Genomic DNA, 54,067 nt, shown 5'->3' on the forward strand with positions numbered 1-54,067 from the left:
TGGTCGCTTCACGAGGGCCGGGGGCTGGGCGCCTTTCGGAGGAATGGGGCTGGGCGCCTTTCGGAGGTTGGGCCTGGGCGCCTCCCGAGAGCCGGGGCCTGGGCGCCTCCCGAAGGCCGGACCTCGGCGCCTCCCGGGAGCCAGGGCCTGGGCGCTTCCGGAAACCGGGGCTCGGTCACTTTCCGAAGTCCGGTACCGGGCCGGGCCCGGTCACCTCCCGAAGACCGGCGCCAGTGTCAGCCACGCCGCGCCCTCCGCCACCGCGTCCCGTCCGGTCGTGAGGCCCACCGGGGTCGTCAGGCCGAGGCCGGCCAGCACCTCCCGTACCCCCGCCGCGAAGACCTCCGGCGCGGCCAGCACCACCCGGCCGCCCAGGAGGACCTGGTCGATGTCGAGGAGCCGGACGAGGTTGGCCGCGCCCGCGCCCAGGATCCGCGCGGCCTCGGCGAGTTCGCCGCGCTCGACGGCCGCCAGGCACAGGACCTCCAGACAGCCGCGCCCGCCGCAGCCGCACGGCGGGCCGTCGAGCTGGACAGTCTGGTGGCCGAACTCGCCCGCCCCGGTCCTGTCCCCGCGCAGCGGCGCGCCGCCGAGGACGAGGCCGGCGCCGAGACCCGTACCGAGGTGGACGTAGGCGAAGGAGCCGGGGGCTGCGGGACGCAGGGCGAGGCCGAGGGCGGCGGCGTTGGTGTCCTTGTCGAGGACGACGGGCAGTCCGAGGCGGGCCGCCAGCTCGTCCCGTACGGGATGGCCGGCCCACTCGGGAAAGCCGGTCACCCGGCCGGGCACCCCGGCGCGGTGATCCAGCGGCCCGGGCATGGCCACCCCGACGCCGAGCACGCGCCCGGGACGGGGGCCGGAGCCGAAGCCCGTGGGGGGTGCGCTTCCGCCGGACGGGCCCGCGGCGGGCAGGCCTTCGCCGGACGGGCCCGCGGCGGGCAGGCCCGCACCCGGGAGGCCCGCGCCGGGCGAGGCCGTACTCGGCAGGCCCGCACCGGACAGGGCCGACTCCGGCAGGCCCGCACCAGGTGCGCCCCCGTCCGCCGCCGGCACCGTGGCGAGCAGCGCCCGTGCCTCCTCCGCCACCGCGTCCAGGACCGGGCCCGTCCCCGCGCCCAGGTCCACGGGGCGGCGGCGCAGGGCGACGGCCGTGCCCGCGAGGTCGGTCAGGAGGGTCGTCAGCTCGTCGCGGTCGAGGTGGACGCCGACGGCGTACGCGGCGGAGGGCACCAGGCGCAGGACCGTGCGGGGCTTGCCGCCGGTCGAGGCGCGGCGGCCGGCCTCCGCGGCGAGTCCCTCGGCCCGGAGCCGCGCGGTGATCTTGCTGACGGCCTGCGGGGTGAGCCCGGTCCGCTCCGCCAGCTCCAGGCGGCTGATCCCGGTCCCCGCCGCCGTGCGCAGCAGGTCGAGCACGAGCGCCTCGTTGTGGCTGCGCAAGGCCGGCACGTTCACTCCCACGGCATCCCTCTTCACTCCCCCATTGTCGCCGTCGCTTGCGCTTTGGCAACAGCGTTGCTTAAGTGGAACGCATGACTGGCACCGACCCCCGCACCCCGCTCCGCGTCGGACTCGTCGGCTACGGCCTCGCGGGCTCCGTCTTCCACGCCCCGCTGATCGCCGCCTCCGAGGACCTCGTCCTCGCCGCCGTCACCACCGGCAACCCCGAGCGGGCCGCCGAGGCCCGTGCCGCCCACCCCGGCGTCCGGGTCGTCGCCCGCGTCGAGGAGCTGTGGGAGCGGGGGGCGGAGGGGCTGGACCTGATCGTCGTCGCCTCCCCCAACAAGACGCACGTCGCCGTCGCCACGGCCGCCCTGGAGGCCGGTCTCCCGGTCGTCGTCGACAAGCCGCTCGCCGGGACCGCCGCCGAGGCCCGCGCGCTCGCCGCCCTCGCCGAGGAGCGCGGCCTGCTGCTCTCGGTCTTCCAGAACCGCCGCTGGGACAGCGACTTCCGCACGCTGCGCCGGCTGCTCGACGAGGACGCGCTCGGCGAGGTCCAGCGCTTCGAGTCCCGCTTCGAGCGGTGGCGCCCGCGACCCAAGGGCGGCTGGCGCGAGTCGGGCGCGCCGGAGGAGATCGGCGGGCTCCTGTACGACCTGGGCAGCCACGTCGTCGACCAGGCCCTCGTCCTCTTCGGCCCGGTCGTCTCGGTGTACGCCGAGTCGGACGTGCGCCGGCCGGGCGCCGAGGCCGACGACGACACCTTCCTCGCGCTCACCCACGCGAACGGGGTCCGCTCCCACCTGTACGTGAGTGCCACCACCGCCCAGCTCGGCCCCCGCTTCCGGGTGCTCGGGCAGCGCGCGGGCTTCGTGAAGTACGGGCTCGACCCGCAGGAGGCCGCCCTCCGCGAGGGGCTGAGGCCGGAGCCGGGCGCCGTCTGGGGCGCCGAGCCCGAGGAGCTGTGGGGCCGGCTCGGCGCCGGCGAGTCGCCGCTGACCGGCGGCGGCACGCCGGTGGAGTCGCTGCCCGGCGACTACCCGGCGTACTACGCGGCCGTCGCCGCCGCGGTGCGCGGCACCGGCGGGAACCCGGTCACCGCGCACGAGGCGGCCGCCGCCCTCGACGTCCTGGAGGCGGCACGGCGGTCGGCGCGCGAGGGGATCACGGTGAAGCTGTGACCGGGATCGCCGAACTGGAGGCCCAGGAGGCCCGTCTGACGCTCCCCCGGTTCACGTACGAGGACGCCTGGACGCTCGGCACCCTCCTCGTCGGCATGGCCAGGGAGCGGAAGGCCCCCGTGGCGATCGACGTCCGGCGCGGGGCGCAGCAGCTGTTCCACTGCGCGCTGCCGGGGTCCAGCGCGGACAACGACGCCTGGATCGACCGCAAGCGGCGGGTCGTCGAGCGGTACGGCGAGAGCTCGTTCCTGGTCGGGGCCCGTTTCCGGGCCAAGGGGACGACGTTCGAGGCGTCCTCGCGCCTCGACCCCGACCGGTACGCCGCCCATGGCGGTTCGTTCCCGATCGCGGTCGAGGGCGCGGGCGTGATCGGCTCGGTCACGGTCTCGGGGCTGCCGCAGGCCGAGGACCACGCCCTGGTCGTCGAGGCGCTGGAGCGACTGCTCGCCTCGTACGCCGGCGGCACGGGCTGACCGCCAGAAGGTCCGACCACCGGAAGAACCGATCGCCGAAAGGACCGGCCGCCAAGAAGGACCGGCCACAGGCGGGGCGCCCGCACCGGAGGTGTCGGCGCCCCGTGGGCTCAGGCGCTCTTGAGCTCCTGCCGCTGCCGGCCGAGGCCCTCGACCTCCAGCTCGACCACGTCGCCGGGGCGCAGGTACGGCTTGGGCTCCGGCTGGCCCATGGCGACGCCCGCGGGCGTGCCGGTGTTGATGATGTCGCCCGGGTACAGGGTCATGAACCGGCTGACGTACCGGACGACCTCCGCGACCGGGAAGATCTGGTCCGAGGTGTGGCCGTCCTGCTTGAGCTCGCCGTTGACCCACAGCTTCAGGCCGAGGTCCTGCGGGTCCGGCACCTCGTCGGCGGTGACGAGCCAGGGGCCGAGCGGGTTGAAGGTCTCGCAGTTCTTGCCCTTGTCCCAGGTGCCGCCGCGCTCGATCTGGAACTCGCGCTCGGAGACGTCGTGCGCGACGGCGTACCCGGCGACGTGCGCGAGGGCCTCCTCGTCGGTCTCCAGGTAGCGGGCGGTGCGGCCGATCACGATCGCGAGCTCCACCTCCCAGTCGGTCTTCACCGAGCCGCGCGGCACGAGCACGGTGTCGTCCGGGCCGACGACGGTGTCGGCGGCTTTGAGGAAGACGACGGGCTCGGCGGGGGTGGCCTGCCCGGTCTCGGCGGCGTGCCCGTGGTAGTTCAGCCCGATGCACACGACCTTGCCGATGCGGCCGACCGGCGGGCCGACGCGCAGCCCGGTGGCGTCGAGCGCGGGCAGCACGCCGGCGCCGGCGGCGGCCCGGATGCGGTCGAGGACGGAGGCGTCGGCGAGCACGCTGCCGTCGATGTCGTCGACGAGGGCGGACAGGTCGCGGAGGGTTCCGTCCTGGTCGAGCAGGGCGGGACGCTCGGCTCCGGGCGGGCCGACACGCAGCAGCTTCATGGTCTTCTCCCTGTGGTCGAGGTGGGCCCGGGAAGGCCCAGAGGGTGCCCCGGCCGATGGAGTGCGGCCATCGGAGGATTGGTCGATCGTCCAAGACGACGGGTCACTCTGCAAGACCCCGTTCACACACTGGACCCTTACGCGGGAGTAACCAGGGCGGCCTGCGGCATGTCCCGGTAGAGGAAGGCGCGCTCGACGGCGGACCAGGTGGTGCTGGTGACGATGTAGAGCGCGGCGGCCAGCGGCACGACGGCGACCGAGATCAGGGTCGCGAAGGAGAGCAGCGGCAGGTACCGGGCCAGGCCCGCGGCCATTCCGGCGCCCGGCTGTCCGGGCTCCACCGCGACCGGCGCGGGCTGCCGCCGGGCCCGGAGGTAGTTGTACGTGGCGACGGCGGCGACGATCGCGAAGAGCACGAGGTAGACCAGGCCGGCCGGGCCGAGGACGCCGCCGTGGGCGAGGGCGTCGGCGTAGTGGTCGCCGAGCGGGGCGGCGAAGAGGCCGTGCCCGGCCATCCGCCCGCTGGAGAAGAGGTGGAACATCAGGAAGAACGCGGGCGCCTGGAGCAGGCTGGGCAGGCAGCCGGCGAGCGGCGAGACCTTCTCCCGGGCGTGCAGTTCCAGGATCGCCTTCTGCAGGCGCTCGGGGTTCTTGGCGTGCTTCTTCCGGAGGGCGGCGAGCTGCGGGGCGAGCCGGGTGCGGGCCTTCTGGCCGCGGGCGGCGGCCCGGGAGAGCGGGTGGACGGCGAGCCGTACGAGCAGGGTGAAGAGGACGATCGCGGCGGCCGTGGCGGTGGTGGCGAAGAGCGGCTGGAGCAGGTCGGCGAGCCGCTCGACCAGGGAAGCGAAGACGTTCATAGGGAGCCCTCCGTGGGGTCTCGTCGTGCCGGAGCGGGGAAATTCGGCATGACGGATCCGCGAGAGGTGCTTGTCGTACGGGTACGGGCTCCCTACGCGGCCGTCGGGAGGGGACGGCCGGGAGCGCGGGGTCTGCGGCGCCCGGCGGCGTCGGGGTCCCGCTGGGGCAGGAAGGCGGTGCGCCGCTCGCGGTCACGGATGGCGGTGCGCACGGCGGTGGGCGGTACGGCGGGGGCCGTACGGGCGCCGAGGAGGGCGAGGAAGACGCCGGTCGCGGCGAGGGCGACGGCGGTGGAGAGGCTCGCGCCGTCGGAGAGGAGCAGGTCGGCGAGGGCGAGCAGGAAGAACAGCGGCGCGACGATGCGCAGGACCAGGTCCCTGATCGTCATCCCGTCACCTCCTCGCCGGTCGTCCCACGGTGAGGACGCACGGAGGGGCCGGGAAGTTCCCTCGGTGCGCGTCGCCTTTTCAGGAACTCGCGGGCTCCAGGGGGACGAGGAGGCGGCGGGGCCGGAGGAGGGCGCGGCTGACCGGGTCGGCGGGGTCGGGGTCGAGCCCGGCGCCGGGCCGCATCTCGACGTCGGGGAGCGGCACGGGGAGGCGGCAGGAGGGGCATTCGCCGTACGGGCCGAGCTCGGTGCCGCAGTCGGCGTGGTGGAAGTGGCGCAGCGGTGCGGCTCCGGGGACCTCGGCCAGGCCCCAGGCGCCGAGCGAGCGCAGGACGGGCCAGAGGGCGAGGCCGCGTTCGGTGAGCACGTACTCGTCGCGCGGGGGCGACTCCTGGTAGCGCCGCCGGTCGAGGACGCCGGCCTCGACGAGGGCCTGGAGGCGGGCGGCGAGGACGGCACGGGGGGCACCGAGGTGGACGAGGAAGTCGTTGTAACGGCGGACGCCGTAGAAGGCGTCGCGGACGACGAGCAGGGTCCAGCGTTCGCCGATGACCTCCAGGGCGCGGGCGATGGAGCACTGCTGCCGGGCGTAGTCCTTGCCGAGAGCCATGGGACCCATCGTACGCATACCGGGTTCGGTGAACGAACCTTGCTGCTACCTTAAGGTTCATTCACCGAACCGACAGGTGGAGGTTTCCGCCATGCCCCCGTTCACCGCCACGGCCCCAGCCGGGACCGCCCCTCGCGCCGCCCGCCCCCGGGCCACCCTCGCCGTCACGGCCGCGGCCACCACGGTCGCGCTGATGAACTACACGGCGCCGATGCTGACCCTCCCCGACACGGCCGCCGCCTTCGGGACCCCGGCCTCGGCGCAGGCCTGGCTGCTCAACGGCACCCCGCTCGGCCTCGCCGTCCTCCTCCTGGTGGCCGGCAGCCTCGCCGACGCGCACGGACGGCGCCGGATCTTCCTCCTCGGCACCCTCGCCCTCGGCCTCACCACCGCGCTCGGCGCCTTCGCCGGCTCGACGTTCGCCTTCACCCTGGCCCGGATCGCCCAGGGCGCGGCGAGCGCGGCCGTCCTGGCGGGCAGCCTCGGCCTCCTCGCCCACGCCTACCCGGCGGGCCGGGACCGGATCCGGGCCACCGGGATCTGGGGCGCCTCGGTGAGCGCCGGCATCGCCCTGGGCCCGCTCCTCGCGGGAGCCCTGAGCCTGGCCGACTGGCGGCTGGCGTACGGAACGCTGGGGGCGGCGGCACTGGCGATCGCGGCGACGGGAGCGCGGACGCTGCCGGAGGACGGGACACGAGGAGCGGAAGCGACCCGCCCCGACCTCGCGGGAGCGGTCACCCTCGGTCTCGCGATGTCGGCGCTGCTCACCGCGCTCACGCTCGGCCGGGACGGCTGGCTGCGGGCCCCGGTGGGCCTGCTGCTGCTCGCGGCCGCCGCCCTGACGGCGCTGTTCGCGGCGGTCGAGCACCGGAGCCGGGCGCCCATGGTGGACCTGGCGCTGCTGCGGCGACCCGCGTTCCTGGCGTCGACGCTGGGGGCGCTGTTCACGGGCCTGGCGGTGATCGGCCTGTTCAGCGTGGTGCCCGCGCTGCTGCAGGGCGGGGCGGGGATGACACCGCTGGGCTCGGCGTGGCTCTTCCTCCTCTGGTCGGGCACGGCGTTCGCGGCGGCGCTGCAGGCCCGCCGGCTGGCGGGCCGGCTCTCCGCGGCCCGTCAACTGGCCCTGGGCTTCGCGCTCTCCGCGGCGGGGATCCTCGCCCTCCTCGGCGGCCTGGCGGGCCCCTGGCCGCGACTCGTTCCCGGCCTCCTGGTGGCGGGCGCGGGCAGCGGCCTCCTGAACGCGGCGCTGCCCCGGCTCGCGGTCGACTCCGTGCCGCCGGAACGGGCGGCGATGGGCTCGGGCGCCAACAACACCGCCCGCTACATCGGTTCCTCGGCCGGGGTGGCCCTGACCCTGGCCCTGGTGACGACGGGCCCGGACACCGCACTCCTCGTCTCGGCGGCCCTGGCGCTGACGGGCGCGGCGCTCACGCTCGCCCTGGGCCGGGGGCGCGGGTGATCACCCGGCCGACACCAGCTTCGCCCAGACGACGAGCCGGTGGGCGCTGCTGAACTCGGGGGTGCAGGTGGTGAGGGTGAGGTAGGCGCCGGGATCCTCGTACCCGTAAGAGGGCTTGACGAGGGACCGGGGAACGTCCCGGATGACCCCGACGTCACGGGGGGAGGTCGACGCCAGCACGAGATCGACGCGATAGACGTAGGTACGCGCGCGCGTGCGCACGGAGATCTCGTCCCCGTCCCTCAAGCGGTTGATGTACCGGAAGGGCTCGCCGTGCGTGTTCCGATGCCCGGCGAGGGCGAAGTTCCCGACCCGCCCGACACCGCCGGTACCGGGGTAGTGCCCGGCGTACCCCTTGTCGAGGACGGACCGCTTGGAGACGCCTTCGGCGACGGGGACGGTGAGCCCGAGACGGGGGATACGGAGGACGGCGAAGGCGGCGGCGGACCCGGGGGCGGACTCGGAGGAGGCCGCGGGAAGCGGGGGCGCGGCGCTCGACGGCCCCGGGACCGAAGGCCCACCGACCCCCTCGACGGAACCGCCGGCCGATTCACCGGGGACACCGCTCCCGGAAGCGGCGGGGGGAGAGACATCCCACTCCCGCTCCAGGACGCGCACCTGGTCGAGGGCCTCGGCGCGGGCCTCCCGATTGGTCCACCAGAGCTGGTGGGCGACGAGGAGCAGGACGAGAACCCCGCAGGTGACGACGGTCTCGGCGCCCAGCCACAGCGCGCGTGCGCCCGTACGGCATCGTCCTCGCCGCTGGACGACGACCGGCACCCGCTCCCGTCGTGTGACGCGCACGCGGGGCACGATAAGCGCTGAGGCGCCAACTCTCCAGGCCCGTACAGCAGTACGGTGGAGGGCATGCGCCCAGACACGCCTGCCGCCCACACCACCGAAGCCGAGCGTCTGCTGCGCACGGCAGCGCAGTACCCGGGAGACCGGGAACCCCTGTACCTCCGGGCCGCGGCCCACCGCGAACTGGCGGGAGACCGCCCGGGCGCGACGGCCCTGTACGACGAGCTCCTCTCCGGGGAGCCGGCGAACCCGCACCTGATCAGGGCGCTGAAGGCGGCGAACCTGTGGGAGTACGGCCACGAGGCCGAGGCCCGCGCGATCATCGACGGCATCCGGCGGACGAAGCCGTCGGACGCGGCGGCGTGGCAGATCACGGCGGAGACGCTGGAGGCGCACGACGAACTGGAGACCGCGGAGTCGACGCTCACGGAAGCGGCGGACCTCCTGGTCGCCTCCCCGCCGGAGGACCTCCCCCACGCGACCCGCTCCCTGATCACCACCCGGCACCGGATCCGCCGGATGCTGGCGCTCCCGCACGACGACCGGGACGACCTGGCGGACCGCCTGCACACGGGCACGGTCGGACTGGACGAACTCCACGACCCGAAGCGCCTGTGGTCGCTCGGCTCCTCGGACCCGGCGGAGCTCCGGGCGGAGATCGCCCGCCTCCGCTCGGAACTGGGCACGTACCGCACGGCCCTCTCCCGCCCCTTCCCGGTCGCGGTCCTCCACTGGCCGGAAGCGGAACTGAACGAGCTCCTGACGGCCTACCCGGAGCTGGAGGCCGAGTACCCCACGTACCGCGCCCACCTGACGGACATCGAGGCGTCCCTCCGCGAACTGTCCCAGGCGGGCACCCCGAACCTGGGCATCGTCCGCGCCACGGTCCCCTCCTACGAAGCCTTCGCCGCCTCGGAATCCACCCACCCCTCGAACGCGGACCTCCTCCCCCAGTACGCCACCACCCTGGCGGCCCGAGGCCGCGCGACGGCTTGGCCTCCGGCGCGGGGGGCGGAGTGCTGGTGCGGGTCGGGGCGGACTTATGGGGGGTGCCACGGGGGCGCCTGACCTGCGCCAGCGCTAGTCCGTCGTCATCCCCCAGGCCTGTGACCTGGGGGAACCGCCCCAGCCGTCATCGGACCGCCAGACCGAAGCGATCCCCTGCTCTTCCAGGTACGGCGCATAGACACCGATCTCCTCTGAGAACAGCCCTATGAGAAGAGGCTCGGACTGTTCTCGGTAGAGGAAGTGTCGGTACTCGTAGAGCTGACCGAGCGCCTCGCGCACCGCTGCCGTCGGGTTTCCGTTGCGAACGGCCTTCGCCTCCACTAGCCACTCCTGCCCGCCACCCTCCTCCTCACCCTGCCGTCGAAGCACAAGGTCCTTGGGGTGCTGTAGGCGGGTGATGGGGGTATATCCGCGCTCCGCTATGTGGGCGCCGAAGTCCTCCACGAGCTTCTCGTGGGTTCGGCGCTTGACCTGCTGCCGAGCTTTGATCTCCGCCACGTAGTCACTGCTGTCTTTCGGACGGAAGTCCGCAAGCGGGTCAGTGGCGGGGCGCACCTGGCCTTCAGGCTCGTAGGACATCTGCAGAGCGTCCGTGTCGTCACTCAGCCACCAAACGCGGTCCGCCTCCTGGACCTGGTGCAGAAAAGCGATGCCGTTCAACAGGTCTTCCATGAGCGTGACGTCGCTGGGCAAGGCAGCCGTGTCGTACGTCTTGGCGATGACGCTGGCCGCCTCGTACGCCCGCGGTCGAGCAGCCTTGTCCCGAAGCTCTGGCTCGTCTACCCACCCCTGCCGCTCCTGTCGCCTCACGGCTCGGCGGAGCCTGGCCGCGTGATGACGGAGGTGCTCTTCGCGCGCGCGTCCCTTTCCCAGCCGTTCCTCCAGCCAGGTAATGCCTTGTTGCAAGGTCAGCGTCACGTTCTTCAGGTCAGCACTGAAGATGTAAGCGAGGTACAGGCCCCTCTTGGGGTCCTTGTTGCCTTCCTCGGCGAAGATGCCGATCCAAGGCGTCGCCGCTGGGGTGGTCTGACCGCCATGCCCTTCCGCTTTGTAGCCGTATGGAAGGGCCAGGTCCGTGCGGCTGGCCACCCCCCGCAGCACCTGCTGCCCCACAACGTCTTTTCTCGAACCAGCGGTCCGGTCGTACGTGCTCGCGACCTCGCCGAGCAAGTCTCGAATCCCCATGCGGGGGAATCTAGATCAAGGCGGCTCAGCGTAGGTACAAACCCGTACTACCTCGTCACCTTCCCCGGCTCCTCACGGCAGGGCGTCAAAGCGCACTTGAGTCGAGTCCAAGACATCGCCGGCGTCGCAACCATGGACCTGTGTCCAGCGCGGAAGGTCCACGATCATCTCGATCACGGCAATCTTGCGGTCCACGCCGACCAGCACACCCCACGGTCGACGGCCCCACCACCGCGGCCAGATTCCTGCCCGGCCCTCCTCGGGTACGGCGATGGCCGGCGCGATCTCAAAAAGACCTCGTGCATCGCTTACCTCTATCCACGCATATGTGCCGTTCATCGACAAACGGAGCGACTTTGGGGCGCCCATTCCCACGTGACGGATCACATGAGTGACCAATTCGCTGACACAGAGCTGAGCCGCCTCGATCTGACGTGGCAGTCCCCAAGACTTCAAGTGAAGCCGCACCGCACGGAGGTCGGCGACGTTTCGCGGTTCGGCCGGGAACGCGAGCTCCCACGGCTCGCGCGCCATGCATCCGTCCGGATTCACACCATCTCCTCGTCCCACAATTCGGCCCAGACCTGCTTGCCCCACCGGTACAGCTCGGCGCCCCATCGCTCCGTCAGCGCGTCAACGATCAACAGTCCTCGTCCCCGGAACTGATCCCCACAAGGATCCGGCCTCAGCATCGGAGGAGTCCTGGACCGGTCGACAACACCCAAGCGGACCCTGTCCGTGGAAGGCCTGGAGACGATCACTCGGATCCACGGGAGTCGACTGTGGTCGACCGCATTGGTCACCAGCTCAGTGACCACGAGCGCGGCGTCCTCGGCCAAGGAGTCCAGGCCCCAGACCGTCAGCGCGGTGCGGACCAGCCGGCGAGCGGCCGCTGCGCTCCGCGCCTCGCGCGGAAGACTCTGCGAGTAGGCGGGGTGGCCTGTCGGGCAGGACGTGACGGCCGCCGTGGCAAGGACTCCGATGGGCGGGGGTACGGGCTGCTCACTCCCTTCACCCCCTCGCGCGCCCTTGCCGTCACGGCGCTCCACGGCAACTGGCTTGGGACGCAAGGAGGTCGGCTTCGTCGATGGCGACAACTCGGCCGCTCGGCTCTCCTCATCACCCACGTGGCTGAAAGTCACCAGTTGCCCTCCCGTCGTCGCCGGTTGGTGGTTTCGTGTCCCCTCAGCGAACCGTGATTCGCGATGGGTGGACATCCCCATCGAGGCCTCGATGCCGTCAAACCCGTCAAAGATCGTTCTCTTGTGAACAGGGGCGCAGCATGGCGCGCAGAAACGACGAACTGGCCGCGGTGATCGCGGAGACAGGCTGGTCGCAGCCCACGGTGGCTGCCGCGGTGGTACGTGTCGCAGCGGAGGCCGGGATCGACGAACTCCTCAGCGTCACACGCTCGCACGTCGCCATGTGGGTCTCCGGGACCCGGCCCCGTGGCCGGGCGGCCGACGTCCTGCGAGAAACTCTGTCGCGGCGGTTGGGACGTCCCCTCACACTCGCGGAGATCGGCCTCGCGGAGAACGCCTCGGATACGGTCACCGGGTCCGAGTGGGACACCGACACGCTGACGACTCTGGTCGATCTGGGGAGAAACAGCATGGATCGCGAACGCCGCCGACTCCTCGCCGGTGCCGCCGTCTACTCCGTCGGCGGATTGGTCCTGCCCAGGGATCCGTGGTGGGACGAAGCTCCCCAGCGAGCGCGCTCCCGAGCGGCCGGCCCGAACCGCAGAGTCGGCAAGACCGAAGTGCGGGCCGTACGCGAGATGACCGACTTCTTCGCCCGACGCGATCAACGGCACGGCGGTGTCGATGGTCGAACCGCCCTCTACCAGTACATCGTCGACGACGTCGCCCGGTACGTCAGCGGAGTCTTCGGCAGTGAGGCCTCCCGCCGCTCTCTGTACTCGGCGGCGGCCGAGGCCGTGTACGTGGCCGGTTGGATGAGTTTCGACGCCTCCCAACACGAGCCCGCACGACGTTATTTCACCCTCGCGCTCAAGCTTGCCGCCGAAGCCGACGACTCTCCTCTTGCCGGGCACATCCTGCGGGCGATGGCCCATCAGGCCATGGACTTGGGACACACCAGGGCCGCCTTGGACCTCGCCACCGCGTCCATCGAGCGCAAGAGGTACGACCACGCCACCCCACGCGAACGAGCCCTGATCGGCGTCGTGCGTGCGCGGGTGCTGGCCGTGGACGGCCAAAGGCGGAACGCCATCGCCGCGATCCGCCGGGCCGAGACCGACCTCGACCAGGCCGCGGCGGGAGACGACGAACCTCAGCGCGTCTGGTTCTTCCAAGAAGCGTCCCTCGCCCATGAGACCGCCCGCACGCTATGGGCCCTGGGCGACCTCGGCGGCGCCCTGAGCCACTTCCGTACCAGCGTTCGTCTCCGTAGGGCGGACTCCTTCAGCCGAACTCACGCTGTCACGCTCGGCTACATGGGCACCGTCCAGGCCGGGCAGGGCAATATCGAGGCGGCGTGCCAGACCTGGTCCCGCGCCCTGGACGCCATGGACGGCGTTCAGTCCGGCAGGACGCGGGAAGCGGTCGTCACCATGCGGACGACCTTGTCCCCCTTCCGCAGTCGTGGGATCGCTTCTGTCTCCGAGGTGGACGAGCGCGCCCGGGGCACGCTTCGGCGAGTAATCTGACGGCGCCGAAGTCACCGTGCCCCGCAAGTGGCGCCGCCGATAAGGAAGAAGGGCAAACTGTGCCTGCACAGTTCATCGAGGTGCCGGTCATCGCAGACGTCGTCGGAGGCCACACCGGGCGGCTCGACGACTTCAAGGGCGGCGTGGAATCGGTCATCCGCCTGCGGCCGGAGTTCCCCTTGGAGACCCTGCAGGGCATCGAGCAGTTCTCCCACCTCCAGGTCACGTGGTTCTTCAACCTGGGATCCCCCGACGATGTCGCACTTCACGCACGCAGTCCCCGCGACAATCCCGCATGGCCGGCGACCGGCACTTTCGTTCACCACAACCATCGACGCCCGGCCCGGCTGGCCACTTCCTTCCCGAGGCTGCTCAAGGTCGACGGGCGAGACCTGCACGTAGTGGACCTGGACGCCGACGACGGCACCCAGGTCGTCGATCTCGTGGCCGTCTTCCAAGAAATGCTTCCTCGTGGGCCCGTCACTCAGCCGACCTGGCCGGGCGAGATGCTCGCGGACTACTGGCGAGACGCCTCCGAACGCTGAGGGCGGCCCCTTGGCGTGGGCCTGCTTCGTGGGCCTCAGGCGGGACCGCCCTCTTTCCGAGAGTCGCTCCTTCCAGCAGCTGACGGCCGTCTGCTGCTGGGCTCCAGGCTCCGCTGGTCGCTGCCGGTGGGCAGGGCGGCTCCCAGGCGAGGAAACGCGCAACAGCTCCCGCCGAGTGAACTGAGGCGCCCGATATGCCACCTTTTCTCTTCCGGTTGCCGCCAGTAGGTGCAGGTTATTCGCGCGCGCCCCCTCCCCATCCCCGGCTACGCTTCTCCCACCTCGGGTGCTGACAAGCTTGGGGAACAGATCGGCGGCCGCGTCCACCTAGCTCCTGCTCGGAGCGGGGTCCGTCTCATGACGGGCGGCCGTCGGCACCATTTCCCCCAGCGAGAACGACCGGCGGGGCCTGGATCACAGCCACATGACCGCCGTCGGCCGCCAGGCGACTTGGGCCGCCCCATTCAACTGCCGCGCCCCCACCCCTGCCGCCGCCTTCCTACCCCCGTCACTGCCGGCCCCGCCGCACTCGGAAGAGGGTGGCCGCACCAGAATCCCACGAAGCCGGATCGACCCGAGCGGCCCCGTTACGCCCTCGGCGTTGGCGCCTCGTCGAACAGTGCCGCGTGTACGGCAGCCTCAGCGTGGAGGTGGGCAGTGGGAAAAACCGGGACGGGGCTGTCCTCGGGCCCAATGAGAAGCTCGATTTCTGTGCAGCCCAGGATGATGCCTTCCGCTCCGTCGGCGACCAGATCCGTGATCACCTTCTGGTAGGCGGCGCGGGACTCCTCCCGCACGACGCCCAGGCAGAGTTCCTCGTAGATCACGCGGTGGACGATCGCGCGCCCGTCGGCGGGCGGGACGCGTACGTCGAGGCCGCCGGCCTCCAGACGGCCTCGATAGAAGTCCTGCTCCATCGTGAACGCCGTGCCCAGCAGCCCAACTCGGTGCAGACCCGACGCCCGTACGGCCTCCGCTGTCGCGTCGGCCAGGTGCAGCAGCGGGATCGAAACCGCCGCCTCGACCTGGTCGGCGACCTTGTGCATGGTGTTGGTGCAGATCAGCACCATGTCCGCGCCGGCCGCCTCAAGGGCCCGAGCAGCCGCGACCAGGATCTCGCCCGCCTCCGTCCAGCGGCCCTGGACCTGCAACCGCTCGATCTCCGCGAAGTCCACCGAGTAGAGCACGCACCGCGCCGAGTGAAGCCCGCCGAGGCGGTCGCGCGTGAACTCGTTCAGCGACCGGTAGTACTCCGCCGTCGACTCCCAGCTCATTCCACCGATCAGCCCGATCGTCTTCATCGCCACACCCCTTATCCCGATAAGGAATTGAGCATGGCAGGGCCCCACGCATAAGCCTCGCTTGGAGTCGGTCACCCACACGGGCGTTCTTCACTCAACGTGTTCATTCGAATGCGATTGGTGCGTTACGGTCGCGCAAAACGGCCCCCGTTGATGGCGCCAACCATCAGCGAGGGCCTGAACCACTCGTGGAAAGCGACTCCACTGTGATCTATCGGCACTTTAACGCGCCCGCGCGCGCCTTCACCCAGTTCTCGCACGACATCATCCGGCATCCCCGCCTCAGCTCCGACGCCGTTCGCCTCCTGACCTGGCAGCTCTCCCTCCCCCGGGGCGCCCGCGAGTCACTCTCCCGCACCGCCGAACGTGCCCGGATCGGGGCATGCGCCTTCGGACGCGCCAAGCGGCAGCTGAAGGAGGAGGGCTTCGTGCACGAGCGGCGCGTGCAGGTCGCCGGAGGACGATGGGTCACCCAACAGCTCATCTCCGGCTCCCCGTTGACCGCCGCCCAGGCTGCCAAGCTCCTCGCCCGGGAACCCGTCGCGTCCTCGCAGGTCGCACCGGGTCCCCGTAAACCGGCCGTCGGTCAGCCGACATCCCCGTCGGCCGACGGTCATCCGAAGAAAGACCCCCAGGAGGACACCTCCGACCTTCCGCCGCAGGCGGACGCCGTCGAGGAGTCACCCCGCCTGGAGGAGGCCCGCGCCCTCGTCGGCGCCCTGCCCGCCCTCTCCCCCGCCCTGCGGCACGTCCCGCCCGGCATGCACGCCGAACTCACCCGCCTCGCCGCCCGCTGGCTCGACACCGGCCACACCCCCGCCGAGGTCCACGAACACATCCGTCGCGGCCTGCCCCCTGTCGGAACGCCCGTCCACCACCCCGGCGGGCTCGTCCGCTACCTCCTGCGTGACGTACCACCCGGGCCCGCACCCGTACCCGCACCGGGCAACCGGCTTTCGCCTCGGCTCGAAGGTGCCCGGGAGTGCGTCGGCAGCCACACCCAGACGACCCTCTTCCGTCCGGTCGGCGACGAGACACTCTGCCCCAGGTGTGTCCCCAGCACCCGTAGCTGACTCCCGTACGCTCGGAGGACCACCACCCGTCGACCCGAAAGGCCCCGCCATGCCCCGCATCCCCTCCCCCGCCATAGCCGCCGCCGGTCTCGTGGGCGGTTACGCCGTCGCCCGGTGGACCAAGAAGCGGCCCCTCGGGGGTGCCGTGCTCGCCGTGGCCGGTGGGGTGGCCGCTCGGGAGTGGCAGCAGGTGGGTGGGGTCAAGGCCTCCGTGGGGCTGACGGCCGCCTACGTCGCCGCCTTCGCCGGGTCCCACCCGCTCGCCAAGAAGATCGGCGCCTGGCCCTCCGTGTTCTCCGTCGCCGGGGGCATGGCCGCCGCCTCCTGGGCCGTGACCCGCGGGAAGGCCTGACCCCGCAGGCGGGGCCGGCCTCGCGAGGCGAGCCGAGCCTCCGGTCAGCGGGTCTCAGCCCCCCGCCACCCGGCTCACCGTGTAGATCAGCAGGCCCGCCAGGGCGCCGACCACCGTGCCGTTGATGCGGATGAACTGGAGGTCGCGACCGATGTTGGCCTCGATCTTCCGGGAGGTCTGGGTGGCGTCCCAGCCGGCGATCGTGTCGGTGATCAGGGACGTGATCTCGTGGCGGTACGTCGTGACGACGTACGCCGCCGCGTCCTCCGCCCAGCCCTCGACCTTCCCCTGGAGGCGGGGGTCCGTCGCCAGGCGGGTGCCCAGGGAGATCAGGGAGGCGCGGGCGCGGAGGCGGAGCTGGCTGTGGTCGTCCTCGGCCGCCGCGATGATCAGGGACCGGATCGAGGACCAGGCCGAGGCGATGATGTCCTGGATCTCCGGGCGGGCCAGGAGGTCGGCCTTCAGGCGTTCCACGCGGGCGCGGGTGTCCGTGTCGGCCTGGAGGTCGGCCGCGAAGTCGGCGAGGAAGCGGTCGATCGCGGCCCGTGCCGGGTGGCCCGGCATGTCCCGGATCTCCGTGACGAAGCGGAGGAGCTCCTTGTAGACGCGCTCGCCGATCCGGCGGTCCACGAAGCGGGGGGTCCAGCCCGGGGCTCCGCCCTGGACCGCGTCCATCACCGAGTCCCCGTGCGTGACCAGCCAGTCGTGGGCCCGGCTGCAGACCAGGTCGACCGCCCGGTGGTGCGCCCCGTCGGCGACGATCCGCTCCAGGGTCTTGCCCAGGCCCGGGGCGATCTCCGCCGATTCGGCGCGGCGGGTGATCGCCTCCCCGACGACCGCCTGCACGTCCGCGTCCCGGAGGACCGTCAGCGCGCCGCGCAGGGCGGTGGAGAGTTCCGCCGTGACGCGGTCCGCGTGGGCCGGGTCCGCCAGCCAGGTGCCCAGCCGGCTGCCGATGCCCAGGGCGTGCAGTCTGCCCCGTACGACGTCCGCCGAGAGGAAGTTCTCTCCCACGAACGTGCCCAGCGACGCGCCCAGCTGGTCCTTCTTCGTCGGGATGATCGCCGTGTGGGGGATGGGGAGTCCCAGGGGGCGCCGGAAGAGGGCCGTGACCGCGAACCAGTCCGCCAGCGCGCCGACCATGCCCGCCTCCGCCGCCGCCGCGACGTAGCCGGCCCAGGCGCCCCAGCCCTCGTTCCGCGCCCAGGTCGCCAGGGCGTAGACCACGGCCACGACGAGCAGCAGGGACGTCGCCAGCGTCTTCATGCGGCGGACGCCCCTGCTCTTCTCCTCGTCCGCCGCCGTGTACGAGAAACTCACCATCGGTTCGACCTCCTACATCAGGGACTCCCGGCGCTCGTCCCGAGTTCCCCCGTACATCTTCGCGATCACCGCCTCGATGTCCGGCTCCCGCACCGAGAGGTCGAGGAGGGGATGTCTCGCCGCCACCGCCGCCACCAGCGGGGCCGCCGAGGTCGTCGCCGGGAACGCCAGCCACTGGCGCGGGCCCTCCGACCGTACGAACCGGGCTCCCGGCACGTCCGTGATCGGGGGCAGCTCGCGCTCCAGGTCCACCATCAGGAGCCGCTCGCTCTCGCCCACGGCGTGCAGGCCGGCCAGTTCGCCGTCGTACATCAGGCGCCCGTGGTCGATCACCATCACCCGTGAGCAGAGCTGCTCGATGTCGGTGAGGTCGTGGGTGGTCAGCAGGACCGTGGTGCCCCGGGTGGCGTTCAGGTCCTTCAGGAACTCGCGCACCCTCGCCTTCGACACCACGTCCAGGCCGATCGTCGGCTCGTCCAGGTACAGCACCTCCGGATCGTGCAGCAGCGCCGCCGCGATGTCGCCGCGCATCCGCTGGCCGAGGGAGAGCTGCCGTACGGGCACGTCGAGGAGGTCGCCGAGGTCGAGGAGGTCCACGCAGCGGGCGAGGTTCTCCTCGTAGCGGTCGTCGGGGATGCGGTACATGCGGTGCGTGAGGCGGTACGAGTCCTTCAGCGGGAGGTCCCACCACAGGGTGGTGCGCTGGCCGAAGACCACGCCGATCCGCTGGGCCAGACGGGTGCGCTCCCGCGCCGGGTCGATGCCCGCGACCCGCAGCCGGCCGCCGCTGGGGGTGAGGATGCCGGTGAGCATCTTGATCGTGGTCGACTTCCCGGCGCCGTTCGGGCCGATGTAGCCGACCATCTCCCCGCGCTCCACGGTGAAGGAGATGCCGTCGACCGCCCTGACCTCCTTCTTCTCGCGGCGGAGCAGGCCGGTCTTCCGGCGGACGGTGAAGGTCTTCTCCAGCGAGTCGAGTGCGATGAAGGGCATGGTCGGTCAGCTTCCCGTCGATCGGTAAGAGCGGATTCCGGCGCGCCACGCGAGGCCCGCGACCCCGCAGCAGGCCGCCGCCACCAGGGGCGACGCGAACGCCGCCCATTCCGGCACCCCCGCCGGGGCCGGCCGCCCCAGCACGTACAGCGCGGGCAGCCAGCTCACGAACGCCAGCGGCACGACGTACACGACGCCCCGCACCAGCTCCTGCGCGAAGATCGTCGGCGGGTACTGGAGGAGGGTGTTCCCGCCGTACGTGAAGGAGTTCGTGACCTCTGCGGCGTCCTGCATCCAGAACTGGGTCGACGCCCCCAGCACCATCACCGCGCCGAAGATCACTGCCCCGCACACCACCGTCACCGGCAGCAGCAGCACCTTCGGCGGCGTCCACTCCACGTCCAGCAGGAACAGGCCCCAGACCAGCACCATCAGGCCCTGCGCGACCCTGCCGAACCTCCGCAGCGCGAACTTGTCCGCCGCGACCTGCGCGAGCAGCGGCGCCGGACGCATCAGGAAGGTGTCGAGGGAGCCGTCCCTGACCCGCTTCCCCATCCTCTGGAGCGAGCCCATCGTCAGGTCGGCGATCCCGAAGGACGTGCCGGCCGTCCCGTACAGGAGGGCGACCTCCGCGAACGAGAAGCCGCCGAGACCCCGCACCTGACCGAACATCAGGAGGATGACGACGAAGTCGAAGAAGGTGACGCAGAAGCTGGTGACGACGGTCAGGACGAAGGAGGAGCGGTACGCCATCGTGGAGCGGATCCACATGCCCGCCACCATCCTGTACGTGCGCCAGGAGGCCCGTAGCCCCGTCTCGCGGTACGTGCGCCCGGAGGCCCGTACCCCCGTCTCCCGGTACGTGCGCCGGGAACCGGCCGCCGGTGACCTAACCACCCTGCACCACCACCTTCCGCGTCGCCGCCGACTGCGCCGCCCGCCCCGCGCCGAGCAGGACCAGCGCCCAGCAGCCCTGGAAGGCGTACGCCTCCGCCAGCTCCCAGCCCTCGTACCTGCCCAGGTACACGTCGGCCGGCACCTGGAGCAGTGACGCCCACGGCAGCAGTCGCGCGAGTTCGCCCAGCGCGCCCGGGAAGACGTTCAGCGGGAGGAGCATCCCCGAGAAGAACAGGCCCGCCAGCCAGGCCACCTGCACCACGCCCTGGCCGTCGAGCAGCCAGAACGCGCTCATCGCCACCAGGTACCAGATCGCGAAGCCGACCACCGAGCCCAGCGCCACGGCCGCCAGGAACGCGAGCCACGCGCCCGGCCCCGACGGCAGGGTGAAGTCGAAGACGAGCGCGCCGACGGTCATCGGGGCGACGCCGCGGCCGAGCAGCTGGTAGGCGGAGCGGCCGGCGTTGGCCGAGAACCACCAGGCCTGGAGGTCGGCGGGGCGGTAGAGGTCGACGGCGATGTCGCCGGTCCTGATCCGCTCGATCAGCTCGTCCTCGAAGCCGCCGCCCATCAGCCCGCAGACGGTGATCAGCGCCTGGCCGATCCAGACGTAGGCGAGGGCGTCGTCCATGGAGTAGCCGCCGAGCCGCGGCCGTTCGTCCCAGAGGGCGATGTAGGTGGAGGAGAGGACGAAGCCGAAGACGGTGTTGGTGAAGACGCCGGCGGCCGTGGCCACGCGGTAGGCGGCGAAGCGCCGGAACCCGCCCGCGGCCACCATCGCGTACAGCCGCAGCATGGGGCTCCCTTTCCCGCACGGACGCCGACACGGACACCGGCACTGATGCCGACGCGGACACCGGCATCGATGCCGACACTGATACCGGCACTGATGCCGACACGAATGACGGCACGGATACCGGCACGAATGATGGCGAAGCGCACGACCCTAGTGGGTTCGCCCCGCGCGCCGCGAGCGGTTTTCTCGCCACCTTCGGGTCGCTTGAGGGAGTTTCGGCACGTTCCGTGCAGTATGTAATGCCATGTCCCCTTCCTCCGGTACGAGCGGTATGAGCGGCACGAGCGACGACGACCCCCACCCGAGCGGCTGGGAACCGAGGGACCCCACCCTCGCCGACCCCGGCCCCACGAGACGCCCCCGCCGTGTCCTGCGGACCCTCTTCGGCCTCCTCCTGCTCGGCACGCTGCTGCTCGCCGGCGCGTTCGCCGCCGGCTACCTCCTGGTGGAGATCCCGCCCGCCAACGCCGCCGCCGTCGCCCAGTCCAACGTCTACCTCTACCGGGACGGCACCCCGCTCGCCCGCGACGGCGAGGTCAACCGCGAGAGCGTCCGCCTCGACCAGGTCCCGCTCCCCGTCCGGCAGGCCGTCCTCGCCGCCGAGGAGCGCGACTTCCGGACCTCGCGTGCCGTCGACCCCAAGGCCATGGTCCGCGCCGCCTGGAACACCGTCACCGGCAAGGGCCGCCAGTCCGGCTCCACCATCACCCAGCAGTACGTCAAGAACTACTACCTGGGCCAGGAGCAGACCCTCACCCGCAAGGCCAAGGAGTTCTTCATCGCGATCAAACTCGGCCGCGAGAAGAGCAAGGACGAGATCCTCCAGGGCTACCTGAACACCAGTTACTTCGGCCGCAACGCCTACGGCGTCCAGGCCGCCGCCCGCGCCTACTACGGCAAGGACGTCCAGCAGCTCGACACCACCGAGGGCGCGTACCTCGCCTCCCTCCTCAAGGCCCCCAGCGCCTACGACGTCACCACCCACCCCGAGAACCGGGCGAAGGCCGTCGCCCGCTGGCACTACGTCCTCGACGGCATGGTCGGCGAGGGGTGGCTCAGCCCCGCGGCCCGCGCCGCCGCCCGCTTCCCCGTCCCCCAGACCGCCCGCGCCGCGACCGCCCTCTCCGGCCAGCGCGGCTACCTCGTCCAGGCCGTCGAGGAGTACCTCACCGACCGCGGGATCGTCGACGAGAAGACCCTCGCCGGCGGCGGCTTCCGCATCACCACCACCCTGGAGCCCGCCAAGCAGGAGGCCCTCGTCGAGGCCGTCGAGGAACGGGTGGTCTCCCGGCTCGACCCGGCGAGCGCCCCCGCCGACCGGTACGTGCGGGTCGGGGCCGCGGCCGTCGACCCGGCGACCGGCAAGGTCCTCGCGATGTACGGCGGCGTCGACTACACCCAGCAGTACGTCAACAACGCCACCCGCCGCGACTACCAGGTCGGCTCCACCTTCAAGCCCTTCGTCTTCACCGCCGCCGTCCAGAGCGGCGCCCGGACCCAACAGGGCCTGCCCATCACCCCGCACACCGTCTACGACGGGACCAACCGGCGCCCCGTGGAGGGCTGGAACGGCAGCCCCTACGACCCCGCCAACGAGGACGACGCGAGCTACGGCGACATCGCCGTCGGCGCCGCCACCGATCTGTCGGTCAACACCGTGTACGCCCAGATGGCGGTCGACGTCGGCCCCGCGGACGTACGGCGCACCGCGATCGCCCTCGGTCTGCCCGGCTCCACCCCCGACCTCACCGCCTCCCCGTCCATCGCCCTCGGCGCCGCCACCGCCAGCGTCCTCGACATGGCCTCGGCGTACGCGACGCTCGCCGCGCACGGCCGGAACGGCGCGTACTCCCTCGTCGAGGACATCAGCCGGTACGGCAGGCCGCTCGACCTCCCGGCCGTCGCCCGCCGCCAGGCGGTGAGCCGCGAGGCCGCCGACACGACCACGTCGATCCTGAAGAGCGTCGTCGAGACGGGCACGGGCACGGCCGCGCAGGCGGCGGGACGCCCGGCCGCCGGCAAGACCGGCACGGCGGAGGACGACAAGGCCGCCTGGTTCGCCGGCTACACCCCGGAGCTCGCGACGGTCGTCGCGCTCATGGGCCAGGACCCCGAGTCGGGATCGCAGGAACCGCTGTACGGCGCCCTGGGCCAGCCGCGCATGAACGGCGGCGGGGTGCCGGCCGAGATCTGGGGCCGGTTCACCCGGGAGGCGCTGGAAGGGACGCCGCCCCGGGACTTCGAGCTCCGGCTGATGCCGGGGGCCGAGCCGGTGCCGCCGGCGCCGCCGACGCCGGACGGGTCCGAAGAGGAGGAGGACTGGTACGAGACGGGCGAGGCGGGACCGGGCGCGGCGCGCCGCACCCCGGGCCCGACACATCCGCCGTACCCGTCGTACCCGCCACACGGAACGCGTCAGTGACCGCTCGTCGCCTTGAGCCCCACCACGGCGACGAGCAGCAGACAGACGAAGAAGATGCGGGCGGCGGTCGCCGGCTCACCGAGCACCACCATGCCGAGCACCGCCGCACCGGCCGCGCCGATGCCGACCCACACGCCGTACGCCGTACCGATCGGCAGCGTCTTGGCCGCCTGAGACAGCAGCACCATGGAGGCGACGATCCCGGCGCCGGTGAGGACACTGGGCCAGAACCGGGTGAAACCGTCGGTGTACTTCATACCGACGGACCAGCCGACCTCCAGCAGACCGGCGACGATCAGCAGGACCCAGGCCATGACGAGACACCTCCGCGAGACGGATCAACAGGGGTGCGTCGTCTTGTCGTGAACCCGGTACGGCGCGTCTCGTCGGGGTGCGTCCAGGCTAGCAAAGAACGGGCAGAGGCCCCGGTGACTACGGTCACCGGGGCCTTCGCGCACTTCTTCCTACAGGTAGAGCCCGGTTCCTACAGGTAGAGCCCGGTCGAGTCCGTCGTCCCCTGGAACCGGTCCGCGGCCACCGCGTGCAGGTCGCGCTCCCGCATCAGGACGTACGCGACGCCCCGCACCTCGACCTCGGCACGGTCCTCGGGGTCGTACAGCACCCGGTCGCCGATCTCGACGGTACGGACGTTCTGGCCGACCGCGACCACCTCGGCCCAGGCGAGGCGACGGCCTACGGCGGCCGTCGCCGGGATCAGGATGCCGCCGCCGGAACGCCGCTCCCCCTCCGGGGAGTCGGTGCGGACGAGGACCCGGTCGTGGAGCATCCGGATGGGCAGCTTGTCGTGCGTGTTCTCGCTCACGCCCCGAACCTACCTGCCCGGGCGTGTCGCCCGTACCCGGGGCGGTTCACGCCTTGTGCCGCCGCGAGGAGGAGACGATCAGGCCGACGACGGCGAGGGCCACGACGGCGACCGGGACGACCCGCTCCAGGCGGGGCGCGCCGTCCTCGGTCGTGAGGCGGGCCTTCACGTCCGAGACGACCCGGTTGACGGCGACGAAGGCGCGTCCGGCCGTCTGGTCGACGGTCGAGGCGACCTTCGCCTTGGCGTCCCCGATGATCGTCTTCGGGTGCATCCGAATGCCGATCTCGTCGAGCGTGATGGCAAGCTGCTCGCGCCGGCGGACGATGTCCGCCTCGATCTGCGCAGGGGTCCTGGCCTCCGACACCGCGCTGCCTCCGTAGTCGTGATCCGGTCGTTGATCGGTCCTTGTGGACAGTCTGTCAGCTCCGCCGCCATCGGGTCGCCTCAGACCCCCATTAGGCTCTGGACGCGTAAGCGAACATCCCCGAGGAGAGCCAGCCATGAGCGAGCGACTGCAGCCCGGCGACACCGCCCCCGCCTTCACCCTTCCCGACGCGGACGGCAACGAGGTCTCCCTCGCGGACCACAAGGGCCGCAAGGTCATCGTCTACTTCTACCCGGCGGCCCTCACCCCCGGCTGCACCAAGCAGGCCTGCGACTTCACCGACAACCTGGACGTGCTGGCCGCCGCGGGCTACGACGTCATCGGCGTGTCCCCCGACAAGCCGGAGAAGCTCGCGAAGTTCCGCGAGAAGGAGAACCTGAAGGTCACCCTGGTCGGCGACCCCGAGAAGACGACCCTGGAGGCGTACGGCGCCTTCGGCGAGAAGAAGCTGTACGGCAAGGTGGTGACGGGCGTGATCCGCTCCACGGTCGTGGTCGACGAGGAGGGCAAGGTGGAACACGCCTTCTACAACGTCAAGGCCACGGGCCACGTCGCCAAGATCATGCGCGACCTGGGCGTCTGATCCCCACCCGGTGTGACGGGCGTCTCATTCCAGGATCGTTCCCGTTTGCGAACGGCATGACCGCGCAGAAGTGCCTCTGGAGTCTGCTCACCCCCAGAGAGGACGTACGGTCATGCCGGCCACAGACCGCTCCCCCGCGGGCGATCCCGAGGCTTTGAGACGCCACCCGCACCTGTTCAAGGCCGCCACCCGGCGCCGGCGGCCCAGACTGCGGCGGACCGACATCACGGTCACCGACGAGGCGGCGGTCAAGCGGGCGGTGAGGGCGGCCTCCCTGGGCAACGCCATGGAGTGGTTCGACTTCGGCGTCTACGCCTACCTCGCCGTCACCCTCGGGCACGTCTTCTTCCCGGCCGGGAACGACACGGTCCAGCTGCTGTCGTCGTTCGCGACGTTCGCGGTCGCCTTCCTGGTCCGCCCCCTCGGCGGCATGGTGTTCGGCCCGATGGGTGACCGGCTGGGCCGGAAGAAGGTCCTCGCCCTGACCATGATCCTCATGGCGGTCGGCACCTTCGCGATCGGCATGATCCCCTCGTACGCCTCGATCGGCTTCTGGGCACCGGCGCTCCTGGTGTTCTTCCGCATGCTCCAGGGCTTCTCGACCGGCGGCGAGTACGGCGGCGCCTCGACCTTCATCGCCGAGTACGCCCCCGACCGCCGCCGCGGCTACTTCGGCAGCTTCCTCGAATTCGGCACCCTGGCCGGTTACGTCGGCGCGGCGGGCCTCGTCACGGCGCTCACCGCGTGGCTCGGCCCCGACGCGATGGAGGCGTGGGGCTGGCGCGTCCCGTTCCTCGTCGCGGGCCCCCTGGGCCTGGTCGGCCTCTACCTGCGGCTCCGGCTGGACGAGACGCCCGCCTTCCAGAAGCTGGAGAACGAGTCGGCGCGCGCCTCGGAGGCGGCGGACCCGGTGGAGACCTCCACCAAGGGCGACCTGGCGAAGATCTTCCGGCAGCAGTGGCCCGCGCTGGTCCTGTGCGTCGCCCTGGTCGGCGCGTACAACATCACCGACTACATGCTGCTGTCCTACATGCCGACGTACCTCTCCGACGAACTCGGCTACAGCGAGACCCACGGCCTGCTGATCCTCCTGCTCGTGATGGTCCTGCTCATGCTGGTCATCACCCAGGTCGGCCGCCTCAGCGACCGCTTCGGCCGCAGGCCCGTCCTGATGGCCGGCATGCTCGGCTTCCTCCTGCTCTCCCTGCCCGCCTTCCTCCTGATCGGGCGGGGCGGCGTACCGGCGATCACCGCGGGCATGCTGATGCTCGGCCTCTCGCTGGTCTGCATGCTCGGCACCATGTCGGCGGCGCTCCCGGCGCTCTTCCCGACGGACGTGCGGTACGGCTCCCTGTCGGTGGGCTACAACCTGTCGACCTCCCTCTTCGGCGGTACGACCCCGCTCGTCATCACGGCCCTGATCGGCGCGACCGGCAGCAATCTGATGCCGGCGTACTACGCGATGGGCGCGGCGCTCGTCGGCGTGATCGCGGTGGCCTGCATGAAGGAGACGGCCCGGCGCCCCCTGGACGGATCGCCGCCGTCGGTGGCGACCCCGGAGGAGGCCGCCGAGCTGATCCTGGCCCGGACACCGGAACCGAGGTTCTGACCCCCTCCGCCGTCGGAACGGCCCGCACCGGAGCGCGTCCGGTGCGGGCCGTTCCGTTTTCCGCACGCGATACGTACGCGATATGGCGTGACCGTCCGATATTCGGGTCGTTAGTCCGTACGAGATCCGTACTGGGGAGGGAGCTCCATGGGGACGAGCGCGTACACGAAGGAACGGCTGGAAGCGGCGGCACGGGGAGCGCGGACGCTGACGGAGGCGCTGGAGCGGCTGGGGGTGGACCCGAGGAGCGGGTCGCGGCGCTATCTGCACGACCGCATGCGGAAGCTGGGGGTGGACACGTCGCACTTCGAGCGGGAAGGAGTGCGGTGGACGCGGGAGGTCTTGGCTGAGGCGGTGGCGGCGTCCACGAACATGTGCGAGGTGCTGCGGCGGCTTGGGGTGGAGGTCGTGGGCGGGCAGCACACGCACATCAGCCGCCGGATCAAGGCGTACGGAATCGATGTCTCGCACTTCCGCGCACCATCCCGCCAGGGCAAGCCTTGGCGCCCCCGGACACCCGAGACCCTGCTCGTGGAGCAGACCGGTCCGCAGACCCGGCGCATCCCCAGCGACCGTCTCGCCTGGGCACTGGCGGAGTCCGGGGCCCAGAAGCGGTGCGCGATGTGCGGCAACGATGGCTTGTGGCGCGGCCGCCCTCTCCGGCTGGAGATCGACCACGTCGACGGCGACTGGCGCAACAACCGCATCGAGAACCTGCGGTTCCTCTGCCCCAACTGCCACTCGGCAACGGACAACTACCGGGGCCGGGGGAAGGGGCGGCGTCGGTGAGGGAGGGCATCCGGTACACGCGCGAGCGGCTGACCGAAGCAGCCTCGCGATGCGCGGACATCAACGAGGTCATGGACTTCTTCGGAGTGCAGCCGTACGACAAGCTGCGACGCTACCTCCTGAAGCGCTTCGCCCACTACAGCATCGACATCTCGCACTTCCCACACCGCCGACGCGGCAGGCAGCTGCTCCGTCCGACGGCGGAGGAGCTGCGGAGCGCGGTCGAGGGATCCCTCTCCGTCTCTGGCGCTCTGCGCCTCCTGGGCAGACCTGACAGTGGGCAGGCTCGGGACCTGTTCCGGCGATGGACAACGGAGGACGGCCTGAGCACCGCACACTTCCTAGGACAGGCCCACCAACGGGGCAAACCTGGGCCGACGAGGCCGGCGACGGAGATTCTGGTCCGGCACGACGGCAGACGCAGGACCAGGACGTACCTACTCCGGCGGGCGCTCCGCGAGGTGGGGGTGCCAGAGGAGTGCGCCGAATGCGGCACCGGGCTCGAATGGCTCGGGACATCGATAACCCTGGAGATCGATCACATCAACGGGGACTGGAGCGACGACCGGCGCGAAAACCTGCGGCTTCTGTGCCCCAACTGCCATGCAACCACTGACACCTGGTGCAGGGGAGGACGAAGCCGACAGGGCCGGTAAGGTATGGGCGACGGGCCCGTATCCCAGCTGGTTAGAGGACGCCGTTTTAGAGGCGGTGCGTCGTGGGTTCGAGTCCCACCGGGCCTACGTCGCAGGCGCGGCACCCACAAGGTGCCGCGCCTTTCGCGTCCTCAGCCCACCAGTTCCCGCACCACCGGCACCAGCGCCCGGAACGCCTTGCCGCGGTGGCTGATCGCGTTCTTCTCCTCCGGGGTCAGCTGGGCGCACGTCACGTCGTGGCCCTCCGGCTGGAGGATCGGGTCGTAGCCGAAGCCGTTCGTGCCGACCGGGGCGTGGCGGAGGGTGCCCGGCATGCGGCCTTCCACCACTCGTTCCGTGCCGTCGGGCAGTGCCAGGGCCGCCGCGCAGGCGAAGTGGGCGCCGCGGTGGGCGTCGTCGATGTCCGAGAGCTGGGCCAGGAGCAGGTTCAGGTTGGCCTTGTCGTCGCCGTGGGTGCCGGCCCAGCGGGCGGAGAAGATGCCGGGGGCGCCGTTCAGGACGTCGACGCAGAGGCCCGAGTCGTCGGCGACGGCCGGGAGGCCGGTGGCCCGGGCCAGGGCGTGGGCCTTCAGGAGGGCGTTCTCGGCGAAGGTGACGCCCGTCTCCTTGACGTCGGGGACGTCGGGGTACGCGTCCGCGCCGACGAGTTCGAGGTCGAGGCCCGCGTCGGCGAGGATCGCGTGGAGTTCGGTGATCTTGCCCGCGTTGCGGGTGGCGAGGATCAGTCGCTGTCGGGTCATGCCCCCGATTATCCCGGGGTGCAGACCTTGGCCACCTCGCTCGCGGCGTCGGTGACCGGCGTGATGTCGGGGGTCGTGTCGCCGTTCTTGACCGCCGTGCGGACGGAGTCGACGCCCTTGGTGAGGTCGTCCACGGCCTTGGAGAGGTCGGCGTTGTCCGTGGTGTTCTTGAGGTTGCCCAGTTCGGTGGAGATCTGGTTCAGGGACTCCTCGATCTGCGTCACGTCGTTGGAGGCGTTCGAGACCGCCTGCTGGAGGTTCTGCACGGACGTGGCTATCGCGTCGGCGGTCTTGACGCAGTCCATGGCGGTGTCGAGGGCTCCGCAGCCGCTCAGGACGGTGGTGAGCGCGGCGGCCGTGGCCATGGCGAGTGCGAGACGGCGCTTCAAGGCGGGTCCTCCCCCAGGTGCGTACAGACGTGCGGACGGGCGGGCGCACGGATCGTACCGGGTGCCCGCCCGTCAGGACGCAGCCAGGTGTCAGAGGGTTCCTTCGAGGGCCTTGCGCTGGATCTCGGCCAGTTCGGCGCAGCCGCCGGAGGCGAGGTCGAGGAGGGCGTTGAGCTCCTTGCGGTCGAAGGGCTCGGCCTCGGCGGTGCCCTGGACCTCGACGAAGCGGCCGTCGCCGGTGCAGACGACGTTCATGTCGGTCTCGGCGCGGACGTCCTCCTCGTAGCAGAGGTCGAGGAGGGGGACGCCGTCGACGATGCCGACGGAGACGGCGGCGACGCTGCCGGTGAGGGGCTTGCGGCCGGCCTTCACCAGCTTCTTGTTCTGCGCCCAGGTGATGGCGTCGGCGAGGGCGACGTAGGCGCCGGTGATGGCGGCGGTGCGGGTGCCGCCGTCGGCCTGGAGGACGTCGCAGTCGAGGACGATGGTGTTCTCGCCGAGGGCCTTGTAGTCGATGACGGCGCGCAGGGAGCGGCCGATGAGGCGGGAGATCTCGTGGGTGCGGCCGCCGATCTTGCCGCGGACGGACTCGCGGTCGCCGCGGGTGTTGGTGGCCCGGGGGAGCATGGAGTACTCCCCGGTGACCCAGCCTTCGCCGCTGCCCTTGCGCCAGCGCGGGACGCCTTCGGTGACGGAGGCGGTGCAGAAGACCTTGGTGTCGCCGAAGGAGATGAGGACGGAGCCCTCGGCGTGCTTGCTCCAGGCGCGTTCGATGGTGACGGGGCGGAGCTGTTCGGGGGTACGGCCGTCGATGCGAGACATGGGACGAGCCTAGCCGGACATGGCGGAGGGCCCGTTCCCCTGCCGGAGCGGGCCCTCCTGGGGAAGCGAGCGGATGGCTCAGGCTCGCTTCGGGTCCGTGAGCCGGTGGCTCACATCAGGTCTTCGATCTCCGCGGCGATCGGGTCGGCGTCGGTGCCGATGACGACCTGGATGGCGGTGCCCATCTTGACGACGCCGTGGGCGCCGGCGGCCTTCAGGGCGGCCTCGTCGACGAGGGAGGCGTCCACGACCTCGGTGCGCAGGCGGGTGATGCAGCCTTCGACCTCTTCGATGTTGTCGATGCCGCCGAGCCCGGCGACGATCTTCTCAGCCTTGCTGGCCATGTGTTTCTCCCTGTCCGTTCCGTTCGCGAGGACGCGAATCTCGGCGCACCTGCGGTCCGTTTTGTCACGGTAACCCACGGTTGGCCCAACTTCGCGAGCAAGGACAGCCGTTCTGCCGAATGATGACGATCACCGGCGGCCTGTCCTCAGCGGGCTCCCGGAGCCTACCGCAACTGGTCTACACCAGTGTGCAACGAGATGCGGGCCCGGCCTGTTCCGGGCAGGGAGGACGCCGATGAGTACCGACAGCGCCGCGGCGGCACCGGAGCCGAAGCCGAAGCGGTCCGTCTCGTGGGGCGGGCTCTTCCAGGGTCTCCAGAAGATGGGCCGGAGCCTCCAGCTCCCCATCGCCGTCCTCCCGGCCGCCGGCATCATCAACCGCCTGGGGCAGCCGGACGTCTTCGGTGCCGACGGTCTCGGCTGGGACAACGTAGCGAAGGTGATGGCGGGCGCCGGTGGTGCGCTGCTCGACGGCAACCTCGGCCTACCCCTGCTGTTCTGCATCGGTGTCGCGATCGGCATGGCGAAGAAGGCGGACGGCTCGACCGCGCTCGCCGCGGTGGTCGGCTTCCTCGTCTACTACAACGTGCTGCGCCAGTTCCCGAAGGACTGCCCGCCGGGCACGAAGGACATCAGCGGCGGCTGCCTCGCCCCCGAGGAGGTCTTCACCGGGTACACGTACCAGAACCCGGGCGTCTTCGGCGGCATCGTCATGGGTCTGCTCGCCGCCTGGTTCTGGCAGCGCTACCACCGCAAGAAGCTGGTCGACTGGCTGGGCTTCTTCAACGGCCGCCGCCTGGTCCCGATCATCATGACGTTCGTCGCGATCGCGTTCGCCGCGATCTGCCTGTGGATCTGGCCGCCGATCGGCGACGGACTGGAGAACTTCAGCGACTGGCTGGTCGGGCTCGGCGCGTGGGGCTCGGGCATCTTCGGCGTCGCCAACCGAGCGCTCCTCGTCATCGGCCTGCACCAGTTCCTGAACGTGCCGATCTGGTTCCAGTTCGGCACGTACACCAAGCCGGACGGCACGGTGGTCCACGGCGACATCCCCATGTTCCTCGCGGGCGACCCGAACGCCGGGCAGTTCCTGACGGGCTTCTTCCCGATCATGATGTTCGCGCTGCCCGCCGCGGCGCTCGCGATCACCCACACCGCGAAGCCGCACCGCCGGAAGGCGGTCGGCGGCATGATGCTCTCGGTCGCGCTGACCTCGTTCGTCACCGGCATCACCGAGCCGATCGAGTACTCGTTCCTCTTCATCGCGCCGCTGCTGTACGCGATCCACGCCGTGCTGACCGGCGTCTCGATGGCGGTGACCTGGGCGCTCGGCGTGAAGGACGGCTTCAGCTTCTCGGCCGGCCTGATCGACTACGTGATCAACTGGAACCTCGCGACGAAGCCGTGGCTGATCATTCCGATCGGTCTGGGGTTCGCGGTCGTGTACTACGTGATCTTCAGGTTCGCGATCGTCAGGTTCGACCTTCCGACGCCCGGCCGCGAGCCGGAGGAGGTCGAGGAGGAGATCGAGCGCGACAACGTCAAGTAGCCCGGCGGTCACCCGCCGGAGCCCGGCCGCTTTCGGGGCTTTCGCCTCCTCGCGAGGCCCCCTCGCAAGGCCCGTGAAAGGCCCCTGGACCTGACCGTCCGGGGGCCTTTTGTCGTGCATTTCCAGCTATGGCTGAGCGCACAGAATTCACAGGTTCCTTATCTAAGTCTCACGTGCTACAACTGGTCTACACCACTCATTGGTGTAGACCACGCGGTCCAGACCACCGCGTTCCACGAGACGCCGCCGTCACCCCCTTTTCATGTCCTCTGGCGGCGCCTTGCCTTACTGGAGGAAGTTGATGAGTACGGCCACCGCCCAGGCCGCCGCTCCCGCGAAGAAGCGCGGATCCGGCCTGTTCCAGGGCCTGCAGAAGGTCGGTCGCAGCCTGCAGCTGCCGATCGCCGTGCTGCCGGCCGCGGGTATCTTGCTCCGTCTCGGCCAGCCCGACGTCTTCGGCAAGGACGGACTCGGTTGGGACAAGGTCGCCTCCGTGTTCGCCACGGCCGGCGGCGCTGTCTTCGACAACCTGCCCCTGCTCTTCTGCATCGGCGTCGCCATCGGCTTCGCCAAGAAGGCGGACGGCTCCACCGCCCTGGCCGCGCTCGTCGGATTCCTGGTCTACAGCAACGTGCTGAAGGCCTTCCCGATCACCGAGGCCGTCGTCAACACGACCGCCAACAAGGGCGTCGACGTCGCCGCGACGTACAACAACCCGGGTGTCCTCGGCGGCATCCTGATGGGTCTGCTCTCGGCCGTCCTGTGGCAGCGGTTCCACCGCACCAAGCTCGTCGACTGGCTCGGCTTCTTCAACGGCCGCCGTCTCGTCCCGATCATCATGGCCTTCGTCGGCACCGCCGTCGGTGTCGTCTTCGGCCTGGTCTGGGAGCCGATCGGCGAGGGCATCTCCAGCTTCGGCGAGTGGATGACCGGACTCGGCGCCGGTGGCGCCGGCCTCTTCGGCCTCATCAACCGCGCGCTGATCCCCGTCGGCATGCACCAGTTCGTGAACACCGTCTCCTGGTTCCAGATCGGCGACTTCACCAATGCCGCCGGCGAGGTCGTCCACGGTGACCTCAACCGCTTCTTCGCCGGTGACCCGAGCGCCGGAATCTTCATGTCGGGCTTCTTCCCGATCATGATGTTCGGCCTCCCGGCCGCCGCGATCGCCATCGCCCACGCCGCCCGCCCCGAGCGCCGCAAGGCCGTCATGGGCATGATGATCTCCCTCGCGCTGACCTCCTTCGTCACGGGCATCACCGAGCCGATCGAGTTCACCTTCATGTTCATCGCGCCGGTCCTGTACGCGATCCACGCGGTCCTGACCGCCGTGTCCATGGCCGTCACCTGGGCCTTCGGCGTCCACGCGGGCTTCACCTTCTCCGCCGGCGGCATCGACTACCTGCTCAACTGGAACCTCGCGACCAAGCCGTGGTTGATCATCCCGATCGGCCTCGTCTTCGCGGCGATCTACTACGTGGTCTTCCGCTTCGCGATCGTCAAGTTCAACCTCCCCACCCCGGGCCGCGAGCCCGAGGAGGAGGTCGAGGACCTCACCAAGGCGTGAGCCCCACCCGCACGGCCGAAGGGCCCCGGAACCGTACGCACGGTTCCGGGGCCCTTCCCCTGTCCTCGGAAGTCCTCAGACCTCGTAGACCGCGCCCGGTCTCGCCAGCTCCGACGGGCCCTTGTAGACCTCGCGGGCGTCCCGCAGGTTCCGCTCGCCGTCCGTCCACGGCGGGATGTGGGTGAGCACCAGGCGGCCCACCCCCGCCCGGGCCGCGTGGGCGCCGGCCTCCCGCCCGTTGAGGTGGAGGTCCGGGACCTCCTCCTTGCCGTGGGTGAAGGAGGCCTCGCAGAGGAAGAGGTCGGCGCCTTCGGCGAGGTCGTGCAGCGCGTCGCAGACCCCGGTGTCCCCGGAGTACGTGAGCGAACGGCCGCCGTGCTCGACCCGGATGCCGTACGCCTCGACCGGGTGGCACACCTTCTCCGTACGGACGGAGAACGGGCCGATCCGGAAGCTGCCGCCGGACTTCAGCGTGTGGAAGTCGAAGACCTCGCTCATCGAGGTGGCCGAGGGCGTGTCGGCGTACGCCGTGGTCAGCCGCTGCTCGGCGCCCTCCGGCGCGTAGACGGGGAGCGCGTCGCAGCGCCCGCCCTCGTGCCGGTAGTAGCGGGCGACGAAGTACCCGCACATGTCGATGCAGTGGTCCGCGTGCAGGTGGCTGAGGAAGATCGCGTCGAGGTCGTACAGACCGATGTGGCGCTGCAGCTCGCCCAGGGCGCCGTTGCCCATGTCGAGGAGCAGCCGGAAGCCGTCGGCCTCGACGAGGTAGCTCGAACAGGCCGAGTCCGCGGACGGGAACGACCCGGAGCAGCCGACGACGGTGAGCTTCATGGAGCGTGAACCTCCGTGGACGGGTGCGGGAAGCGCGCTGAGGGAGGGGAGGCTGTGCGGTCTGTCGAGCGTAAGGCGCGCCCGGGCCCGGCGCTCCTTCGTGGTGGCCCGTTGTGGGCGAACTCACGGGCTCTGTCACCGGTTCGGATGGATGGCGGGCCGCGGCGGCGGGGTGGTGCGCGCCCCGGTACCTTCTTGAGGTATGGACACGTCGTGGTGGCCCGCGCTGGTCGCGGTCGTGGTGATCGCGCTGGCCGTGGCGCTCGCCGACGGGCGGAAGCGGTCTTCGCGGCGGCCGGCGGGGCGGACGCGGCCGCCGGCGCGGCCGGTGCCGCGGGGGCGGGTGCCGGAGCGGCTTCCTCGGGCGGGGGAGATCTGGTGGGCGGACGTGCCGTACGAGGACGGGCCCGGGTCGAAGGACCGGCCCTGTCTGGTGCTCGCGGTACGGGGGGACAACGCGCTCGTCGCCAAGATCACCAGCAAGTACCACGACGAGCGGCCGGGGGTGATCGCGCTCCCGCCCGGCTCCGTGGGCGACGCCCAGGGGCGGCCCAGCTTCCTGGAGACGGACGAGCTGCGGGACGTGCCGGTGTGGGAGTTCCGGCGGAGGGTGGGGACGGCGGACCCGGTCGTGTGGGACCAGGTCCGCCATCTCACGCGGTAGCTTTCCGCGGGGCGCCTACGGGTGCGGGGCCTACGGGTGCGGGGCCGGGCGACAGGAGCCCGGGCCCGGCAGGGGGCGCCGTCCGGTGTGCCCGCCCTCCCCCGAGCTCTCGGCTTCGCTCGGGCAGGGGGATCCCCCTCGCCCCTGGCGGACGATCGCCCGCACCTCCTGCGCCTCCTACGCCCAGAGCTGGCCCTGGACCGCTTCGATCGCTTCCTCCGTCGTCTTGGCCGTGTAGAGGCCCGTCGACAGGTACTTCCAGCCGCCGTCCGCGACGACGAAGGCGATGTCGGCGGACTCGCCCGCCTTGAGCGCCTTGTTGCCGACTCCGATGGCCGCGTGCAGGGCGGCGCCGGTGGAGACCCCCGCGAAGATGCCCTCCTGCTGGAGGAGTTCGCGGGTGCGGGTGACCGCGTCGGCGGAGCCGACCGAGAAGCGGGTGGTGAGGACGGAGGCGTCGTACAGCTCGGGCACGAAGCCCTCGTCGAGGTTGCGCAGGCCGTAGACGAGGTCGTCGTAGCGCGGCTCGGCGGCGACGATCTTGACGTCGGGCTTGTGCTCGCGCAGGTAGCGGCCGACGCCCATCAGCGTTCCCGTCGTGCCGAGGCCGGCGACGAAGTGGGTGATGGAGGGGAGGTCGGCGAGGATCTCGGGGCCGGTGGTGGCGTAGTGGGCACCCGCGTTGTCCGGGTTGCCGTACTGGTAGAGCATCACCCAGTCGGGGTGCTCCTCGGAGAGCTCCTTGGCGACCCGTACGGCCGTGTTGGATCCCCCGGCCGCCGGGGAGGAGATGATCTCCGCGCCCCACATGGCGAGCAGCTGGCGGCGCTCCTCGCTGGTGTTCTCGGGCATGACGCAGACGATGCGGTAGCCCTTGAGCTTGGCGGCCATGGCGAGGGAGATGCCGGTGTTGCCGCTGGTCGGCTCCAGGATGGTGCAGCCGGGGGTGAGGCGGCCGTCCTTCTCCGCCTGCTCGATCATGTGGAGCGCGGGGCGGTCCTTGACCGAGCCGGTGGGGTTGCGGTCCTCCAGCTTCGCCCAGATGCGGACGTCGTCCGAGGGCGAGAGCCGGGGGAGGCGGACCAGCGGCGTGTTGCCGACGGCGGCCAGCGAGGAGTCGTAACGCATGGATCAGACCATGCCGCCGGCGACGGCCGGCAGGATCGTGACGTTGTCGCCGTCGGTGAGCTTGGTCTCGATGCCGTCGAGGAAGCGGACGTCCTCGTCGTTCAGGTAGACGTTGACGAAGCGGCGGAGCTTGCCGCCGTCGACGATGCGCGCCTCGATCCCGGTGTGGCGGGTCTCCAGGTCGGCGAAGAGCTCGGCGAGGGTCCCGCCCTTGCCCTCGACGGCCTTCTCGCCGTCGGTGTAGGTGCGGAGGATGGTCGGGATGCGGACCTCGATGGCCATGGCGTGGGCTCTCCTGTCGGAAGTGGCGTGATGGGCGCGCTTCTGTGGCCCCGCGCGGAGGGGGTCGTACGGTGAGGGCGCTCGGCCGGTCGCTCAGAGCGCAGCGCGTGCGGTACGGCGTGCAGTACAGATCGCGCTGGCGAGGCGGCACAGGTCGACGTGCAGGCGTGCCACGAGCAGGGTGGTGCTCGGAGTCTCTTCGCTCACGTCGTGGGAAACCATGGGCTCATCGTATCGATTCCCGGTCCGGGTTTCGGAATGTGATCTCACACTGTGGATGGTTTCTGACCGACTGGCGGACCGCACAAGTGGAGGGGGCCCTTCGCGCGGGGTGGAGGGCGTCCGTCCGGCATGCCGGGGGGGCCCTCCGTCCCTCTCGCGCACTTCCGACGGCGCCCTGCTCGCCGGGGCCGCCGGTCGCGTCCTACTCGTACGCCTCCACGACCTTGACCTCCTCCTCCGTCACGACGCCGTCGACGATCGTGTAGGAGCGGAACTGGAAGGGGCCGGCGCCGTCGGCGTCGGCGGTGGAGACGAGGACGTAGTGGGCGTTCGGCTCGTTCGCGTAGGAGATGTCCGTGCGGGACGGGTAGGCCTCGGTCGCGGTGTGCGAGTGGTAGACGATGACGGGCTCCTCGTCCCGGTCGTCCATGTCGCGGTAGAGCTTGAGCAGGTCCCCGGAGTCGAACTCGTAGAAGGTGGGCGAGCGGGCGGCGTTGAGCATCGGGATGAACCGCTCGGGGCGTCCGCTGCCGACGGGGCCCGCGACCACGCCGCAGGCCTCGTCGGGGTGGTCCGCGCGGGAGTGCTCCACGATCTGGTCGTACAGGGCCTGGGTGATGGTCAGCATGCCGACAGGATAAGCAGACGGGCCGTTCCGTACCGATGTTTGGTACGGAACGGCCCGGATGCTGAGACCTTGCAGGTCAGGAGCGCTTCGCGAAGGCCGCGCCCTCGGGGTTGCGGGCCTTGAGGACCAGGTAGGAGACGGCGAGGACCAGGCCCCAGACCGGCGCGCCGTACAGCGCGACCCGGTTGTCCGCGTCCATGCCCATGGTCACGACGACCATGCCGATGAAGGCGAGCGAGAAGACGCTGAACCAGATGCCGCCCGGCGCCTTGAAGGAGGACTGGGGCAGCTCGCCGCGGTCGGCCTTGAGCCGGTAGCGGATCTGGCAGATCAGGATGACGATCCAGGCCCACATGCCGGAGATGGTGGCGAAGGAGACGACGTAGTTGAACGCCTCGCCGGGCCACTGGTAGTTGACCCAGACGCCGACCATCATGAGCGCGGCCGAGAACGTGGTGCCCACCAGCGGGGTGCCGGACTTGGTCAGGCGGGTGAAGACCTTCGGGCCCTGGCCGTTGAGCGCGAGGTCGCGCAGCATGCGGCCGGTGGAGTACATGCCCGAGTTGCAGGAGGACAGGGCCGCCGTGAGGACGACGAAGTTGACGATCGCGGCGCCGATGCCGAGGCCCATCTTCTCGAAGGCCGCGACGAACGGGCTGACGCCCGGCTTGAACGCGGTCCACGGGACGACCGAGAGGATCATGATCAGCGCGCCGACGTAGAAGACGGCGATGCGCCACGGCACGGTGTTGATCGCCTTCGGCAGGACCGTCTTGGGGTCCTTCGACTCGCCCGCCGTCACGCCGACCAGCTCGACCGCGAGGAACGCGAACATGACCATCTGGAGGGTCATCAGGGTCGAGAAGATGCCGTCGTCGCCGGCGAAGAAGCCGCCGAGGTCCCACAGGTGGGTGACGGAGGCGGTGGCGCCGGCGTCGGAGAAGCCGAGGGTGAGGATGCCGGCGCAGATCAGGATCATGCCGATGATCGCGGTGACCTTGACCATGGAGAACCAGAACTCCAGCTCACCGAAGAGCTTCACGGAGATCAGGTTGGCGCCGTAGAGGATCACGGTGAAGACGAGGGCGGAGAGCCACTGCGGGATGTCCCACCAGTACGTCATGTAGGTGGCCGCGGCGGTGACCTCGGTGATGCCGGTGACGACCCAGAAGAGCCAGTACGTCCAGCCGGTCGCGAAGCCCGCGAAGGGGCCGATGAACTCGCGGGCGTACTCCGAGAAGGAGCCCGACACCGGGCGGTACATGAGGAGCTCGCCGAGCGCCCGCATGATGAAGAAGATGACGAGGCCCGCGATGGCGTACGCGAGGATCAGGCTGGGTCCCGCGATGGAGATGCCCTTGCCCGCGCCGAGGAAGAGCCCGGTGCCGATGGCACCGCCGATCGCGATCATCTGGATCTGCCGGGCGCCGAGTGCCCGGTGGTAACCCTCGCCCGAGGCGGAGTCCGCGGCCTCATTGCCGTCGTGCTGCTTGTCGACCTGCACTGAGGTCATGGTGGTGCGCCTTTCTCCATGCTGATCCGCGCGACTGCGAGTGCGTCTGCCGCGGATCAGATCCTGATCCCCCCGGATGTGGATGGAGTGCTACCGGCGGTCAGCCGGCCCGAGCGCCCTCGGGAACAGGGGTGGCGTGCCCGAGTGGTCGTGAAGATTTATCACGGCGTGGGAGGTGATCGACGGAGTTGCGTGTGGCGCACACCACAAAAAAATACGGACAAAGGGAGCGCAAGATGGCCAGGCGGACGCTCTGATAACGCATTCGTTATCCGGATTTGAGCGTCCGCTGAGCGAACGCCCCCTGTCGCGGGGATGGCGCTACGGCATCAGGGTCGCGACGAGCGACTCCTGGAGCGCCCCCAGCCAGAGGTACGCCATCACCATCGGCTTGCGCGGGTCGGAGTCCGGCAGCCGGTACAGCTGCTCGCTGTCCTCGTCGTCCGTGACCTCCAGGCGGGTGCCGATGGTCAGCCGGAGGTCGTTGAGCGCGCCGAGCCAGGACCGGGACTCGTCCGGGGTGAGCTTCAGGATCGCGCCGCCCTCCCCCGCCGCCTCCGCGGAGAGGGAGTCCAGGGCGCGCACGACCGCGAGGGCGTCCTCGCGCTTGCGGGCCCGCAGGTCGTTCTCGGTGTAGCGGCGGAAGTCGGAGGCGGCCGCCCGCAGCTCCTCGCTGTCGTCCCCGTACGCGTCGGGGAAGAGGCGCCGCAGCGCGGGGTCGGACGGCGGCTCGCTCGGCCCCTCGGCGAAGAGCGCGGCCAGCGGGTCCTCGTCCGCGGCGGGCTCGTCGCCCGGGCCGATCAGCTCCATGAGCTGGACGGCGAGGGAGCGGAGGATGGAGATCTCGACGTCGTCGAGCGCGACGGCCGCGCCGCCGCCCGGCAGGGCCTCGAACTGCCCGGCCATCAGACGCGGTCCTGGGAGAGGGTCGCCCACAGGCCGTAGCCGTGCATCGCCTGCACGTCCCGTTCCATCTCCTCGCGGGTGCCGCTGGAGACCACCGCGCGGCCCTTGTTGTGCACGTCGAGCATCAGCTTGTGCGCCTTGTCCTTGGAGTATCCGAAGTACGACTGGAAGACGTACTCCACATAGCTCATCAGGTTGACCGGATCGTTGTGCACGAGGGTCACCCAGGGCACGTCGGGTTCGACGACCGCGGAGACCTCCTCGGCCGATTCCGTACGTTCGATCTCAATAGGCGCGACGCTCACTCACCCCATGTTGTCACCCCTGGGGGGCGGTCGCGCAAACGGGGCGCGCCCACGCCTGCCGAACGGCGGTGCACTCCCCGCGATAGAAATCGTCACTCTGACGATTTCTGCGCTAGCATCACTGACATGAACGCTGCGGACCTTGGGCTGCCGGTGGACGTGCCGTCGACCGCGCTCTTCACCGATCAGTACGAGCTGACCATGCTCCAGGCGGCCCTGCGGGCCGGCACCGCCGACCGGCGCTCCGTCTTCGAGGTCTTCACCCGGCGGCTGCCCGAGGGGCGGCGCTACGGCGTCCTCGCGGGCGTCGGCCGGGTCCTGGACGCCGTCGAGAACTTCCGGTTCGACCCCGCCGTCCTGGGCTTCCTGCGGGAACGCTCCATCGTCGACGAGCCGACCCTGGAATGGCTCGCCCGCTACCGCTTCTCCGGCGACATCTGGGGCTACCCCGAGGGCGAGGTGTACTTCCCCGGCTCCCCCGTGCTGCGCGTCGAGGGCTCCTTCGCGGAGTGCGTGCTCCTGGAGACCGTGATCCTCTCGATCCTCAACCACGACTCGGCCATCGCGGCCGCCGCCTCCCGCATGTCGGCCGCGGCCGGCGGACGGCGCCTGATCGAGATGGGCGCCCGCCGCACCCACGAGCTGGCGGCCGTCGCCGCCTCCCGCGCCGCGTACGTCGGAGGCTTCGACTCGACCTCCGACCTCGCGGCCGGCTTCCGCTACGGCATCCCGACCGTCGGCACCTCCGCCCACGCCTTCACCCTGCTCCACGACAGCGAGCGGGACGCCTTCCGGGCCCAGGTGGAGACCCTGGGGCGCGGCACGACCCTGCTCGTCGACACCTACGACGTGACCGAGGCCGTCCGTACCGCCGTCGAGATCGCCGGACCCGAGCTGGGGGCCGTACGGATCGACTCCGGCGACCTGCTGCTCGTCGCGCACCGGGTGCGGGCGCAGCTCGACGAGCTGGGCGCCCGGGACACGAAGATCGTGGTCACCTCGGACCTCGACGAGTACGCCATCGCCTCGCTCGCGGCGGCCCCCGTCGACGCGTACGGAGTGGGCACGCAGCTGGTCACCGGCAGCGGTCACCCCACCTGCTCGATGGTCTACAAGCTGGTCGCCCGGGCCGCCTCGGCCGACCCGAAGGCGCCCCTGGTGCCGGTGGCCAAGAAGTCGCTGGGCGGCAAGGCCTCCGTCGGCGGCCGCAAGTGGGCGGCGCGCCGGCCCGACGCGGCCGGGGTCGCCGAGGCGGAGGTCGTGGGCACCGGACCGGTCCCGCCGGAGCTCGCCGACCACCAGCTGCTCGTCGAGCTGGTCAAGGGCGGCGACGTGGTGGCCCGGGAGCCCCTGGAGGCCGCCAGGTCCCGGCACATCGCGGCCCGCGAGGGGCTGCCGATGTCGGCGATGCAGCTGTCGCGGGGCGAGCCGGTCCTGCCGACCGAGTACGCCTGACCCCGGACCCGCGGCAGCCCTCGGTGCCGCACGCCCGACCCCGGACCCGCGGCAGCCCTCGGTGCCGCACGCCCGATCCCGGACACGCAGGAGTGCTCGGTGACGCCCCCTCCCGCCGGGAGGGGGAAGTCTCTAGGCTCGAAGTCTTCCTCCCGACCCGCTAAGGACACCCGCCATGCACCGCGCATTGATCGTTGTGGACGTTCAGAACGACTTCTGCGAGGGCGGCAGCCTCGCGGTGACCGGCGGCGCGGACGTCGCCGCCGCCATCACCGACCTGGTGGGCCAGACGGCGGGCACCTCCTACCGGCACGTCGTCGCCACCCGCGACCACCACGTCGACCCGGGCGCGCACTTCGCCCCGGCCGGCGAGGCGCCGGACTACGAGTCCTCCTGGCCGGTGCACTGCGTGGCCGGCACGGAGGGCGTCGGCTTCCACCCGAACTTCGCGCCCGCCGTCGCCAGCGGGGCGATCGACGCCGTCTTCGACAAGGGGGCGTACGCCGCGGCGTACAGCGGCTTCGAGGGGTACGACGAGAACGGGCAGACGCTCGCGGACTGGCTGCGCTCGCGGGACGTCACCGAGGTCGACGTGGTCGGCATCGCCACCGACCACTGCGTCCGGGCCACGGCCCTGGACGCGGCCCGGGAGGGCTTCCGCACCCACGTCCTGCTCGACCTGACGGCCGGCGTGGCCGAGGAGACCACGGCCCGGGCCCTGGAGGAGCTCCGGACGGCGGGCGTGGAACTGACGGGCAGGCCGGTCGTCGCGTAGGCCTACGCGGCGGGTTCCCTCGGGAGGGACCGCACGGGATGCCAGAGCTCCTGGGCGGCGCCCGGGGTGGGTCTCCACAGCAGGCCGTCCGGGTGGTGCAGGACCGCGGTGACCTCGTCCGGGGTGGGCGGCTCCGAGTTGCCGCGGAGGTAGACCGCCCGCAGCCCCAGGTTCCGCAGCCTGGTCAGGGCGCGGGCGCGGTTGGCGGCGTGGACCAGGAAGCGGACGGTGGCGCCGTCGCCGGCCGGGCTGGGCAGCCCTATGGCGACGACCACGCTGCCTCCCGGCAGCTTGCAGAACCCTCCGTTGGGCATGCGGAACCACTCCCCCCGTGGATCGGATGTCAATAAGAACAGCGGTCAGACGCACCTAAACACGATCGGCCGCCGCCCGCTAGAGGGCGACGGCCGATCATGCTTTGACCTGCGGTTTTACAAATTAATTGGTCGAGGGGCCGACCTGAACCGTGATCGTCTGGCCATCCTTCGGCTCCTTGACGACCTGGATCTTGGTGTTGGTGTCAGTTACCTGGACACCGGCGCGCGGGGTCTCGGCGAACCAGTAGACGCCCTTGCGGTCGTCGAAGGTCGGGTTGCCGGCCTGCGACGGGACCCAGGTGGCGACGCCCTTGTTGTGCAGCTGGAAGCCGTCCGTGCGGGAGATGCTGAACGGCGAGTCGTAGGCCTGGATGCGGTTGCGCATCAGCGTGCCGTCGGACCACTTCAGCGGGCTCGGGTGGGCGTCGATCGGGAGGACGCGGCCCACGCCCGGGTGCTTGGAGGTGTTGTTGTCCTTCTGGGACAGGTCCCACTTCCAGATGAGCAGACCGTTCTGGTACGGGTAGTGCTCGACCCAGCTCGCCTTGTCACCCGTGAAACCGAAGTTGTACGGGCCGACCTTGAGGGTCTTGTCGTACGAGACGTACTGGCGGTTCTCCGCGATGTAGTACTGCTCGTACTCCTTGCTGAAGCCCTTCGCGATCCGCGAGAAGCCCTTGGCGACCCAGCCGTTGTCACCGTTCTCGGCACCGTCCGAGAAGACGGCGGCACCGTCGGCGGTCAGCGTGATGGCGTCGGCGGTGAAGCCCTTGCCGCCCGCGCCGCCGTCCGTCTGGTAGCGGAAGCGGAGGTCGAACTTCTTGCCCGCGTAGGCACCGAGGTCGTACGACAGCTTCTTGTACGCGCCGGAGACGTCGGTCAGCGACGGAGCGCCGCTCGCGTCGCGCGGCAGGGCCACCCCGTCGGCGGTGCCGTCGAGGGCGGTCCAGTTGGCGCCGCCGTCGGTGGACACCTCGGTGTAGAGGAAGTCGTAGCCCTTCTCGATGTCCCACCAGCCCTGGAGGTCCAGGGAGGCCGAGGACTTGCCCGTCAGGTCGACGGAACGCGTGAGGGTGTTCTTGAGGTCGTCACCCATGTTGCTCCACCACTGGCTGGCGCCTTCGGCGGGGGCCACGACATCGGTGGTGACGGACTTCTTCGGCAGCTCGACGACGAGCGCCTGCGGGTTCTTGGTGTTGTACTCCGAGACGCCCAGCTTGTGGGTGGTCTTGGTGCCACGCTGCCAGTCGTTGACCTTGGCGTAGTTCAGCCAGCCGAGCTGGAGCTTGTCCCAGGCGGTCATGTCGCCGGGCAGGTCGCCGATGGCGTCCTTGCCCTGGCCGAGCCAGGAGCCGGAGGACATGAGCGTCCAGAACCCGGTGGAGTTCTCGCCGCCCGAGGTGTCGTAGTGGTCCGGCAGACCGAGGTCGTGGCCGTACTCGTGCGCGAAGACGCCGAGGCCGCCGTTCTCCGGCTGCATCGTGTAGTCGCCGACCCACATGCCGGTGTCACCGATCGGGGTGCCGCCGGCCTTGTTGTTCGAGGGGCCGGTCTTGCCCGCGTCGGTGCCGTAGGCGTACCAGCGGTGGGCCCACAGGGCGTCCTCGCCCTCGGCGCCACCGCCGGCCGACTCGTCCTCGCCCGCGTGCACGAGCTGGAAGTGGTCGATGTAGCCGTCGGGCTCGTTGAAGTTGCCGTCGCCGTCGAAGTCGTAACGGTCCCACTGGTCGTACGTGGCCAGCTGGGCCTTGATCTGAGCGTCGGTCTGGCCCTTGGCCTTCTGGTCGGCGACCCAGGCGTTGAGGCCGTCGCGGACCGTGTCCCAGACGTTGTTGCAGTTGTGGTCGCCGCACCAGTTCGAGCCGTAACGGGCCTCGTTGTACGGGACCTTGACCCAGTCGGAGACCGTGCCGTCGACCGAGTAGCGACCGGACGAGGTCCGCTCGTAGTAGGTCTTCAGGGACTCCTTGGGCTTGCCGTCGGCGTCCTTGCCCGTACCGAAGTACAGGTCCTGGAAGTGCTGCCGGTCGTAGTCCGCCTGCCAGGCCGTGGAGTTGTCGTTCGCACGGTCCGGCTGGGCTATGGAGTTGTGCAGCGGGCCGGGCGTGCCGCCGTACTTCGGCTTGAGCTCCGACGTCTCGTCGTCCTCGCGGTCGACGAGGGTGGTGTTGTCGACCTGGTCGCCGAACTCGACGAGGATCGTGAAGATCTTGTCGGTCTTCTCGCGGGCCAGCTCGACGTACTTCTTGCTGCCGAGCTTGACGACCTGAGAGCCGCCCCGCTTCTCGACCTTGGCGTCACCGTTCAGCACCTGCTCCAGGGCAGCCTTGCGCTGCTGCTCCTGCCTGGCGCTGAAGGGGCCTTCGAGGTCGTGGTCGACCGCCGTCTTGTCGACGGTCTGGATGCCGGCCGGCGTCACGCTGTCGTGGTTCTCGGCCCAGGCGGTGGTGAAGGTCGAGGCGGTGGCAGCGGTGGCCGCGAGCGCCACGACGACTGCGGACGCTCTGATCGCCCGTCGTCTGTTGGTCACTTGATGTTGTCCTCCCCGGCGCCCGCGCCGACGGACCGAAGGTGGGGTGTCCGTCCGGCGGGGTCGCGCGTCACAAGTGACGACATTCGACCGGAGTGGGACGAGAAAAGACAGATCTTGACTTGAACGGGTCAACTGCACTATGCAGGACTCGTTTTCCGATTATCGAACACCCAGTGGGCGCATCGTTGAGGAAGATTGACGATTCCGTGATCCCGTGCGCCCCCCGTGCACCGCCACCGTGGGTAAGGTCACGCTTACCTGTCACACCCTCCGGGCATCCACCGTCGTAGAGTCGAACCGCGAAGCCTGGAGGGACGGTACCCGTCATGCAGCGTCCGAACGCCGCACAAATCACCTACGGTTCGGCCACCGTCGTCCTCGCGACCGTCGCCCTGCTGCTGCTCTCCGGCACGACGACGACCCTGGGCGTCGCGGTGATCTGCGCCGCCGGCCTGCTGCTCGGCGCCCTCGTGGCCGTGACGATGCCGGTGCGCGAGCGGCCCGTCAACACCCCCGCGACAGAAGGGATCCGGGTGCCGGCCGAGCGCGTGGGCGCGGGGGCCGATACCCGGATCGGTTCGTGACGCTTCGTCCGTGTCGCCGAGGGCGATTCGTCCTTTTCCGAAGACGATTCGTCCGCCTCTGAGTGCGATTCGTCCGTCTCTGAGGACACTTCGTCCGTATCACTGAGGGACGGTGACGACGACCGTCTTCGCCGCCTTGTCGTGCAGACCCTGCTTGTACGGCTTGTCGACCACGATCAGGATCAGGATCAGCAGCGGCCACAGACAGGCGCAGCAGATCAGGGCGGGCAGCCAGAGCACGACGGCGCGCAAGAGCGACTGGCTCATCGGCGGCGTCGTCCCGTCGTTGAGCATCGCGACCCGCAGCTTCATCAGCTTCTTGCCGATGGTCTGGCCGTTCCTGGCCGTCAGCACGGTGTCGTACGCGACGTACGCGACGATCGTGATGAGCTGGAAGACGAGCTGGCTGCCGCCGTTGAGGCTGTTGACCGTGTCCCCGAAGTCGCTGCCGTCCCGGGTCGCCCGCTGGTAGATGTCGAAGGGGATGCCGATGATCGCGAGCGGCACCGCGATGATCACCCAGTCGATCAGCCGGGCGAGGACGCGCCGGCCGGTGTCCGCGAGCGGCGGCATCCCGGAGAGCGGATCGTTTCCGCCGTAACCGCCTCCGTATCCACCGCCGTACGGAGGCGGGGGCATGTTGTCGTACGGCGAGCCGCCGCCGTACGGGGAGTCGTACGGGCTCCCCGGCGGCGGGCCGCCCGGCGGAGGTCCTCCGGGGGGCGGCCCCGACGGCGGCGGCCCTCCCGGCGGCGGCTCCGGAGGCCTCTTGCTGAAGGGGTCGTCCTCGGGCGGCTGGCCGGGCGGCGGCTGGTCGGTGCTCATGGGGGCAGTGCATCCCGGGCGGGGCGGCCCCGCAAGGAATCACCGCCCGTTCGGGGGACGGCGCCCGCTCAGCGCGCGACGAAGGTGCGGGCCGCCTTGTCGTGCCAGCACTGGCGCCAGGGACGGTCGAAGAGGCACCACAGGACGTTGAGGACCCCGATGACCAGGAGCCCCAGGACGCTGTAGACGAGCCAGCGGCGGAGCGCCTTCCCGAACGTCGGCGGCTCGTGCGCCTCGATGTCCCGCACCTCGATCCCGCACAGCTTCTTGCCCAGGGTGCGGCCCCACTTGGCGGTGGGCAGCGCCTCGTACAGGACGCCGAGGACGAACAGCGAGGCGAGCGCGATGCCGAACTGGACGGAGGTCGTGGAGTCGAGCAGCCAGACCTGGACGGTGGTGCCGGACTGCCTGGCCGCCTCGATCTTGCCCTCGATGTGGTCGACGGCCGCGGTCACGAAGGGCACGGAGGCCGCGCCCACCAGGGCGCCCAGGACGACGCTGTCGATCAGCCGGGCGACCAGCCGCCTGCCGAGCCCGGCGGGACGTGCGGCGGCCTGCGCCCGGGCCGCCTGCTGGAACACGTCTTCGACGGGCGGCTTCCAGGGCACGACGGGCTGCTGCTCTTGGGGCTGGACCTGGGCCTGGGGGTGGGGCTGCTGGGCCCAGGAGGGGGTGGAGGGCGTCGCCGGTGCGGGGACGGGCGTCTGGACCGGGGCGGGGGCGGGAGCCGGGGCGGGGGCGGGGGCCGACTGGGGCTGGGGAGCCGGGGCCGGGGCCGGCTGGGGGGTCGGGGAGGGCGTCGGGATCGGGGTGACCGGCATGCCTCCGAGGCGCGCCGCTCCCCCGGTCGCCCGGGGGTCCTGGGCGGGCGCCGGGGCGGCGGGGGAAGTGGGTGCCGGGGCGGCGGACGCCGGAGCGGCGGACCGCTCCTCCTCCGGCTCGCTCGCGCCCGCGACCGGCCACTCCGCCGGGGTGCGCGGGTCGGGCGTGCGGGGCGCGCCCCAGGAGACCTTCTGGTCGCGGTCGCCGCCGAAGCCGGTCTGGCGGGAGGAGTCCGCCTGCCAGGCCGACGCGGGCTCCGGCGCGAGCGGCTCCTCGTCGAGGAAGACGGGCCCGGTCTCCTCCACCGCGGGTACGGGGGCGGGCGCAGGGGCGGGCGCGGAGGCGGGGGGCTGCGCCTGGGCCGGCACGTGCGCGGGGGCCTGCACCTGCGCGGGGGCCTGCACCTGCGCGGGGGCCTGCACCCGCGTGGGAGCCGCGGCGGGCGCGGCCGACTGCGCGGGCGCCGTCGACTGGGCAGGGGTGGCGGACTGTGCGGGCGCGGCCGAGTGAGCCGCCGCGGCCGGATGGGCGGACTGTGCGGGCGCCGGCGTCACCGCCGGGGCCGGGGCCGGGCCGGAGGCCAGGATCGGACCGGCCGGGATCGCCGCGGCGGGCGGATGCGGCGGAACCTCGCCGTCCGCGGGGGCGGGCCGGCTCGTGCCGGGCACCCACGCGCCCCCGTTCCAGTACCGGATGTATCCGGGAATGGACGGGTCCGGGTAGTACCCCGCCTGCGGTACCTCTCCGCCGCCTCCAGGAGGAGTAGCCACTGCCCCGACTCCGTTCAGTCACAACGCCTTTGATCCGCACGGCCGCGCGCCGGGCGTGCCGCACCCAAGGAGGACAGTAACGAAGAACGTCCCCGAGGAAACAAAGAGCCCACGAGAAAGCCCGCCTTCGAGGGGGACGCGCACCGGAACCGATCACTCCCCGTGATGTTCGGGCCGTTGCATCCTGCCCGGAAGGCCCCCGGAAAAACTTCCCGAAAAAAACTTCCCGAAGTCGCGTAATGAACCGCAACCGCCCCGCTCTCTCCAGGTGAAGGCCCGCCCGGGGCCCGCCGACGAGAAGGAGCACGGCCATGCAGAACACCGACAACACCACCGTCGAGCGCGAGCTGGAGCTGAAGCTGGTGCTCTCCCCCGAGCGCTCCGTCCCCGTCCCCGCCCGGCTCGCCTACCGGACCGACGACCCGTACGCCGTCCACGTCACCTTCCACGTCGGCACGGACCACCCGGTCAACTGGACCTTCGCGCGCGAGCTGCTCGTCGAGGGCGTCTTCCGGGCCTGCGGCCACGGCGACGTCCGCATCTGGCCCACGAAGGTCGAGGGCCGCAGCGTCATCCTGATGGCCCTCTCCTCCCCCGACGGCGACGCCCTGCTCGAAGCCCCGTCCGCACAGGTGTCCGCGTGGCTGGAGCGGACCCTGCGCACGGTGCCGCCGGGCACCGAGTCCGAGCGGCTCGGCATCGACGACGGGCTCGCGGAGCTCCTGGCGACCACCGTGATCGCCGACGAGCTGTGGCTGCGCGACCCGTGGCCGTCGGACGAGTCCCAGGACGGCGAACTGTGACCCCGCGCGCGTACGCGTGGATCCGGTGGATTCAGAAGAGTTTTCCGGGGTTGAGCAGCCCCAGCGGGTCGAAGGCGGCCTTGATCCCGCGCTGGAGCTCCAGCCCGACCGGGCCCAGTTCCCGTGCCAGCCACTCCTTCTTGAGGACGCCCACGCCGTGCTCGCCGGTGATCGTGCCGCCGAGCGCGAGCCCCAGCGCCATGATCTCGTCGAAGGACTCCCGCGCCCGCCGCGACTCGTCCTCGTCGGTGTGGTCGAAGCAGACGACGGGATGGGTGTTGCCGTCGCCCGCGTGCGCGCAGACGCCGATGGTCAGGCGGTACTTCTCCGCGATCGCCGCCGTGCCGTCGAGCATCTCGGCGAGCCGCGTCCGCGGCACGCACACGTCGTCGATCATCGTCGCGGACTTGATCGTCTCCAGGGCGGTGAGGGAGAGCCGGCGTGCCTGGAGGAGGAGTTCGGACTCGGCGGTGTCCGCGGCCGGGACGACCTCGGTGGCGCCCGCCGCCCTGCACAGCTCCCCGACGGCGGCGAGGTCGGCGGCCGGGTCCGGGGTGTCGAAGGCGCAGAGGAGCAGCGCCTCGGTGGTGTTCGGCAGACCCATGCGCGCCAGCCTGTTGACCGCCTGGACGGTGGTGCGGTCCATGAGTTCGAGCAGTGAAGGGGTGTGGCCGCGCTCCATGATCGCGCAGACGGCCTCGCAGGCGGCGGCCGCGGAGGGGAACTCGGCGGCGAGCGCGAGCTGCGCCGGCGGCCGCGGCTTGAGCGCGAGCACGGCCCCGACGACGATGCCGAGACTGCCCTCCGAGCCGACGAAGAGCCGGGTCAGGTCGTATCCGGCGACGCCCTTCGCGGTGCGCCGACCGGTGCGCAGGAGCCGCCCGTCGGCGAGGACGACGTCCAGGCCGAGGACGTACTCGGCGGTGACCCCGTACTTGACGCAGCACAGACCACCGGAGGCGGTGCCGATGTTCCCGCCGATGGTGCAGGTCTCCCAGCTGGAGGGATCCGGCGGGTAGTACAGGCCGTGTTCGGCGACGGCACGGGACAGCACGGCGTTGACGACGCCCGGTTCGACGACGGCGATCCGGTCGACCGGGTTGATCTCCAGGATGCGGTCCATCTTGACCAGGGAGAGCACGATGCAGCCGTCGGAGGCGTTGGCGCCCCCCGACAGGCCCGTGCGGGCGCCCTGCGGGACGACGGGGACGCGGAGTTCGGTCGCGGTGCGCATGACGTGCCGGACCTGTTCGACCGTGCGCGGAAGCACGACGGCCGCGGGGGCGCCGGCCGCGCAGAAACTCGCCATGTCGCGCGCGTAGGAGGCCGTCACGTCCGGATCGGTGAGCAGCGCCTCGGCCGGGAGCCCGGCCCCGAGGGCCTCGTGGAGCACCTGAAGATCGTCCCTCTGAAGATCGTCCATGCGTCCAGCGTGGCACCCGGGGCCATCGGTGTGAACCCGCCGGAGCGAGCGCTTCGTGTGCTCTTCGTACGGGCGGAGGCGGGCGCACAGTGAGCGCCATGAAGACCCAGAACGTGTCGAGGACGGTCCTGGCGGGCGGGGTGGGCGCGGTGCTCGCGGCGACGGCCCTGTTGTACGTCCCGGAGTTCGCCGGCCAGGGCGCGCCGCCCCCGCCCGGGCCGGCGGAGCGGGCGGCGAGCGCGGCCCACGCGGGCGCGCAGGCCGCGCTGCCGGACCTGGCCGCGCTGATCACCGACCGGGAGAAGTGGCTGCGGGACCATCCGGACGACGAGGCGTCCTGGGCCGAGCTGGGCGCGGCGTACACGGAGCGGGGCAGCCGGCTCGGTGACGTGCGGGACTATCCGCGGGCCGAGCGGGCCCTGCGCCGCTCGCTCGCCGAACGGCCCGCCGCCCGCGGCAACCTGGACGCGCAGCTGGGGCTCGGAGCGCTCGCCGGGGCGCGGGGCGACTGGAAGACGGCCAGGGAGTGGGGCGAGCGGGTGCGGAAGGCCGATCCGCGCCGGTGGCCCGTGTACCCGGTCCTGATGGACGCGTACAACGGCCTCGGGGAGTACAAGGCGGCCCAGGAGGCCATGGAGAGCCTGGAGGAGCTCCACACGGGCGCGGTGGTGCGGGCCAGGGCCGCGCAGACCTACCGCGACCGGGGCTGGCGCGAGGACGCCGACGCGGCGGCCCTGGACGCGGCGGCGCTCGCGGAGACGGACGCCGAGAAGGCGGCGGCCCTCGCGCGGCTCGGGGACCTGGCGTGGGAGCGGGGCGAACCGGAGGAGGCCCTGGGGCGGTTCGGGGCGGCGCTGCGGCTCGTACGGGACCACGGGCCGTCCCTCGCCGGCCGGGCACGCGCGCTCACGGCCCTCGGCCGCACGGACGAGGCGGTGCGCGACTGGCGGGCGGCCCTGGCCGGGCCGCAGCTGCCGGAGTACCTCCTGGAGGCGGGCGAACTGTACGAGTCGCTGGGCCTCGACGGGGACGCGCGGGCCCTGTACGAGCGGCTGCGGACGGGCACGTGGACGGACGCGGAGGTGGCTCTCGGGCTGCTCGACGCGGACCACGGCGACCCGGCGGCGGCCGTCGTCCGGATGCGGGCGGAGTGGGCGCGGGGCCACCGCTCGGTGCGGGTGGCGGACGCGTTGGGGTGGGCCCTGCACCGCTCGGGGGCGTCGAAGGAGGCGCTGGGGTACGCGAGGACCGCCACGGAGGAGGGGCTGCGGAGCGCGCTCTTCACGTACCACCGGGGCGAGATCGAGCGGGCGCTCCAACAGACCGGTCCGGCCCGGCGTCACCTGGCGGAGGCCCTGCGGATCAACCCGGAGTTCTCCCCCTTGCACGCCCGGCGGGCGGAGGGGGCCCTGACGGCGCTGGGAGAACTCCCGGACGGGCTCCCGGCGGAGCTCCTCTCGAAGCCGACGCCACCACGCCGCAGCTGAACGCGCGAGCCCCGGCCCATCCCCCGTATGGGCCGGGGCCCGCGCGCCCGGCTGGGCGGTGCCCCGCCCGTGTGGGCAATCGTCCCGCTGGGGCGGGACGGGTGGGCACACGGGGACGGCGCCCTTCAGCGGGGCCCCCGCGTTCCGCGCCTGGACCCGCACCACAAGGGGCGGCGCACGTCCGGTGCGGGTTCGGGCGCGGGAGCCTGGGCCCGGCAAGGGGCGCCGTTCCGTTGCGCCCACCCTCCCCCGAGCTCTCGGCTCCGCTCGAGCAGGGGGACCCCCTTGCCCCAGCGGAACGACCGCCCACAACGGGGCGCGAGGGGCGCATGTGTGAGGGGCTCCGGGAGTCGCCCCGGAGCCCCTCACCGGCCGTGGCTAGAGGTTGCCGCGCTTCTCCTGCTCGCGCTCGATCGCCTCGAACAGCGCCTTGAAGTTGCCCTTGCCGAAGCCCATCGACCCGTGGCGCTCGATCATCTCGAAGAAGACGGTCGGGCGGTCCTGGACCGGCTTGGTGAAGATCTGCAGCAGGTAGCCGTCCTCGTCGCGGTCGACGAGGATCTTCAGCTCGCGCAGGATCTCGATGGGCACGCGCGTCTCGCCCGCCCACTCGCCGAGCGTGTCGTAGTACGAGTCGGGGGTGTCGAGGAACTGCACGCCCGCGGCCCGCATCGCCCGCACGGAGGCCACGATGTCGTTGGTGGCGAGGGCGATGTGCTGCACGCCGGCGCCGCCGTAGAACTCGAGGTACTCGTCGATCTGCGACTTCTTCTTCGCGATCGCCGGCTCGTTGATCGGGAACTTCACCTTGAGGGTGCCGTCCGCGACGACCTTCGACATCAGCGCCGAGTACTCGGTCGCGATGTCGTCGCCCACGAACTCCTTCATGTTCGTGAAGCCCATGACCTTGTTGTAGAAGCCGACCCACTCGTTCATCTTGCCGAGCTCGACGTTGCCGACGCAGTGGTCGATGGCCTGGAAGGTCCGCTTGGCCGGGGGCTCGACGATCGGGTTGGCGGGGACGAAGCCCGGCAGGTACGGGCCGTCGTAGCCGGAGCGCTCGACGAGGGTGTGGCGGGTCTTGCCGTACGTGGCGATGGCGGCGAGGACGACGGTGCCGTTCTCGTCCTTCAGCTCGTAGGGCTCGGTGATGCCGGTGGCGCCGTGCTCGACGGCGTAGGCGTACGCGGCGCGCGCGTCCGGCACCTCGATCGCCAGGTCGACGACGCCGTCGCCGTGCTCGGCGACGTGCTCGGCGAGGAAGCGGCCCCAGTCGGTCGCGACCTTGATGACGGAGGTGAACACGAAACGGGCGGAGCCGTTGGTGAGGACGTAACTGGCGGTCTCGCGGCTGCCGTTCTCCGGTCCGGAGTAGGCGACCAGCTTCATGCCGAAGGCCGTGGAGTAGTAGTGCGCGGCCTGCTTGGCGTTGCCGACGGCGAAGACGACCGCGTCCATTCCCTTGACCGGGAAGGGATCGGCCTCACGCGCGGTGGAAGGGGTGTGATCGATGGTCTCAGTCATGGCAGCAATGTCCCGCCGTTCGGCAAGGTGCGCAAGAGTTCGCTTATCCGCTGGTCAGGTTGTACAGCGACCGGCGAGTATGGTCGTGCGACTTGTACATCCTGACCATGGGGAGGCCGCTGTGGCGATCGATCATTTGGACGGCCGGCTGATCGCGCTGCTCGCGCGCGAGCCGCGCATCGGGGTCCTGGAGGCCTCCCGGCGTCTGGGGGTGGCGCGCGGCACGGTGCAGGCGCGCCTCGACCGGCTGCAGGCGAACGGGGTGATCCGCGGCTTCGGACCGCAGGTGGACCCGGCGGCGCTCGGTTATCCGGTGACGGCCTTCGCGACCCTGGAGATCAAGCAGGGCCAGGGTGCCGACGTGCGGGGCCATCTGGCGACGGTGCCGGAGGTCCTGGAGCTGCACACGACGACGGGCCACGGCGACATGCTCTGCCGGCTCGTCGCCCGCTCGAACGCGGACCTGCAGCGGGTGATCGACAAGGTGGTGGCGTTCGAGGGGATCGTGCGGGCGTCGACGGCGATCGTGATGGAGAACCCGGTGCCGCTGCGGATCATCCCGCTGGTGGAGCAGGCGGCGGGCGAGTAGGCGCAAAGAATCCGACGCAAAAAGGTCTCTGCAAAGAAGAAGCTGCAAAGAACCCCTTGCAACCTCTTCTTTGCAACTCTACGATTCAGGCATGTCCGAGCCCGAGGAACACCTGAGCCGCACCCTGGACCCGCGCACCCTGCGCGGCCTCGCCCACCCGCTGCGCATCCAGCTGCTGCGCGTCCTGCGCCGGAGCGGTCCCGCCACCGCCTCCCAACTGGCCGAGCGGCTCGGCGAGTCCAGCGGTGCGACCAGTTACCACCTGCGCCAGCTCGCGGCCCACGGCTTCGTCGAGGACGACCCGACGCGCGGCAAGGGCCGGGAGCGGTGGTGGAAGGCGACCCTGCAGAGCACGACCTTCGACGAGTCGCTCTACAAGAACCCGGACCCGGAGATCCGGGGCGCCATCGCGGTCTACACCCACGAGATCGCGAACATCCACACCCAGGAGCTGAACACCTACCTCGGCACCCGGCACGACTGGCACGAGAGCTGGCTCGGCGCCTCCGACATGAGCGACTTCACGCTGCGCCTTCCGGCCGAGAAGCTGCGCGAGCTCGACGAGCGGATACACGCGCTCATCGAGTCGTACCGGGACGTCGCCGAGAAGGACGCGCCGGACGCGGAGCGCGTACGGATCCACTTCCACGCGTTCCCGCAGCGCGAGGACTGATCCGGGCC

58 protein-coding genes, 1 tRNA gene and 1 riboswitch are annotated in these 54,067 nt (G+C 71.1%); of the genes, 24 read left to right on the plus strand and 35 right to left on the minus strand.

The features are described from left to right. Positions 1-210: 210 nt before the first annotated feature. Positions 211-1,458, minus strand: coding sequence for an ROK family transcriptional regulator (locus K7G60_RS23155; RefSeq protein WP_225802849.1), 1,248 nt, complete (start codon positions 1,456-1,458; stop codon positions 211-213). 71 nt (positions 1,459-1,529) lie between these two features. Here K7G60_RS23155 and K7G60_RS23160 point away from each other — a divergent pair, with 71 nt between their 5' ends. Together K7G60_RS23160 and K7G60_RS23165 are read left to right on the plus strand one after the other, a co-directional pair. After that, positions 1,530-2,618 carry a Gfo/Idh/MocA family oxidoreductase gene (locus K7G60_RS23160; RefSeq protein ID WP_225802850.1) on the plus strand — a complete coding sequence of 363 codons (1,089 nt, stop codon included), beginning with the start codon at positions 1,530-1,532 and terminating at the stop codon, positions 2,616-2,618. Then, positions 2,615-3,091 carry a heme-degrading domain-containing protein gene (locus tag K7G60_RS23165; protein WP_225802851.1) on the plus strand — a complete coding sequence of 159 codons (477 nt, stop codon included), beginning with the start codon at positions 2,615-2,617 and terminating at the stop codon, positions 3,089-3,091. The genes K7G60_RS23160 and K7G60_RS23165 overlap by 4 nt, the downstream gene beginning before the upstream one ends. Positions 3,092-3,201: 110 nt before the next feature. On the opposite strand, the gene K7G60_RS23170 is transcribed toward K7G60_RS23165, so the two are convergent. The 4 genes from K7G60_RS23170 to K7G60_RS23185 all read right to left on the minus strand — a co-directional run bounded on the left by K7G60_RS23170 (position 3,202) and on the right by K7G60_RS23185 (position 5,915). Then, positions 3,202-4,059 (minus strand): fumarylacetoacetate hydrolase family protein, encoded by an 858-nt coding sequence (locus K7G60_RS23170; protein WP_225802852.1) that lies wholly within the window; start codon positions 4,057-4,059, stop codon positions 3,202-3,204. Between the two features lie 137 nt (positions 4,060-4,196). Then, positions 4,197-4,916, minus strand: coding sequence for a YidC/Oxa1 family membrane protein insertase (locus tag K7G60_RS23175; protein ID WP_225802853.1), 720 nt, complete (start codon positions 4,914-4,916; stop codon positions 4,197-4,199). Between the two features lie 92 nt (positions 4,917-5,008). Then, positions 5,009-5,305, minus strand: a complete 297-nt coding sequence (locus tag K7G60_RS23180; protein ID WP_225802854.1) for a DUF6412 domain-containing protein — start codon at positions 5,303-5,305, stop codon at positions 5,009-5,011. 79 nt (positions 5,306-5,384) lie between these two features. After that, complete coding sequence (locus tag K7G60_RS23185) at positions 5,385-5,915, minus strand: helix-turn-helix domain-containing protein (protein ID WP_225802855.1); 531 nt, start codon at positions 5,913-5,915, stop codon at positions 5,385-5,387. Between the two features lie 91 nt (positions 5,916-6,006). Here K7G60_RS23185 and K7G60_RS23190 point away from each other — a divergent pair, with 91 nt between their 5' ends. Further along, positions 6,007-7,374 (plus strand): MFS transporter, encoded by a 1,368-nt coding sequence (locus K7G60_RS23190; RefSeq protein ID WP_225802856.1) that lies wholly within the window; start codon positions 6,007-6,009, stop codon positions 7,372-7,374. Here the strand turns inward: K7G60_RS23190 and K7G60_RS23195 are convergent, their stop codons facing one another. After that, positions 7,375-8,178 carry a class E sortase gene (locus K7G60_RS23195; RefSeq protein ID WP_225802857.1) on the minus strand — a complete coding sequence of 268 codons (804 nt, stop codon included), beginning with the start codon at positions 8,176-8,178 and terminating at the stop codon, positions 7,375-7,377. A 63-nt stretch (positions 8,179-8,241) separates the two neighbouring features. On the opposite strand from K7G60_RS23195, the gene K7G60_RS23200 reads away from it, so the two are divergent. Then, positions 8,242-9,243 (plus strand): SEC-C domain-containing protein, encoded by a 1,002-nt coding sequence (locus K7G60_RS23200; protein WP_225802858.1) that lies wholly within the window; start codon positions 8,242-8,244, stop codon positions 9,241-9,243. A 12-nt stretch (positions 9,244-9,255) separates the two neighbouring features. Here K7G60_RS23200 and K7G60_RS23205 read toward each other — a convergent pair whose 3' ends face one another. From K7G60_RS23205 to K7G60_RS39460, 3 genes are all read right to left on the minus strand, one after another. Next, a complete protein-coding gene (locus tag K7G60_RS23205; protein ID WP_225802859.1) occupies positions 9,256-10,368 on the minus strand; it encodes an MrcB family domain-containing protein in 1,113 nt (370 codons plus the stop codon). A 72-nt stretch (positions 10,369-10,440) separates the two neighbouring features. Next, a complete protein-coding gene (locus tag K7G60_RS23210; RefSeq protein ID WP_225802860.1) occupies positions 10,441-10,920 on the minus strand; it encodes a hypothetical protein in 480 nt (159 codons plus the stop codon). Next, the gene (locus tag K7G60_RS39460; protein ID WP_374115667.1) at positions 10,917-11,591 is read right to left on the minus strand and encodes an ATP-binding protein; all 675 of its coding nucleotides are present in this window, start codon (positions 11,589-11,591) and stop codon (positions 10,917-10,919) included. The genes K7G60_RS23210 and K7G60_RS39460 overlap by 4 nt, the downstream gene beginning before the upstream one ends. 59 nt (positions 11,592-11,650) lie before the next feature. Here K7G60_RS39460 and K7G60_RS23220 point away from each other — a divergent pair, with 59 nt between their 5' ends. Together K7G60_RS23220 and K7G60_RS23225 are read left to right on the plus strand one after the other, a co-directional pair. After that, positions 11,651-13,039: a Tat pathway signal protein gene (locus K7G60_RS23220; RefSeq protein ID WP_225802861.1), complete on the plus strand. Its 1,389-nt coding sequence runs from the start codon at positions 11,651-11,653 to the stop codon at positions 13,037-13,039. Between the two features lie 59 nt (positions 13,040-13,098). Further along, a complete protein-coding gene (locus K7G60_RS23225; RefSeq protein ID WP_225802862.1) occupies positions 13,099-13,584 on the plus strand; it encodes a TrmO family methyltransferase in 486 nt (161 codons plus the stop codon). Between the two features lie 587 nt (positions 13,585-14,171). Here the strand turns inward: K7G60_RS23225 and K7G60_RS23230 are convergent. Further along, positions 14,172-14,885, minus strand: a complete 714-nt coding sequence (locus tag K7G60_RS23230) for an aspartate/glutamate racemase family protein (protein ID WP_225802863.1) — start codon at positions 14,883-14,885, stop codon at positions 14,172-14,174. 206 nt (positions 14,886-15,091) lie between these two features. Here K7G60_RS23230 and K7G60_RS23235 point away from each other — a divergent pair, with 206 nt between their 5' ends. Continuing rightward, the gene (locus tag K7G60_RS23235; RefSeq protein ID WP_225802864.1) at positions 15,092-15,958 is read left to right on the plus strand and encodes a hypothetical protein; all 867 of its coding nucleotides are present in this window, start codon (positions 15,092-15,094) and stop codon (positions 15,956-15,958) included. A 49-nt stretch (positions 15,959-16,007) separates the two neighbouring features. After that, positions 16,008-16,310, plus strand: coding sequence for a hypothetical protein (locus tag K7G60_RS23240; protein ID WP_225802865.1), 303 nt, complete (start codon positions 16,008-16,010; stop codon positions 16,308-16,310). Positions 16,311-16,364: 54 nt separating this feature from the next. On the opposite strand, the gene K7G60_RS23245 is transcribed toward K7G60_RS23240, so the two are convergent. The 4 genes from K7G60_RS23245 to K7G60_RS23260 all read right to left on the minus strand — a co-directional run bounded on the left by K7G60_RS23245 (position 16,365) and on the right by K7G60_RS23260 (position 20,316). After that, positions 16,365-17,633 carry a DUF445 domain-containing protein gene (locus tag K7G60_RS23245; RefSeq protein WP_225802866.1) on the minus strand — a complete coding sequence of 423 codons (1,269 nt, stop codon included), beginning with the start codon at positions 17,631-17,633 and terminating at the stop codon, positions 16,365-16,367. 12 nt (positions 17,634-17,645) lie between these two features. Further along, on the minus strand, positions 17,646-18,626 hold the full coding sequence (locus K7G60_RS23250) for an ATP-binding cassette domain-containing protein (RefSeq protein WP_225802867.1): 981 nt from the start codon (positions 18,624-18,626) through the stop codon (positions 17,646-17,648). Positions 18,627-18,632: 6 nt separating this feature from the next. Next, the gene (locus K7G60_RS23255; protein WP_225802904.1) at positions 18,633-19,409 is read right to left on the minus strand and encodes an ABC transporter permease; all 777 of its coding nucleotides are present in this window, start codon (positions 19,407-19,409) and stop codon (positions 18,633-18,635) included. Between the two features lie 106 nt (positions 19,410-19,515). After that, positions 19,516-20,316 carry an ABC-2 family transporter protein gene (locus K7G60_RS23260; protein WP_225802905.1) on the minus strand — a complete coding sequence of 267 codons (801 nt, stop codon included), beginning with the start codon at positions 20,314-20,316 and terminating at the stop codon, positions 19,516-19,518. A gap of 274 nt (positions 20,317-20,590) precedes the next feature. On the opposite strand from K7G60_RS23260, the gene K7G60_RS23265 reads away from it, so the two are divergent. Then, complete coding sequence (locus K7G60_RS23265; RefSeq protein WP_225802868.1) at positions 20,591-22,741, plus strand: transglycosylase domain-containing protein; 2,151 nt, start codon at positions 20,591-20,593, stop codon at positions 22,739-22,741. Here the strand turns inward: K7G60_RS23265 and K7G60_RS23270 are convergent. From K7G60_RS23270 to K7G60_RS23280, 3 genes are all read right to left on the minus strand, one after another. Next, positions 22,735-23,055, minus strand: coding sequence for a multidrug efflux SMR transporter (locus K7G60_RS23270; protein ID WP_225802869.1), 321 nt, complete (start codon positions 23,053-23,055; stop codon positions 22,735-22,737). The two genes, K7G60_RS23265 and K7G60_RS23270, sit on opposite strands and share 7 nt — an antisense overlap. Positions 23,056-23,087: 32 nt before the next feature. After that, positions 23,088-23,161, minus strand: a riboswitch (guanidine-III (ykkC-III) riboswitch). A gap of 64 nt (positions 23,162-23,225) precedes the next feature. Beyond that, the gene (locus K7G60_RS23275; RefSeq protein WP_015033852.1) at positions 23,226-23,564 is read right to left on the minus strand and encodes a co-chaperone GroES; all 339 of its coding nucleotides are present in this window, start codon (positions 23,562-23,564) and stop codon (positions 23,226-23,228) included. A 46-nt stretch (positions 23,565-23,610) separates the two neighbouring features. Continuing rightward, positions 23,611-23,931: a DUF3618 domain-containing protein gene (locus K7G60_RS23280; RefSeq protein WP_225802870.1), complete on the minus strand. Its 321-nt coding sequence runs from the start codon at positions 23,929-23,931 to the stop codon at positions 23,611-23,613. A 136-nt stretch (positions 23,932-24,067) separates the two neighbouring features. Between K7G60_RS23280 and bcp the strand changes: the two genes are divergently transcribed. The 5 genes from bcp to K7G60_RS23305 all read left to right on the plus strand — a co-directional run bounded on the left by bcp (position 24,068) and on the right by K7G60_RS23305 (position 27,676). Further along, a complete protein-coding gene (gene bcp, locus K7G60_RS23285; RefSeq protein WP_225802871.1) occupies positions 24,068-24,535 on the plus strand; it encodes a thioredoxin-dependent thiol peroxidase in 468 nt (155 codons plus the stop codon). Between the two features lie 112 nt (positions 24,536-24,647). Further along, complete coding sequence (proP, locus tag K7G60_RS23290; protein ID WP_225802872.1) at positions 24,648-26,144, plus strand: glycine betaine/L-proline transporter ProP; 1,497 nt, start codon at positions 24,648-24,650, stop codon at positions 26,142-26,144. A 147-nt stretch (positions 26,145-26,291) separates the two neighbouring features. Then, on the plus strand, positions 26,292-26,933 hold the full coding sequence (locus tag K7G60_RS23295; RefSeq protein WP_225802873.1) for an HNH endonuclease signature motif containing protein: 642 nt from the start codon (positions 26,292-26,294) through the stop codon (positions 26,931-26,933). After that, on the plus strand, positions 26,930-27,589 hold the full coding sequence (locus K7G60_RS23300; RefSeq protein ID WP_225802874.1) for an HNH endonuclease signature motif containing protein: 660 nt from the start codon (positions 26,930-26,932) through the stop codon (positions 27,587-27,589). Before K7G60_RS23295 ends, K7G60_RS23300 begins: the two co-directional genes overlap by 4 nt. A gap of 12 nt (positions 27,590-27,601) precedes the next feature. After that, positions 27,602-27,676: transfer RNA gene (locus K7G60_RS23305), tRNA-Leu, on the plus strand. Positions 27,677-27,720: 44 nt separating this feature from the next. On the opposite strand, the gene rdgB is transcribed toward K7G60_RS23305, so the two are convergent. The 4 genes from rdgB to K7G60_RS23325 all read right to left on the minus strand — a co-directional run bounded on the left by rdgB (position 27,721) and on the right by K7G60_RS23325 (position 29,884). Next, on the minus strand, positions 27,721-28,329 hold the full coding sequence (gene rdgB, locus K7G60_RS23310; RefSeq protein WP_225802875.1) for an RdgB/HAM1 family non-canonical purine NTP pyrophosphatase: 609 nt from the start codon (positions 28,327-28,329) through the stop codon (positions 27,721-27,723). An 8-nt stretch (positions 28,330-28,337) separates the two neighbouring features. After that, the gene (locus K7G60_RS23315; RefSeq protein WP_225802906.1) at positions 28,338-28,694 is read right to left on the minus strand and encodes a hypothetical protein; all 357 of its coding nucleotides are present in this window, start codon (positions 28,692-28,694) and stop codon (positions 28,338-28,340) included. A gap of 114 nt (positions 28,695-28,808) precedes the next feature. Further along, complete coding sequence (rph, locus tag K7G60_RS23320; RefSeq protein ID WP_225802876.1) at positions 28,809-29,540, minus strand: ribonuclease PH; 732 nt, start codon at positions 29,538-29,540, stop codon at positions 28,809-28,811. Positions 29,541-29,650: 110 nt separating this feature from the next. Continuing rightward, positions 29,651-29,884 carry a glucose PTS transporter subunit EIIB gene (locus tag K7G60_RS23325; RefSeq protein ID WP_123452717.1) on the minus strand — a complete coding sequence of 78 codons (234 nt, stop codon included), beginning with the start codon at positions 29,882-29,884 and terminating at the stop codon, positions 29,651-29,653. Positions 29,885-30,119: 235 nt separating this feature from the next. Between K7G60_RS23325 and K7G60_RS23330 the strand changes: the two genes are divergently transcribed. Beyond that, on the plus strand, positions 30,120-31,433 hold the full coding sequence (locus K7G60_RS23330; RefSeq protein WP_225802877.1) for a PTS transporter subunit EIIC: 1,314 nt from the start codon (positions 30,120-30,122) through the stop codon (positions 31,431-31,433). 301 nt (positions 31,434-31,734) lie between these two features. Beyond that, on the plus strand, positions 31,735-33,000 hold the full coding sequence (locus K7G60_RS23335; protein WP_225802878.1) for a PTS transporter subunit EIIC: 1,266 nt from the start codon (positions 31,735-31,737) through the stop codon (positions 32,998-33,000). 75 nt (positions 33,001-33,075) lie between these two features. Here K7G60_RS23335 and K7G60_RS23340 read toward each other — a convergent pair whose 3' ends face one another. Then, a complete protein-coding gene (locus tag K7G60_RS23340; RefSeq protein ID WP_225802879.1) occupies positions 33,076-33,831 on the minus strand; it encodes an MBL fold metallo-hydrolase in 756 nt (251 codons plus the stop codon). 202 nt (positions 33,832-34,033) lie between these two features. Between K7G60_RS23340 and K7G60_RS23345 the strand changes: the two genes are divergently transcribed. Next, the gene (locus tag K7G60_RS23345; RefSeq protein ID WP_225802880.1) at positions 34,034-34,495 is read left to right on the plus strand and encodes a type II toxin-antitoxin system PemK/MazF family toxin; all 462 of its coding nucleotides are present in this window, start codon (positions 34,034-34,036) and stop codon (positions 34,493-34,495) included. Positions 34,496-34,672: 177 nt separating this feature from the next. Here the strand turns inward: K7G60_RS23345 and K7G60_RS23350 are convergent, their stop codons facing one another. The 7 genes from K7G60_RS23350 to clpS form a co-directional block, all read right to left on the minus strand. Next, the gene (locus K7G60_RS23350; protein WP_225802881.1) at positions 34,673-35,623 is read right to left on the minus strand and encodes a PLP-dependent cysteine synthase family protein; all 951 of its coding nucleotides are present in this window, start codon (positions 35,621-35,623) and stop codon (positions 34,673-34,675) included. A gap of 3 nt (positions 35,624-35,626) precedes the next feature. Beyond that, positions 35,627-35,905, minus strand: coding sequence for a MoaD/ThiS family protein (locus K7G60_RS23355; RefSeq protein WP_225802882.1), 279 nt, complete (start codon positions 35,903-35,905; stop codon positions 35,627-35,629). Positions 35,906-35,998: 93 nt separating this feature from the next. Further along, positions 35,999-36,127, minus strand: coding sequence for a putative leader peptide (locus K7G60_RS38900; RefSeq protein ID WP_263986233.1), 129 nt, complete (start codon positions 36,125-36,127; stop codon positions 35,999-36,001). A 202-nt stretch (positions 36,128-36,329) separates the two neighbouring features. Next, positions 36,330-36,755 (minus strand): Mov34/MPN/PAD-1 family protein, encoded by a 426-nt coding sequence (locus K7G60_RS23360; RefSeq protein ID WP_225802883.1) that lies wholly within the window; start codon positions 36,753-36,755, stop codon positions 36,330-36,332. Positions 36,756-36,831: 76 nt separating this feature from the next. Then, a complete protein-coding gene (locus tag K7G60_RS23365; RefSeq protein WP_225802884.1) occupies positions 36,832-38,268 on the minus strand; it encodes an amino acid permease in 1,437 nt (478 codons plus the stop codon). 321 nt (positions 38,269-38,589) lie between these two features. Then, positions 38,590-39,174, minus strand: a complete 585-nt coding sequence (locus K7G60_RS23370) for a DUF2017 domain-containing protein (RefSeq protein ID WP_225802885.1) — start codon at positions 39,172-39,174, stop codon at positions 38,590-38,592. Next, positions 39,174-39,479, minus strand: a complete 306-nt coding sequence (gene clpS / locus K7G60_RS39215) for an ATP-dependent Clp protease adapter ClpS (RefSeq protein ID WP_123452739.1) — start codon at positions 39,477-39,479, stop codon at positions 39,174-39,176. Before clpS ends, K7G60_RS23370 begins: the two co-directional genes overlap by 1 nt. 126 nt (positions 39,480-39,605) lie before the next feature. Here clpS and K7G60_RS23380 point away from each other — a divergent pair, with 126 nt between their 5' ends. After that, positions 39,606-40,934 (plus strand): nicotinate phosphoribosyltransferase, encoded by a 1,329-nt coding sequence (locus tag K7G60_RS23380; RefSeq protein WP_225802886.1) that lies wholly within the window; start codon positions 39,606-39,608, stop codon positions 40,932-40,934. A 175-nt stretch (positions 40,935-41,109) separates the two neighbouring features. After that, the gene (locus K7G60_RS23385) at positions 41,110-41,709 is read left to right on the plus strand and encodes an isochorismatase family protein (RefSeq protein WP_225802887.1); all 600 of its coding nucleotides are present in this window, start codon (positions 41,110-41,112) and stop codon (positions 41,707-41,709) included. Positions 41,710-41,711: 2 nt separating this feature from the next. On the opposite strand, the gene K7G60_RS23390 is transcribed toward K7G60_RS23385, so the two are convergent. Together K7G60_RS23390 and K7G60_RS23395 are read right to left on the minus strand one after the other, a co-directional pair. Next, positions 41,712-42,023 carry a hypothetical protein gene (locus K7G60_RS23390; protein ID WP_225802888.1) on the minus strand — a complete coding sequence of 104 codons (312 nt, stop codon included), beginning with the start codon at positions 42,021-42,023 and terminating at the stop codon, positions 41,712-41,714. Positions 42,024-42,147: 124 nt separating this feature from the next. Next, positions 42,148-44,556: an immune inhibitor A domain-containing protein gene (locus tag K7G60_RS23395; RefSeq protein ID WP_225802889.1), complete on the minus strand. Its 2,409-nt coding sequence runs from the start codon at positions 44,554-44,556 to the stop codon at positions 42,148-42,150. 329 nt (positions 44,557-44,885) lie between these two features. Between K7G60_RS23395 and K7G60_RS23400 the strand changes: the two genes are divergently transcribed. Next, a complete protein-coding gene (locus K7G60_RS23400; RefSeq protein WP_225802890.1) occupies positions 44,886-45,143 on the plus strand; it encodes a hypothetical protein in 258 nt (85 codons plus the stop codon). 99 nt (positions 45,144-45,242) lie between these two features. On the opposite strand, the gene K7G60_RS23405 is transcribed toward K7G60_RS23400, so the two are convergent. Then, complete coding sequence (locus K7G60_RS23405) at positions 45,243-45,968, minus strand: RDD family protein (protein ID WP_225802891.1); 726 nt, start codon at positions 45,966-45,968, stop codon at positions 45,243-45,245. A 68-nt stretch (positions 45,969-46,036) separates the two neighbouring features. Continuing rightward, positions 46,037-47,560, minus strand: a complete 1,524-nt coding sequence (locus tag K7G60_RS23410; RefSeq protein ID WP_225802892.1) for an RDD family protein — start codon at positions 47,558-47,560, stop codon at positions 46,037-46,039. A 311-nt stretch (positions 47,561-47,871) separates the two neighbouring features. Here K7G60_RS23410 and K7G60_RS23415 point away from each other — a divergent pair, with 311 nt between their 5' ends. Then, the gene (locus tag K7G60_RS23415) at positions 47,872-48,363 is read left to right on the plus strand and encodes an SsgA family sporulation/cell division regulator (protein ID WP_225802893.1); all 492 of its coding nucleotides are present in this window, start codon (positions 47,872-47,874) and stop codon (positions 48,361-48,363) included. Positions 48,364-48,394: 31 nt separating this feature from the next. On the opposite strand, the gene K7G60_RS23420 is transcribed toward K7G60_RS23415, so the two are convergent. Continuing rightward, entirely contained in the window at positions 48,395-49,786 is a 1,392-nt protein-coding gene (locus K7G60_RS23420) for an FAD-binding oxidoreductase (protein ID WP_225802894.1), read from the minus strand. 98 nt (positions 49,787-49,884) lie between these two features. On the opposite strand from K7G60_RS23420, the gene K7G60_RS23425 reads away from it, so the two are divergent. After that, complete coding sequence (locus tag K7G60_RS23425; RefSeq protein ID WP_225802895.1) at positions 49,885-51,273, plus strand: lipopolysaccharide assembly protein LapB; 1,389 nt, start codon at positions 49,885-49,887, stop codon at positions 51,271-51,273. Between the two features lie 378 nt (positions 51,274-51,651). Here K7G60_RS23425 and hppD read toward each other — a convergent pair whose 3' ends face one another. After that, the gene (hppD, locus tag K7G60_RS23430) at positions 51,652-52,797 is read right to left on the minus strand and encodes a 4-hydroxyphenylpyruvate dioxygenase (protein WP_225802896.1); all 1,146 of its coding nucleotides are present in this window, start codon (positions 52,795-52,797) and stop codon (positions 51,652-51,654) included. 121 nt (positions 52,798-52,918) lie between these two features. Here hppD and K7G60_RS23435 point away from each other — a divergent pair, with 121 nt between their 5' ends. Together K7G60_RS23435 and K7G60_RS23440 are read left to right on the plus strand one after the other, a co-directional pair. Next, the gene (locus K7G60_RS23435; RefSeq protein WP_225802897.1) at positions 52,919-53,386 is read left to right on the plus strand and encodes an Lrp/AsnC family transcriptional regulator; all 468 of its coding nucleotides are present in this window, start codon (positions 52,919-52,921) and stop codon (positions 53,384-53,386) included. Positions 53,387-53,477: 91 nt separating this feature from the next. After that, positions 53,478-54,059: a transcriptional regulator gene (locus tag K7G60_RS23440; RefSeq protein ID WP_225802898.1), complete on the plus strand. Its 582-nt coding sequence runs from the start codon at positions 53,478-53,480 to the stop codon at positions 54,057-54,059. Positions 54,060-54,067 lie beyond the last annotated feature (8 nt).

The sequence above is a fragment of the Streptomyces sp. NK15101 genome (assembly GCF_020400725.1).
Lineage (GTDB): Bacteria > Actinomycetota > Actinomycetes > Streptomycetales > Streptomycetaceae > Streptomyces.

Bases quoted from the DNA above. Each gene is read 5' to 3' on its own strand.
- K7G60_RS23160 (WP_225802850.1), top strand. From the start codon at position 1,530: ATGACTGGCACCGACCCCCGCACCCCGCTCCGCGTCGGACTCGTCGGC.
- K7G60_RS23170 (WP_225802852.1), bottom strand. From the start codon at position 4,059: ATGAAGCTGCTGCGTGTCGGCCCGCCCGGAGCCGAGCGTCCCGCCCTG.
- K7G60_RS23175 (WP_225802853.1), bottom strand. From the start codon at position 4,916: ATGAACGTCTTCGCTTCCCTGGTCGAGCGGCTCGCCGACCTGCTCCAG.
- K7G60_RS23180 (WP_225802854.1), bottom strand. From the start codon at position 5,305: ATGACGATCAGGGACCTGGTCCTGCGCATCGTCGCGCCGCTGTTCTTC.
- K7G60_RS23185 (WP_225802855.1), bottom strand. From the start codon at position 5,915: ATGGCTCTCGGCAAGGACTACGCCCGGCAGCAGTGCTCCATCGCCCGC.
- K7G60_RS23190 (WP_225802856.1), top strand. From the start codon at position 6,007: ATGCCCCCGTTCACCGCCACGGCCCCAGCCGGGACCGCCCCTCGCGCC.
- K7G60_RS23200 (WP_225802858.1), top strand. From the start codon at position 8,242: ATGCGCCCAGACACGCCTGCCGCCCACACCACCGAAGCCGAGCGTCTG.
- K7G60_RS23205 (WP_225802859.1), bottom strand. From the start codon at position 10,368: ATGGGGATTCGAGACTTGCTCGGCGAGGTCGCGAGCACGTACGACCGG.
- K7G60_RS39460 (WP_374115667.1), bottom strand. From the start codon at position 11,591: ATGGGGATGTCCACCCATCGCGAATCACGGTTCGCTGAGGGGACACGA.
- K7G60_RS23220 (WP_225802861.1), top strand. From the start codon at position 11,651: ATGGCGCGCAGAAACGACGAACTGGCCGCGGTGATCGCGGAGACAGGC.
- K7G60_RS23230 (WP_225802863.1), bottom strand. From the start codon at position 14,885: ATGAAGACGATCGGGCTGATCGGTGGAATGAGCTGGGAGTCGACGGCG.
- K7G60_RS23240 (WP_225802865.1), top strand. From the start codon at position 16,008: ATGCCCCGCATCCCCTCCCCCGCCATAGCCGCCGCCGGTCTCGTGGGC.
- K7G60_RS23245 (WP_225802866.1), bottom strand. From the start codon at position 17,633: ATGGTGAGTTTCTCGTACACGGCGGCGGACGAGGAGAAGAGCAGGGGC.
- K7G60_RS23250 (WP_225802867.1), bottom strand. From the start codon at position 18,626: ATGCCCTTCATCGCACTCGACTCGCTGGAGAAGACCTTCACCGTCCGC.
- K7G60_RS23255 (WP_225802904.1), bottom strand. From the start codon at position 19,409: ATGGTGGCGGGCATGTGGATCCGCTCCACGATGGCGTACCGCTCCTCC.
- K7G60_RS23265 (WP_225802868.1), top strand. From the start codon at position 20,591: ATGAGCGGCACGAGCGACGACGACCCCCACCCGAGCGGCTGGGAACCG.
- K7G60_RS23270 (WP_225802869.1), bottom strand. From the start codon at position 23,055: ATGGCCTGGGTCCTGCTGATCGTCGCCGGTCTGCTGGAGGTCGGCTGG.
- bcp (WP_225802871.1), top strand. From the start codon at position 24,068: ATGAGCGAGCGACTGCAGCCCGGCGACACCGCCCCCGCCTTCACCCTT.
- proP (WP_225802872.1), top strand. From the start codon at position 24,648: ATGCCGGCCACAGACCGCTCCCCCGCGGGCGATCCCGAGGCTTTGAGA.
- K7G60_RS23295 (WP_225802873.1), top strand. From the start codon at position 26,292: ATGGGGACGAGCGCGTACACGAAGGAACGGCTGGAAGCGGCGGCACGG.
- rdgB (WP_225802875.1), bottom strand. From the start codon at position 28,329: ATGACCCGACAGCGACTGATCCTCGCCACCCGCAACGCGGGCAAGATC.
- K7G60_RS23315 (WP_225802906.1), bottom strand. From the start codon at position 28,694: ATGGCCACGGCCGCCGCGCTCACCACCGTCCTGAGCGGCTGCGGAGCC.
- rph (WP_225802876.1), bottom strand. From the start codon at position 29,540: ATGTCTCGCATCGACGGCCGTACCCCCGAACAGCTCCGCCCCGTCACC.
- K7G60_RS23325 (WP_123452717.1), bottom strand. From the start codon at position 29,884: ATGGCCAGCAAGGCTGAGAAGATCGTCGCCGGGCTCGGCGGCATCGAC.
- K7G60_RS23330 (WP_225802877.1), top strand. From the start codon at position 30,120: ATGAGTACCGACAGCGCCGCGGCGGCACCGGAGCCGAAGCCGAAGCGG.
- K7G60_RS23335 (WP_225802878.1), top strand. From the start codon at position 31,735: ATGAGTACGGCCACCGCCCAGGCCGCCGCTCCCGCGAAGAAGCGCGGA.
- K7G60_RS23340 (WP_225802879.1), bottom strand. From the start codon at position 33,831: ATGAAGCTCACCGTCGTCGGCTGCTCCGGGTCGTTCCCGTCCGCGGAC.
- K7G60_RS23345 (WP_225802880.1), top strand. From the start codon at position 34,034: ATGGACACGTCGTGGTGGCCCGCGCTGGTCGCGGTCGTGGTGATCGCG.
- K7G60_RS23350 (WP_225802881.1), bottom strand. From the start codon at position 35,623: ATGCGTTACGACTCCTCGCTGGCCGCCGTCGGCAACACGCCGCTGGTC.
- K7G60_RS23355 (WP_225802882.1), bottom strand. From the start codon at position 35,905: ATGGCCATCGAGGTCCGCATCCCGACCATCCTCCGCACCTACACCGAC.
- K7G60_RS38900 (WP_263986233.1), bottom strand. From the start codon at position 36,127: ATGGTTTCCCACGACGTGAGCGAAGAGACTCCGAGCACCACCCTGCTC.
- K7G60_RS23360 (WP_225802883.1), bottom strand. From the start codon at position 36,755: ATGCTGACCATCACCCAGGCCCTGTACGACCAGATCGTGGAGCACTCC.
- K7G60_RS23365 (WP_225802884.1), bottom strand. From the start codon at position 38,268: ATGACCTCAGTGCAGGTCGACAAGCAGCACGACGGCAATGAGGCCGCG.
- K7G60_RS23370 (WP_225802885.1), bottom strand. From the start codon at position 39,174: ATGGCCGGGCAGTTCGAGGCCCTGCCGGGCGGCGGCGCGGCCGTCGCG.
- K7G60_RS23380 (WP_225802886.1), top strand. From the start codon at position 39,606: ATGAACGCTGCGGACCTTGGGCTGCCGGTGGACGTGCCGTCGACCGCG.
- K7G60_RS23385 (WP_225802887.1), top strand. From the start codon at position 41,110: ATGCACCGCGCATTGATCGTTGTGGACGTTCAGAACGACTTCTGCGAG.
- K7G60_RS23390 (WP_225802888.1), bottom strand. From the start codon at position 42,023: ATGCCCAACGGAGGGTTCTGCAAGCTGCCGGGAGGCAGCGTGGTCGTC.
- K7G60_RS23400 (WP_225802890.1), top strand. From the start codon at position 44,886: ATGCAGCGTCCGAACGCCGCACAAATCACCTACGGTTCGGCCACCGTC.
- K7G60_RS23405 (WP_225802891.1), bottom strand. From the start codon at position 45,968: ATGAGCACCGACCAGCCGCCGCCCGGCCAGCCGCCCGAGGACGACCCC.
- K7G60_RS23415 (WP_225802893.1), top strand. From the start codon at position 47,872: ATGCAGAACACCGACAACACCACCGTCGAGCGCGAGCTGGAGCTGAAG.
- K7G60_RS23420 (WP_225802894.1), bottom strand. From the start codon at position 49,786: ATGGACGATCTTCAGAGGGACGATCTTCAGGTGCTCCACGAGGCCCTC.
- K7G60_RS23425 (WP_225802895.1), top strand. From the start codon at position 49,885: ATGAAGACCCAGAACGTGTCGAGGACGGTCCTGGCGGGCGGGGTGGGC.
- hppD (WP_225802896.1), bottom strand. From the start codon at position 52,797: ATGACTGAGACCATCGATCACACCCCTTCCACCGCGCGTGAGGCCGAT.
- K7G60_RS23440 (WP_225802898.1), top strand. From the start codon at position 53,478: ATGTCCGAGCCCGAGGAACACCTGAGCCGCACCCTGGACCCGCGCACC.